Genomic DNA, 41,849 nt, shown 5'->3' with positions numbered 1-41,849 from the left:
TGAAAGTAAAAGCAAAATTTGCTTGGCGACCATAGCATTGTGGACCCACCTGATTCCATGCCGAACTCAGAAGTGAAACACAATAGCGCCGATGGTAGTGTGGGGCTTCCCCATGTGAGAGTAGGACATCGCCAGGCTTTAAATTTGAACACTTGTCAGCGACGACAAGTATTCCACTGCGGAGTGGTAGTTCAGTTGGTTAGAATACCGGCCTGTCACGCCGGGGGTCGCGGGTTCGAGTCCCGTCCACTCCGCCACTTATTCAGAGGTTCAGCTCTTTAAAACTGAAATAGGGGTGTAGCTCCAATTGGCAGAGCAGCGGATTCCAAATCCGCGTGTTGGGAGTTCGAATCTCTCCACCCCTGCCATATTTAAGGCTCTAGCAGAAATGCTAGGGCCTTTTTGCTTTCTGAAGCTAATTATACGCCATTAGCAAAGCAGCGGATTCTCCGGCTTGCCAAAATAGCGCGTGTTGGGAGTCTAAACCTCTACTCCTGCCACATACAAAGCCTCAGCAGAAATGCTAGGTTTTTTTACGTCTGTTGCTTCTTCGAAGCAATGTTGGGAGAACTAGGCGTCCTCCTAACTTACCAGTTTGGTTGAATCTCCGGAGTGCGACTCAGTCCTCCTCTGGCATATTTAAGGATCTAGACTGCACGCCCCGGTAGAAAGACTAGACCCTTCTTGCTACTGCATCAGATGTTCTATAGAGAAGTTTCGGTTCTAGAACATTGGTGTGCGAAGCTTTACTCTAATTACAATTCCTCTTCGATCGTGGTTCTCTTTCTACACTTTATTATGCTTTCAATACTTCACTTGAAAAGAAGGCCATGTATCTTTACTTAATTTATTTCCGTAAATGCTTTGTGTTTATCTTCGCTCGAATGCACTCAAACTGGTGGTTGCTTGTTGGCCTGTTTGGAAGCGTTAGGTACGACCAAGAGTCGTGATTGCAGATAGCAATCATGACTAAAGTAGTGGTCAGAGATAAGGGAGCAACTTGTAGGCTAGAGAGGCGTGCTTGTTGATGGACACAGGTACAAAAAAGGCCGCTTCTACTAAGCGACCTTCGTTTATATTTTTAGGTATTAATCCAATTCTTTCTCAGCTTGTTTCGCTTTTTCTATCATTGGAGTGATTGTTGATCCTTGAACCAGAATAGAGAACACAACAACAGCATAGGTCATAACGAGGATTATCTCTTTAACATCTATTGCTTTGTCTTCAATCACCCAGATACCTGAAGGGATTGAAAGTGCCATAGCTAGAGCTAAGCCTCCGCGTAGACCACCCCAAGTTAGAATCTTAGTCGACCATGGGTTGTAAGTTCTAAAGCGTTTGAATCCGATATAAGACAAGAAAACACTTAGATAGCGTGCACTCAATACTAGAGGGACTGCGAACGCCATCAAAATCCAATCTTCTTGGTGGAACTTGAATAGCAGCATAGACATACCAATCAATAAGAATAGTACGCCATTTAAGAACTCATCTATTAATTCCCAGAAATGGTCTAAGTGATCCTCACTCTCTTTCGAGAACCCAATAAAGCGCGTCCAGTTGCCAATCATGATACCTGATACCACCATTGCTAACGGTCCTGATACATGTAGGACTTCAGCAAAGGCATAACCAGCTGTAGGAATACCTATGGTTAATAGCAACTCCATCGAGTGGTCATCGGTGTTGCTGATTAGGTAATGGAATATTAAACCTAGAACAAAGCCATAGACGATACCACCGATAGCCTCTTGGACGAATAACATGGTCACGCTACCTACAGTCGGTGCTTCTGTGCCGAACGCAATGGTAAATAGGGTTACGAAGATCACTAGGCCAAAACCATCGTTGAATAGAGATTCTCCCTCGATTTGAGTAGAGATTCGTCTGGGAGCATCGAGCTTCTTCACTATTGCTAATACAGCTATTGGATCGGTTGGAGATATTAGAGAACCAAACAGTAAGCAATAAATTAGGTCAAATTGAATACCGATAAATTGACAAAACCCATAAAGTACAAAGCCAATAAAGAATGTCGAAAACAGTGTAGCACCAAGAGCGAGTACCGTTATTTCCCATTTCTGATCTTTTAGATTAGGTAACTTAATCCCCAAACCACCTGCAAAAAGTAAGAATCCCAGTATTCCTTTTAGGAGGAAGTCTTCAAAGTTGATACTGGCAACGGTTTCTGAAGCGATGTCAGCCAATTGGAACCAATTGTTTTGTCCCGCAATGATAATCAATAGAGATAGCATCATTGAGCCAGCTGTGATGGCGATGGTTGTCTGCATTTTACCAATTTTGGTATTCACGAAAGCAATAAGCATGGCTGCAGCGGACAAGAAGCATAAGGTGTAATAGACCGACATTGGGATTCCAATATGTAACAAAATATGAATATTAATTCTCGTTCTCTCATGCTCAAATAGCAAACATTTTTTTGTCATGACTTGGTTATTTACTTCATGTTTTAGACGTCTAGACTCCTTTCGAATGTGTGGTAGGATGGAGAGATAATTAAAGGAATGAGGTTGTATCGTGGGAAGTAATGTAAGGCAAAAGATTGACGCTCTGTTGAAGCAACGAATTTTACTGATTGATGGTGGCATGGGTACCATGATTCAGGATTATAAATTGGAAGAGCAAGACTATCGCGGTGAGCGATTTGCTGATTGGTATAGTGACTTAAAAGGTAACAACGACCTTTTGGTACTTACACAACCTAAGCTTATCAAAGATATCCATATGGAGTATTTGGAAGCCGGTGCTGATATCCTCGAGACCAATACCTTTAACGCTACAACCATCGCTATGGCCGACTATGATATGGAAAGTCTTAGCGAAGAAATTAACTATGCTGCTGCTAAGTTGGCTCGTGAAGCAGCAGATGAATGGACAGTGAAGACTCCTGATAAACCCCGTTTCGTGGCGGGTGTGTTAGGTCCAACTAACCGAACTTGTTCTCTCTCCCCAGATGTTAATGATCCGGGCTATCGTAATGTTAGCTTTGATGAACTTGTTGACGCTTACTCTGAATCGACTCGTGCGCTTATCAAGGGCGGTTCAGACTTAATTCTTATTGAAACTATCTTCGATACGTTAAACGCGAAAGCGTGTGCTTTTGCGGTTGAATCTGTCTTTGAAGAAGTAGGTATCATTTTACCGGTTATGATCTCCGGTACTATCACAGATGCATCTGGTCGAACGCTTTCCGGACAAACAACAGAAGCCTTCTATAATGCCCTTCGTCATGTAAAACCTATCTCATTTGGATTGAACTGTGCATTAGGTCCTGACGAACTGCGTGAATACGTTGGTGAAATGTCTCGTATTTCAGAATGCAATGTTTCCGCTCACCCTAATGCAGGTTTACCTAATGCATTCGGTGAATATGACTTGTCTCCAGAAGATATGGCTGAACACGTTAAGGAATGGGCTGAAAGTGGCTTCTTGAACTTAATTGGTGGATGTTGTGGTACAACGCCAGAACATATACGCCAAATGGCAGAAGCTGTTGAAGGTGTGACACCGCGCCAATTACCAGATTTACCCGTCTCTTGTCGTCTCTCTGGTTTAGAGCCATTGACGATATCCAAGGAATCTCTGTTTGTTAACGTGGGTGAGCGAACTAACGTTACGGGCTCTGCTCGCTTTAAGCGCCTTATCAAAGAAGAGCTATATGATGAAGCTTTGAGTGTGGCTCGAGAGCAAGTTGAGAATGGCGCTCAAATTATCGATATCAACATGGATGAAGGGATGCTAGACGCTGAGGCGTGTATGGTTAAATTCCTTAATCTATGTGCGTCTGAGCCTGAGATCTCGAAAGTGCCAGTCATGGTCGACTCTTCAAAATGGGAAGTGATTGAAGCGGGTCTGAAATGTATTCAGGGTAAAGGCATCGTTAACTCGATCTCATTGAAGGAAGGGAAAGAGAAGTTTGTCGAACAAGCGAAACTGGTTCGCCGATATGGTGCAGCCGTTATCGTGATGGCGTTCGATGAAGTTGGCCAAGCTGATACTCGAGAGCGTAAGGTTGAGATTTGTACTAATGCCTACAATATTCTGGTTGATGAAGTGGGCTTCCCACCTGAAGATATTATTTTTGACCCGAACATTTTTGCTGTGGCGACAGGTATTGATGAGCATAACAACTATGCGGTCGATTTCATTGAAGCTGTAGGGGACATCAAACGAGACTTACCTCATGCGATGATTTCTGGTGGTGTATCGAATGTTTCGTTCTCATTCCGAGGTAATAACTACGTTCGTGAGGCTATCCACGCAGTATTCCTATACCACTGCTTTAAAAACGGTATGGATATGGGCATCGTAAATGCTGGGCAATTAGAGATTTACGATAATGTCCCTGAGGATTTACGTGAAGCCGTTGAAGATGTGGTTCTAAACCGCCGAGATGATTCCACTGAGCGCTTGCTAGATATCGCAACTGAATATCTAGAGCGTGCAGTTGGAAAAGTTGAAGATAAATCTGCTTTAGAGTGGCGTACCTGGCCAGTAGAAAAACGCTTAGAGCATTCCTTAGTTAAAGGTATTACCGACTTTATTGTTGAAGATACCGAAGAAGCTCGTGTTAATGCCTCTCGCCCTATCGAGGTGATAGAAGGCCCATTAATGGATGGTATGAATGTGGTTGGTGACCTCTTTGGTGAAGGTAAGATGTTCCTTCCTCAAGTGGTGAAATCTGCACGTGTTATGAAGCAAGCGGTAGCCCATCTAGAGCCATTTATCAATGCAACCAAAGACGTAGGTGCAACTAACGGAAAAATCTTACTTGCGACCGTAAAAGGCGATGTTCACGATATTGGCAAAAATATTGTGGGCGTTGTCTTGCAGTGTAATAACTACGAAATTATCGATTTAGGCGTGATGGTTTCATGTGAAAAAATCCTTAAGGTCGCTAAGGAAGAAAACGTCGATATCATTGGCCTTTCGGGTTTGATCACTCCTTCCTTGGATGAGATGGTGCATGTGGCTAAAGAGATGGAGAGACAAGGCTTTAAACTGCCTCTTTTGATTGGTGGAGCAACCACATCTAAAGCGCATACAGCCGTTAAGATAGAACAGAACTACTCTGAGCCTGTGGTCTACGTAAACAATGCTTCACGTGCGGTGGGTGTGTGTACTTCGTTGCTATCTAACGAATTGAAACCTGCATTTGTTGAGAAGTTGGATATTGATTACGATCGCGTTCGCGATCAGCATAATCGTAAGAAGCCTCGTACTAAACCGGTCACTCTTGAAAGAGCACGTGCTAATAAAGTAGCTATCGATTGGGATGCTTACACGCCACCGGCACCCGCTAAACCGGGAGTTCACATCTTTAATGATTTTGATGTGGCAACTTTGCGTCAGTACATCGACTGGACTCCATTCTTTATGACATGGTCATTGGTCGGTAAATACCCTGCAATTCTTAATCATGAAGAAGTGGGCAAGGAAGCGAAACGCTTATTCAAAGATGCCAACGATTTATTGGATCGAGTACAGAAAGAGAAATTACTTGAAGCTCGTGGGATGTGTGCGATGTTCCCTGCTAACAGCGTTGGCGATGATATCGAAGTGTATACCGATGAATCTCGTACTGAAGTGTTAAACGTTTTACACAACCTTCGTCAGCAAACCGAGAAGCCAAAAGGTTTTAACTACTGTTTGTCTGATTACATTGCGCCGAAAGATAGCGGTAAAGCGGACTGGATTGGTAGCTTTGCAGTGACTGGTGGTATCGGCGAGCGTGAGCTTGCTGATGAATACAAAGCCAACGGTGATGACTACAACGCGATTATGATTCAGGCGGTTGCTGACCGATTGGCTGAAGCGTTCGCTGAATACCTGCATAAAGAAGTGAGAAAGGACATTTGGGGCTACTCGCCGGATGAGGATCTGTCTAATGACGATTTGATTCGTGAGAAGTACCAAGGTATTCGTCCAGCTCCAGGTTACCCTGCTTGCCCAGAACATACAGAAAAAGGCACGTTGTGGGAGTTGATGGACGTTGAAAAAGCGATCGACATGTCACTAACCACGAGCTACGCGATGTGGCCTGGTGCTTCAGTGTCTGGTATGTATTTTTCACATCCTGATGCCCGATACTTTGCGATTGCACAGATTCAACAGGATCAAGTGGATAGCTATGCCGACCGTAAAGGTTGGGATATGTTGGAAGCTGAGAAGTGGTTAGGCCCAAACATTAACTAGTTTGAATCTATAACGAGCTTTGATTCGTAACGTAAAAAAGAGAAAGGGTTGCTTAATAGCAACCCTTTTTGTATCTGTAATTTAGTTATTTATCTGTCGATGATAAACGGACTATCTACTCAAATAACTCTTGATGAAGTTTTTGAATCGCCAACTTAGACACAGATTCATCTAGCAAGAAGCATAGGTTGTGTGGGCTTGCTCCGTAACAAATCATACGTAGGTTGAAATCTTCAAGCGTGCCGAATACCTGCTTTGCATAGCCTTTGCTTTCGCTCATGTTGTTACCAATAAGAGCAACAAGGCATAGGTCGTGCTCAATATCTACGGAACACAACTCTTCAAGCTCAAGGCGAGCGGCTTCAGGTAACTCAGGAGCACCACCAGAGGTATCGGTTTGATCGAGAGTAAGTGAGACACTGATCTCTGAGGTAGTGATAAGATCGACTGAGATCTTATGTTTAGCCAGGATCTCGAATACCTTTGCCAAAAAACCATAGGCATGGAACATGTTAGCGCTGCGTAGCGTAACCATGGTTTGGTTGCAGCGTAGGGCAAGCGCTCTGAACAGAGGAGAGCTTTCAACTTGTTGACGAATCCATGTTCCACCAAGCTCTGGTGCTTTTGATGAGCCGACAAAAACAGGGATTTGATGGCGTAGTGCAGGAACCAGAGTTGAAGGGTGTAATATTTTCGCGCCAAAGTTTGCCATCTCAGATGCCTCACTGAAGCTGATCTCTGGGATAGGAGATGCTTTCGATGCGATGCGTGGATCTGTGGTGTAGATGCCTGGAACATCAGTCCAAATTTCTAAGCCAATCGCTTGTACCGACTCCGCAATCAGTGCCGCTGAATAATCACTGCCGCCACGACCTAACGTTGTGGTGTTACCTTCGCTGTCGGCACCGATAAAACCTTGGGTAACGACAACTTGTTCTTCGCAAAGTGGAATCAGTTTCTGCTGTGCAAGGGCTGCAATATCTTCCAGTTGTGGTTCTGCTTTACCGAAATCATCATTGGTGCGCATCACTTCTCTGATATCAAAACGAGCCGCTGGTGTACCACGTTCGCGAATGATTTGAGCGAGGATATGTGTCGACATCAGTTCACCACATGCCACTAGGTGATCAGTGAGTTTGGTACTGGCTTGGAATGATGCGGCTTCTGCAGCGCTCGCAATATCATCCAGAATACAGTGCACATCTTTTTCAATGCTAATTGGGTCTGCTAGCTGAGCAAGAATCGTATTATGAATGTCGGTTAACTGTGTCACTAGTTCTTGGCGACGAGTTTTATCTTGAACACCATTCGCGAGTTCAACAAGCAGGTTAGTCACGCCAGAGCATGCGCTACTCACGACCAGTTTCGTATTTGAGTTGTTTTCAATAATGGCAGCACAACGGCTCATTGCTTCAAAGTTGGCAACACTTGTTCCACCAAACTTAGCGACATTAAAAGAACCAGCTACATTAGATGCACTCACGATATATCTCCCACGATTTCCTAAAATAAATTACTGTTGGGTAATCCAACGTCCGATGTTTTTCGAAGAGAGTTTTAGAGCAAAAAAGAGAGGAATTATTAGAATAGTAACCTCAGAAGCTCTTCACCATATAGAAATGGCGACAGTTAACGGGATTCAGCCCGCTCAACCGATAATAAAGGTCCTGCATCCTTTTATTATCTCGGCACTGCTCCCCATGAATGTTTTGTATTGGAAATGCGGTTCCACAAAACACCTGCCTGGGCAGTGCTCCTCTTCTGCTAGATAGCCATTTCATTGAACGTGTTTGCGCAAATAATGTCAATCCGTAACGTGAGATAATTGAAAAATAATTTTAACAATTATGTGACACTGGTTTGACCTCAATACTTATGGCTAATTGCTGAGGTAATCAATTTGCTTTAGGGTGGATTGTTCACAACATTAACGTAAGGGATGTACATGTCTAATTTAACACTCACTGCTGCTATCGATAGCTTTTATCCGCCACACCGAACGTTAATGGGGCCGGGGCCTTCAGACATTTCTCCTCAAGTTTTACAGGCCTTAAGCCGTCCAACCATTGGTCACCTCGACCCGCTATTTATTGCGATGATGGATGAGCTTAAACAACTTCTTAAGTATGCATTCCAAACAGAGAATGAATTTACGATTGCTGTCTCTGCACCAGGCAGTGCAGGTATGGAAACCTGTTTTGTTAATTTGATTGAGCCTGGTGAAAAGGTCATTGTTTGTCGTAACGGTGTTTTTGGTGAGCGTATGCGCGAGAATGTTGTTCGCTGCGGTGGTGAAGCCATCCTTGTTGATGACGAGTGGGGTAAGCCCGTTTCCGTTGAAAAGGTAGAAAAGGCATTGGCAGAAAACCCCGATGCTGTTGCTGTCGCATTTGTGCATGCCGAGACGTCTACTGGCGCGTTATCGGATGCTCAAGCTATTTCCGCAGTCGCTCGCCAGTTTGATACATTGTCGATTGTGGATGCGGTGACATCATTAGGTGGTGTGCCATTGTTGGTTGATGAATGGCAACTCGATGCGGTTTATTCAGGCAGTCAGAAGTGTCTGTCTTGTGTACCTGGTTTATCTCCCGTGACGTTCTCTCAACGTGCTGTCGATAAAATGAAAGCACGTCAAGCTCCCGTACAAAGCTGGTTCTTGGATCAGAGCTTGGTATTAGGTTATTGGAGTGGAGAAGGTAAGCGTAGCTATCACCACACTGCGCCTGTGAACAGCCTATATGCTCTGCATGAGTCGTTGGTTTTGTTGAAAAATGAAGGCCTAGACAATGCGTGGTCTCGTCACTATGCGATGCACCAAGAACTTAAAGCTGGCGTAGAAGCTTTGGGGTTGGAGTTTGTGGTTGCTGAAGAGAGTCGCTTACCTCAATTGAATGCGCTTTACTTCCCTGAAGGGATTGATGAAGCCAAAATAAGAACGCAGCTGTTAGAAGAGTATAATCTTGAAATCGGTGCTGGGCTGGGCTCTCTGGCTGGGAAGGCTTGGCGTATTGGTTTAATGGGTTATGGCGCTCGAAAAGAGAATGTCGCTTTGTGCTTAAAAGCGTTACAAGACGTTTTAAAATAACGCTAATAAATTGAAGTTTAAAAGAAAAGCGCACGAGAGAATGTGCGCTTTTTTGTGTCTAGGCTAAACGTCATTACAGCAAAATGACTCTAGATTCCTTGGCATCATTTAGCAGCAGAGATATTGTTTTCTGCTTCCGATATCTTCTTATACTGAACCTTGGAAAAGTCTCGATTTGGGAACAAGAAGCTCGCTTCACTACGAATTTGTTCTGCCTTGCTGTGATCACCTAATCCTTGATACGCGAGAATCAGGTTACTGTAGAAAGTAGGCCTTGGCTTACTCTTTATGATCTCTAACGACCAATCTATATAAGGTTGGATCAGGCTAGGATCGGCTTTGTAGAGGCCGATATTTAGATAGGTACTGTACACGTCCCAATCATAGCGATCTTTCCAGACTACGGGGTTTGTTACCTGCTTAAGAATGTCCGGGTTTTTCGGCTTAGACATTTCAAATTTAGTGAGTACATAATTGGTGTGTAAGGCACTCAGCATGTAAAAACTCACCAAGATAGGAACGACTAAGCTCGACACTCTGAATAGGGTTTTACTGACGATACTAAACGGCTGCTGATAGTGGCGAGAGGCCCGTTGGTCGACCCAGTAAATCAAAATGATAAAGGTTATCCAGTGAATCGCCGAGTGGTAAAAAGGATACTCAAGCTGAGAATGTAAGAGTATCGGTATAAATAGTGCGAGCAGTGCTAGACGTGTTCCTTTCGCTGAGCTTGCTATGCGTGACATCACCAACACTGCAGCAATCAAGATCCCGATGATTGTTACTATTCCGCCTTCAACCCCCCAAAACAGGAACTCATTGTGTGGGTGATCCATTGCAGGAAGGCCGGGATGATAATTTGAGTTAAGTTGATGTTGGCGGGCTGTGTATAGCGTGTATTCGGATTCGAACTTTCCGTAGCCATAACCGGTAAATGGTTTTTCGATCATCATATCGAGCGCTTGTGGAAAGGTATAAGCTCGTGGACTTTCTAAGTTCGTCCTTTTACTTGCGAGGCTATCAGTTGCACTAAGGCTGATAACCGAAAAAGCGACGACGATACCGACGAGCACTGATGCACACCACCCGTAGAAGCGTTTCTTGGTCGAGAACTTGTATAGATAAGGCAGAATGCATACAAATCCAATGACGGCAGCCAACCATCCGGTACGTGATGCGATGATGATCAGCAAAGGTACGGTTAAGGCTGGTGTTAAATAAAGTAGAAGCGACTCGCTAATTTGGTGATTATATTTAGTTGGTTGCCTTGCTAAAAGATACGCTGACAGCACAAAACCAGTAGCAAGAAAGCTTGCCATTACATTCGGTTGTTGGAATATCCCATATGGTCGGTTTGCAGCAGTGTTGTAGCCAAATAGGTTGCCAGGTTCTAATAGGAAATATTGCACATAGCCAAATAGTGCCTGTATAACCACAGCAAGCACAATGAACCACAACATGCGCTGCTTGTGCTTATTGCTGAACTTAAATTGTTGTAGCACGACGAATAATGCAAAGCCCGCCCACAATCCAAGTAAGCGCCCTGATGCTCCTTGAGGGGCGGCATTGCTGTATAAAATCGGCAGTGTGAGTATGATGCAGCTTATCAGAAAGCCAACGGTTAACTTTGAATATTTGAGTGTTCGGTTAGTGGCAAGCTGGTAGAAGCCAATCGCCAACGTAAAGCTAAGAGCTAACCAAGTGGTTGGATTAAAGGATAAAGCAAGGCCTGAGCCTCCAGGATTGGGCATGAAAAAATGCATGGCTATTAAGAATACAATAGCTAGAGAGGCAAGGAATGCCTTGTTAAGCGGAAGCTGAGTTCTCTGATTTTCTAGCTGGGTACCGCTAGTATGTATTGTTGCCATAAATCCCTAACCTTATAAAAACAGAGCTTGTTCCTTCTGAAACAAGCTCTGTTACTTTAACATTTTTCTGTCTGCTCGCAGGGCGCTATTTTACACCTACTTCAAATTTAACATAGGCTTAAGGAAGCGAGCAGTGTGCGAACCTTCGACTAACGCCACATCTTCAGGTGTACCTTCTGCAACAATTTCCCCGCCCCCTTGACCACCTTCAGGGCCAAGATCTAAGATCCAGTCTGCTGTTTTGACGACATCGAGGTTGTGCTCAATCACGACAACCGTATTACCGTGATCACGTAATCTATGTAATACCGTTAACAGTTGCTGGATATCGTGGAAATGTAGGCCTGTTGTTGGCTCATCGAGAATGTATAAGGTTTTTCCCGTGTCTCTTTTAGACAATTCACGCGCTAATTTAACGCGTTGCGCTTCACCACCAGATAAGGTTGTCGCTGCTTGTCCGAGGCGAATGTAGGAAAGGCCAACATCCATTAGGGTTTGCAGCTTACGAGCGATAACGGGTACCGGGTTGAAGTATTCACGAGCATCTTCGACAGTCATCTCTAGAACTTCGTCAATGGTTTTACCCTTGTAGCGGACCTCTAGAGTCTCACGGTTATAACGCTTACCTTTACACACATCACACGGTACATACACATCTGGCAAGAAATGCATCTCTACTTTGATGACACCGTCTCCCTGACACGCTTCACAGCGACCACCACGAACGTTAAAACTGAATCGACCTGGCTTGTAGCCACGAGATCGTGATTCTTGGGTACCTGCAAATAACTCACGAATTGGCGTGAAAATACCAGTGTAGGTTGCAGGGTTTGATCTAGGGGTGCGACCGATAGGGCTTTGATCAATATCGATCACTTTGTCGAAATGCTCTAAGCCTTTTATCTTTTTGTGCTGTGCCGGAACCGCAGTGGTTGCACCGTTTAATTGAGTGTGAGCAACTTTAAAGAAGGTGTCATTGATTAGTGTTGATTTTCCTGACCCCGATACCCCCGTAATACAGCTGAACAAGCCTACAGGGATTGTCGCAGTGACATTCTTTAGGTTGTTTCCTTTCGCGCCAACGATCTCGACGACCTTTTTCTTGTTGATAGGCGTTCTTTGTTTTGGTACCGCAATTTCTTTGGCGCCGCTCAGGTATTGCCCTGTTAAAGAGTTCGGATTTTCGATGATGTCTTGCATGGTACCTTCTGCCACCACGTGACCACCATGAACACCTGCGCCTGGACCTATATCGATAACATGGTCAGCGCAACGAATCGCATCTTCGTCATGCTCAACAACAAGTACGGTATTTCCTAAGTCTCTTAGGTGAACCAGAGTTTGTAGTAGACGTTCATTATCACGCTGGTGGAGGCCAATCGATGGTTCATCCAGCACATACATAACACCCACTAAACCGGCTCCAATTTGACTTGCTAGACGAATTCTTTGCGCTTCACCACCTGACAGTGTTTCTGCACTGCGTGATAGGTTCAGGTAATTCAAACCAACGTTCACCAAAAAATGCAGACGATCATTGATCTCTTTCATCACTTTATCAGCAATTTGTCCACGCTGGCCGTCTAACTTCAACTCTTGGAAAAATTGTAGTGCGTCAGCAATACTGAGCTGAACGATTTCTGGCAGTGTGGTATCGCCAATAAAGACATTTCGAGCTTCTAATCTTAAGCGTGTACCATCACAGCTAGAGCATGATTTCGTTGATATGTACTTGGCAAGATCTTCACGCACCGCGCTAGATTCAGTGTCGCGGTAACGGCGTTCCAGCGTATTTAAAATACCTTCAAAGGGGTGACGCTTGACTCGGATATCACCACGATCATTGATGTATTTGAATTCAACTTCAGTTCTACCAGAGCCCTTGAGGATGATCTCTTGAGTTTTCTTTGGTAAAGAGTTGAACGGAGCATAAAGGTCAAAACCATAATGGTCTGATAGCGATGTCAGCATTTGGAAATAGTAATAATTTTTCTGATCCCAGCCTTTTATCGCACCTTCTGCAATGCTTAGGTTCTCATCTAAAATTACTCGAGTTGGGTCAAAATATTGTTGAACACCAAGTCCATCACACGTACCACATGCACCAGCAGGATTGTTGAATGAGAATAGGCGAGGCTCAAGTTCTTGCATGCTGTAGCCACACTTTGGACAAGCAAAATTAGCCGAGAACACGATCTCTTCTTGTTCTTTATCATCCATCCAACCGACTACAGCGATACCGCCAGAGAGCTCTAATGTTGTCTCAAACGATTCAGCTAAACGCTGTTGAAGATCTGGGCGAACCTTAAAGCGATCAACGACAACTTCAATGGTGTGCTTCTTGTGCAGTTCCAATGTTGGTGGATCGGACAAATCACAGGTCTCGCCATCAATACGGGCACGGATAAAGCCTTGAGCCGCTAGGTTCTCAAGCGTTTTAACGTGCTCACCTTTACGTTCTTTGACTATCGGAGCCAAAAGCATCATCTTTGAACCAGCAGGCAGTTCTAAGACTTTATCGACCATTTGACTGATGGTTTGTGCTGCAAGAGGGGTATTGTGATCAGGACAGCGTGGTTCACCGACTCGCGCGTAAAGCAGTCTTAGGTAATCATAGACTTCAGTGATGGTGCCAACCGTTGAACGAGGATTGTGAGAAGTTGATTTCTGTTCTATCGAGATGGCTGGAGATAAACCTTCGATGTGGTCGACATCAGGCTTTTCCATGAGAGATAGAAATTGACGAGCATAGGCCGACAGAGACTCAACATAACGACGTTGACCTTCTGCGTAGAGGGTATCAAACGCAAGTGACGACTTTCCTGAACCTGATAATCCAGTGATAACCGTTAGCTTATCACGGGGTATGGTTAGGTTAATGTCTTTGAGGTTATGCGTACGAGCGCCTCTAATTTCTATTTTATCCATCTCAACAGACCATGTAATTTTAAGTGGCTAAAGTATTACATAGAGTGAGATTTGTGCAAAGTTTTACTGGATAAAAAAACAGTAAACAAAAAAGGGTGACTCAAAGAGCCACCCTTTCTACCAATTTAAACGTTGATTATTAACCCGTTGTCACGCTTCTTTCTTTGTCGAGTGCTTACCTAGTTCGATTTGCTTTTGGTCTTTTTTGTATAGATTTTCAAAGCAGTAGTTTGTTGCTTCGATATAACCTTCAACACTACCGCAATCAAAACGTTGGCCTTTAAATTTGTAAGCCAACACACAGCCTGCTCTTGCTTGTTTTAGCAATGCATCAGTGATTTGGATTTCGCCGCCTTTGCCTGGTTCAGTCTGCTCGATCAGTTCAAAGATATCTGGAGTCAGAATGTAGCGGCCAATGATCGCTAGGTTGCTTGGTGCAGTACCTGGTTCTGGCTTTTCTACCATGTCATCGACACGGAAAAGATCGTCTTTGATCATCTCGCCCGAGATAACACCGTATTTATGAGTTTCGTTTTCAGGCACTTCTTGTACTGCAACGATTGAGCAACGGAACTGCTTGTATAGCGCAACCATTTGAGCCAGAACGCCTTGCTGCTCGTTCACACAAAGGTCATCAGCAAGCACAACGGCGAAAGGCTCATCACCCACAAGTTCACGACCAGTCAAGATAGCATGGCCTAGACCTTTCATTTCGCGTTGACGAATGTAGGTAAAGTTTGCTGCTTCAATCGTCTCACGAATATTGATCAGCAAGTCTTCTTTATTGGTACCGCTAATTTGGTGCTCTAGCTCGTAGTTCTTATCAAAGTGATCCATCAGTGAATGTTTACCACGGCCAGTAACGATGCACATTCCATCCATACCGGCTTCGATAGCTTCCTCTACACCGTATTCAATCAGAGGTTTGTTTACTACAGGCATCATTTCTTTCGGCATTGACTTAGTTGCTGGTAAAAAACGTGTACCGTAGCCTGCTGCCGGGAAAAGGCACTTTTTGATCATGATAAGACCCTTTATCTATAATAATTATTGATTCAACTGATTTGTTGATATTTCTGAGGGCAACTCTAGCATATGTTATGTCGAAATTTCAGCAACAATACCAATGATTACTCGAGCTTCCCTCAAAATTATTGTCAGATTAGAGGCGGAGTGGTTATGCAAGCAAGTTTTGGTTTGCCCATGCAATAGCTTGGACTCTATTTTTCACCGCTAACTTACGGAATATTTGATAGAGGTGGGATTTGACCGTGAATTCGCTAATGAAAAGGTCATCGGCTATTTGAGTATTTGATGATCCTGATTGAAGGCAGCGAATGACTTGGATTTCACGAATAGTTAAATCAACATTGGTTGGGGTCGTATTGGTATTGACCATATTACGATAATAAAACAGAAGTTGATTAGTCACCTTCCTAGGTAGCCAGTTGTCACCATCGATCACTTCTTGAAGACCACGAGCAATCTTGTCCTTTTGTTCAGTGTTGTAAAAGAGTCCTTTTAGTACCCCATAGGTAAGAAGCTCTGAGGTTGGAAGTTGCTGGGGGACATTGAATAAAATGATTTCGTGATTTTTCCACATAACAGTCAGGTTAGGACAAATAACCAGTAGTTGTGGTACCTCTCTATAATCGACGAGCAAGATCCGGTTACTCTGCTTTCTATCAACTAACATTAATTCGTCGGGTGTCATTTTGTAGAGAATAATAGATAAGTGCTTTTCTATCTCCTTTACATGTAGATAGGTATCGTTTGGGTCGATGCACAGAAAGTGTAAAGTGCGAGCGTATCTTGATTTTCTCATTGAAACGTCCTGTTTGAGTGGGATTAGATTCCACGTTGTCATGCAGGCTTTCGCTTCTCTAGCGCCTTGATAGTGACTTGCGTTGAATATCAATTATCAAAGTAAATGAGTGGTTTGTAAGTGGAGAAAAAAGCAACATCGCTCTGAATATCATGATTTGTTACGTTTTTATTCTTTGTGGTGGAGTGAGAATAGGAAGCGATTTATCACAGCAGAAAAGCATGCTATTCTTGTGCGCTAAAATTTTCTGAGACTATGAATTTAGACGGAGCAAATCATGGCTAGCCGTGGAGTTAACAAAGTTATATTAGTGGGTAACCTAGGTAATGACCCTGAAATTCGTTACATGCCAAATGGCGGTGCAGTAGCGAACATTACCATTGCAACGTCAGAGTCATGGCGTGACAAAGCAACTGGCGAACAGCGCGAAAAAACAGAATGGCACCGTGTTGCTCTGTTTGGCAAGCTGGCGGAAGTTGCTGGTGAGTACCTACGTAAAGGTTCCCAAGTTTACATTGAAGGTCAACTTCAAACGCGTAAATGGCAAGATCAAAGCGGTCAAGATCGCTACACAACAGAAGTCGTTGTTCAAGGCTTCAACGGTGTAATGCAAATGCTTGGCGGTCGTGCTCAAGGCGGTGCTCCTGCCCAAGGTGGTATGGGTAACAACCAACAGCAAGGTAGTTGGGGTCAGCCACAGCAGCCACAACAACAGCAGCAACAATACAGTGCGCCAGCTCAACAGCAGCCGAAAGCACCTCAACAAGCTCCTCAGCAGGCTCAACCTCAATATAATGAGCCGCCGATGGATTTTGATGATGACATCCCATTTTGAGGACTGTTTTTAATATATTATAAAAGCAGTATTAAATTGGAAGAAGCCGCGTTCGTCGCGGCTTTTTGTTACCTACAATTCTTAACGCTTTATTTACAACGTCAATTTATAGTATAAGTAGCAATACGGTATAATGTGAGTTGAAAAGGATTTCGTTATTCATGAGATATACCCCGACACTAAAATTGAGCACTCGATTGGTCGCATTTGTCACTGTGATAGTGATCAGTGCGATGTTCATTCTTTTTATTGGTGGCACACTCTCCTTTAAGCGTATTGGACAGGAATATTTAGACCATTATTTGGTTGGCATTGTCGACGTCGTAGATAAAGAGATGGAAGATCCAGATGCTGCGTATTCAATGCAACGTTGGATGCCGAAGATGTTGCAGGCAAGCAATATCGTTGAGATGAAACTCTCGAACCAAACAGGTATCGTTTATCGATTTAAAGATACCTCCCCACAAATTGATCCAAACCGTCTCTATGAGAGAAGCTTCATTTTAGACCGAAATGAAGGCTATCAAATCGAATTTAAAGCACTCCCCCCTTATATTGGTTACAACTATTCGATTGAAGCTATGTGGTCGATTACTTTGGCGGTGGCATTGATCCTTTTCTGTTTGGCTCGCGGTGTTCGTTGGTTAAAAGAACAGTTAATGGGATCAGAGATTTTGGAAGAGCGAGGGAGAATGATCCTTGCTGGGCAGGTTGAGGCTCATTCAAAAGGGGACGAGCGAGAATGGCCATATACGGCAAGTGAAGCGCTTGATGTATTGATTGAAGAGTTGAAAGATGCACGCCAAGAGCGAAGTCGCTTTGATACTTTTATTCGCACCCATACTTTTCTAGATAAGCTCACTGGTACAGCCAACCGAGTACTATTTGATAACAAACTTGAATCTGTACTGCATGAAAGTGGCGCTCGTGGAGGCGTTTTACTGATACGTATCGACGAGTGGGAACAAGTTCGAGATGCCAATGACAAGCAGATCACCGACGGATTTATTATTGAAGTTGGTGAAGTATTGTCGAATATTGTTCAGCGTTATCCCGATGTCATTTTTTCTCGCTATTACGAAGCAGACTTTGCTGTGTTTATTCCGCATCAAGGAACAAAGGATATTGCGACGTTGGCTGCTCAATGTTTAAGGCAATTAGATAAATTGACTCCGCCGGAGCCTTTGGAATCAGATAATTGGTGCCATATTGGTGTGACAATGTATACCGAAGGTGAACGCCATAGCCAAATTATGGATGAAACGGAAACGGCGTTAAAGAGCGCTCAGTTAGAGCGCATTAATAACTGGAGCCGTTACCCAAAAGAAAATAAAAGTGAGATAGACAGAGGCAGTGTTCGCTGGAGAACATTACTTGATAAAGCCCTGCTACCTGAAAATTTAGTAATCTTTGCTCAGCGGTGTTATCTTATGCCGGATTCAGGTCAAGCTAATGAATTGCATAAAGAAATATTTATTAGAATTCAAGATCCAGATAAAGGTCTATTGAAATCTTCTCGCTTTATGTCTGCGGTAGAACAAGTCGGTTATCAAGCTCAAATGGATCAATCGGTTTTGACGGTTTTATTTAAGTCGCTGAAAGTATCAACACAGCCTGTCAATTATTCGGTGAACTTGAGTGTCACTCCGTTTGCAAATAAATCACATTTTAAATGGTTCCGAAGTGAGTTGTTACAGCTCTCTGCTCAGCATCGTTCTCAGCTTGCTTTTGAATTTTCAGAAGGCCATCTAATTACTCACCTTGATTATATGCGACCAGTGGCGAAGATGTTACGAGGGTTAGGGTGTAAAGTGGTGGTTGGCCAAGCTGGGCGAACCATTGTTAGCACTCATTATATAAAGGATTTGAAGGTTGACTATATTAAGCTTCATCGAAGTTTGGTAAAGAAAATCGATCAAAGGCATGAAAACCAACTGTTTGTTCGAAGTCTGATTGGAGCATGCGGTGATTCTCCAACTGAAGTGATCGCGGTCGGAGTTGAGACAAAGCAAGAAAAGAATACCTTGATAGAGTTAGGCATTAACGGTTATCAAGGGAGATATTTCGACGAAGAACAACAAATAATTCCCTTGCCTACTCAAGGGGATAAGACAGTGAAAGCTGAATCCGTTGTAAAAGTCGGTCGAAGAAATCGATGGCGTAAGAGTAATAGTTAAGCATGAATTTTAAAGCGATTTTAGACAAAATAAAGCCAACGAATAATAGCGGTAGTTCTCAAGTTGTCCTTTTGGGCAATGATACCGTTTATATTTCATCGACTGAGTCAAAACCTCAAGTCACCAGTTTCCCTGTGGTTAACGGTGACTGGGAAAGTGCGCTGAAAAAATTGTTGAGCAGTGAATCGCTTACTAGTGATAGCCTTCAGCTAATTGTCTGTGCGAACTACTACCAAACCTATCAAATTGATAAACCGGACATTCCACAGAGTGAATGGTCGGTTGCATTGCCTTTTCTATTGAAAGATCTGATCTCTGAAAGGGTGGCTGATATTACAGCGAGTGCGGTAGCGCTACCGACCTCGAATAAGCTACAAGTGTATGTTTTGCCTAAAAAGCTATTGGACAAGCTTGTAAGCATTACTAATTCAGCACAAGTTGATCTTAAAGGTATTGCTCCCGAAGATGAAGTTTGGGGCTATAGTGCTGGTGAACTCTCTAATTTCATTCTTTTACAACGCAGCCCCAACTCACATTTTAAGCTTGGTGCATTTGTTGAAAACACGGTTTGCTTCCAAAGAACAATCCGCAGTGTTGTCCCCCCATTAACTGGTACCGCATCAAGTGCATTGCAGTTGGATGGTCTAGCTTTAGAACTCCAAAGGTCGATTGATTACCTTTCTTCTCAAATTAAAGGCACCCAACTTCATCAGTTAAAAATATGCTGTGATGAGGAAGATGAAGCTGAATTGCAGAGCGTGTTAAATAGCACATTGAGTTCGACCGTTTCTTTACTTGTTGAAGGTGAGCGCGAAAATTCAGAGAAATGGTTAGTTACGCTCGCGGCTGAAAAGAATGTTTTTAACGTTAATCTCTACCCTGAGCACCTTAAGCCTAAAAAAGAGTATTTCACTCTAGTGAATGTGGTTATGGTTTGGGGGCTTGTGTGTACCTTGTTGCTTGGCAGTTATTGTGTAATGCAGTATCAAGCATCGAGTTTGGATGAAGAGCTAGCAGCTTTACAATATGACTTGAATCAGCTTAACCAAGAAGTTAACCAATTAAATAGTAAGTTGGTTCAACATAAACCGTCTCCAGTGAAAGTAGCTGCGGTTGCTCGTCTCACTAGCGAGATACAAGCGAATAAAGAGGCTTTGAAGGCGGTCGGTCAATACGATGAATCCCAGCAAGTCGGGTATTCTGGTGTTATGAATTCCTTCGCTAAATTAGGGCGAAATGATATTTCGCTTTCGCATATCTACATGACTCACGAGACCCTAGAGCTTCGCGGTTTGGCTCGTGACGCTAATGTTGTTCCAAACTGGATTGGTCAGTTTAAAAATGAACTTAATTTAGTCGGGCGCACCTTTGAAAAGATAAAGATAGGTCGTAATGAGCAAGATGTGGTGACGTTTGAGTTAAGTACTCATAGGGAGAGTGAATAATGCAACTGTGGAACCAGCTTAGCGATAAGTTCCTTGCATTAAGCCTGAGAGAGAAATGGCTACTTTTCGTGTGTGGTCTAGTGGGCTTATCCATGCTTGTATTTACCTTATTGATTGAACCTGCATATCTTGATTTACAAGAAAAGAATGTGAAGTCGATGAGCCTTACGCAGTCAAATCAGAAACAACAAGGTGAATTACTTGTTCTACAAGCCAAGTTGAACAAAGACCCAGATAAAGAAATTGATCTTGAGTTAAAAAAACTATTGGTTGAGAGCCAAGAGCTATCATTTGAGCTCGCTGAAATCGTTGATAGGTTGGTTACGCCTTCTCAAATGGCGCAGTTATTAGAGAGCGTTCTTAATGCAGGTAATGGACTGAAGCTTGAGTCTTTAGAATCGTTACAACCAGAAGCTATTTCGGACAATCAAGAGAACAGTGACAATTCAAAGTACTTTCTCCATCCTGTTAGAATGGAGTTGACGGGTAGCTACTTCGATATTTTAATTTATCTTCAAGCACTTGAGTCACTTCCTGTGAGCTATTATTGGCGCACGTTTGAGTATTCAGTAGAAGAATATCCCAAAGCTCGACTTGTGTTCGAGGTTTACACCCTAGGTACCAGACAGGAGTTTATCGGTGGTTAGAACTCTAGTGTTATCTTTGCTGTTTGGTAGTTCAGTGGTATGGGCAGAACAAGACCCAACTGCGCCATTAGGTTGGCTTTCGCCCCAACAGCAATCAGCATCAGTTAAAAAGGCGCCAGTTCAATATCGTTTACCGTCTCTAGAGAGCATTGTTTGCAAGGGCGATACACCTTGTTATGCGATTATGAATGGTCAGATTCTCGAACAAGGAGAAACGATCAGAGGGTACCGAGTTAAGAACATAGATCCAGAGTACGTCACTCTGCAGAGAAGCTCTAAGCAGTGGAAATTAGAGATGTTCTCTTTAGATGTTAAGAATAATTAAGGTTAGAGTGAAGACATGCGTAAACTTGTAGTAGCAATTCTAGTGTCATCTTTAGTCGGCTGTTCGATGGGGCATAGAGATCCTGTTGAGATAAAAGAGTCTTTAAACGAATCTATTAATGAAGCGAATAGCAAAGCACTTCATGACTTACCTTCGTCGGTACAAGATGACCTTATGCCTCAGCTAAGTTCGGACTCTATGTCTCCGAGTGTGGAAACCGTCAAGCGCTTTCGTATTCAAGCAAAAGGTGTTGAAGCGAGAACCTTTTTTGCAAGCCTAGTGAAAGGTACTGAGTACAGTGCCGCGATTCATCCAAGCGTTGCTGGAAAACTTACTCTAAATCTAACAGACGTGACCTTAGATGAAGTTCTGGCTGTTGCTCAGGATATGTATGGTTACGATATTGAAAAACGTGGCAAAGTGATTCAAATTTATCCGGCCGGTTTGCGCACAGTCACGATTCCAGTGGATTACTTGCAAGTAAAGCGTTCTGGTCGTTCTTTAACGACGATTACTACTGGAACAATTTCCACTTCAGACTCTAACTCGAACTCATCTAACTCGAATTCTAATTCGTCTAACTCGAATTCAAACTCATCAAACTCGAACTCCAATTCGTCTAGCTCCACATCTAACGGTGGAACGGAGATTGAAACGATATCTGAAAGTGATTTTTGGCCGCAGCTTGAAGCGGCAGTCGCTCACTTAATTGGTTCTGGTGATGGGCAAAGCGTTGTGGTTACGCCACAAGCGAGTGTGATTACGGTACGTGCTTACCCCGATGAAATCCGAGAGGTTCGTGAGTTCCTTGGTATTTCTCAGAAACGTCTGCAGCGCCAAGTTATCTTGGAAGCCAAAATCATGGAAGTGACACTTAGTGACGGCTATCAACAAGGCATTAACTGGACCAAGATGTTTTCGTCGAACGGTACTAACTACACGCTAGGTATGGGTTCTATCGTTAAAAATGCAGCTGGTACGATCATCCCAGGCAAACTACCAGGCATGGACCCAATCGGTACCGCTTTAGGTGGTCAATCTAACCTCGTTGTTTCTGGTGGTAGCTTTGAAGCTGTATTGAGTTTTATGGATACACAGGGTGACTTGAATGTGTTATCTAGCCCAAGAGTGACAGCAGCTAATAACCAGAAAGCGGTTATAAAAGTGGGTATAGATAAATATTTCGTGACGAATTTATCAAGTTCGGTCGGTAGTGGTGATAACGCGAATGTTGCCCCTGAAGTTGAGCTAACCCCGTTCTTCTCCGGTATTTCTTTGGATGTGACGCCGCAGATCGATGATAAAGGAAATGTGTTCCTGCATGTTCACCCCGCAGTGATTGAGGTGGAAGAGGAAGTGAAAGAGCTTAATCTTGGCTCAACAACTGGTGTTGTGACGCTGCCGTTGGCTAAAAGCTCTATTCGTGAATCTGACTCCGTGATTCGAGCGCAAGATGGTGATGTGGTTGTTATTGGCGGATTGATGAAATCAAACACCAGTGACATGACTTCAAAAGTTCCATTTCTTGGTGATATCCCGGCACTCGGTCATTTGTTCCGTAATACCAGTCAACTAACTCAAAAAACTGAACTTGTTATTCTATTAAAGCCAACGGTTGTAGGTGTAAATACTTGGCAATCAGAAATGGAGCGTTCTCGAGATCTTTTACAAGAATGGTTCCCTGATGAATAGTAACCACTCACTTTATCAATGCAGATTGGTAGTGAATTACTAAGCTAGGTCGTCTTATGTATCAAGCTCATTTTGATTTTGAACAGTTACCATTTACGTTAACGCCGAATACCGATTTTTTTTATGGTTTAGCACCTCATTTTGAGGCAATCCAAACGGTCATTTCGGCGTTAGAAATGGGCGAGGGGGTAGTTAAGGTTACAGGGGAGGTCGGCACAGGCAAAACCATGGTGTGCCGAATGTTGGTCAATCATCTCAATGATTGTACTGCTTTAATCTACCTGCCTAACCCAGTGCTATCTGGTGCTGACTTACGACAAGCCGTGGCTAAAGAGCTGGGTTTGACTATTGATAATCCAGCAGCTTTAGTTGATAACATTCAACACAAGCTTATTGAATTGCACAACTCAGGTTTACGAGTGGTGGCGATTCTTGATGAGGCCCAGGCGTTGTCAGATGAAGCTCTAGAGACCTTAAGGTTGTTTGGTAACTTAGAAACCGAAGATAAGAAGCTGCTGCAAATTGTTCTATTAGGGCAGCCGGAATTGGATGCTCGATTAGAGGCTTATCATCTAAGGCAATTTCGTCAAAGAATCACATTCAGTTCGACACTGAGACCGCTTACTCTCGATGAAACGGTAGCTTACATTGATAACCGGATCGCTAAATCTGGTGGCAAATATGCTCCCTTTAGCCTGAGCCATAAAAAAGCGATCTGGCGCTCTTCTTTGGGGATCCCAAGGTTGATTAACCAGTTGTGTCATAAAGCTTTGTTGCTTGCTTTTAGTGAAGATAAGAAAAATATAGAAAACCAACATCTCTTTGCTGCAATGCATGAAACATACGATGTGTGTAAACCTAAATTTAAAACGCCAATGCTGTGGGGTTGGAACTAATTATGAGCGTCATTAATAACGCCTTGTCTGAATTGGCAAAAAAAGAGTCAACAGCATCGATTGAAGCTGCGGTGGTACCTAAAGTAAAAACACGCTCTCCATTGGTTTGGGTGGTCGCAGGTTTTACCCTTAGCTTGGCCATGGGGGGCTGGGCTATATCACAAGGCCCAGCTGTCGATAACTCAATATCAACTCGAGATATACAAGTTTCCGTTATTGATACTTCAGAAGGCAATTCAGAGGGTAGTCCTGAAACGGCCATTACTCAACCTGTATCCTCGCCGACTAAGAAGTTAGTGACGCTAGATTCAGCGAACCTTTCGGCTCACAACACGACGATACTAAAAAGTGCTCAAGCTAAATCGGATTCAGTCATTGCATCAACTCAGTCAGTTACAAAGCCTAAAGTAAACCCTGAATCTCAAGCCACACCTAAATCTCAAAGCGCACCTAAAGCAAAAGCAGCAAAGCCAATGCTTGTTGCTAGCGTGGCTAAAAAAGATCCCACACCAGTATCTAATCAACCTGAAACGTCTGGCGATTCAGAAAGCAATGGAATGTTGATTGAGCAGGTGGAACTAACGCCTGAACAACTTTCTATTAATGCTCAAGGCCGAGCTCAGAAGGCTCTTGATGCCAACGACCTTTCTGGAGCGTTGAAAGGTTATAACGAAGCGCTCCGTTATGATCCAAGAAATGAAGATGTCCGTCAGAAACTAGCAATTCTCTATTTTGGTAAAGGTGATACTCGCAAAGCGTATGAGTTATTTCAGTCGGGTATCAAACTCAATATCAACAGTGAAAAACTGCGCCTAGGTTTATCGAAGCTACTTGTGAAAGCCAATCAAGCGGAAGCTGCTTTGAGCCCATTAATACACTTACCGCCTAGTCCAACTCAAGACTACTTAGCAATGCGTGCTGCATTAAGTCAAAAGTCTCAGCAAGAAGATATTGCACTAGAGAGCTACCAAAAATTGACTGAGGTCGATTCAGATAATGCTCGCTGGTGGTTAGGTTTAGCGATTCAGCAAGAACGTCAGCTTGATTTCATAGCTGCAAAGCAATCATACCAAGGAGCATTGGTTAGAGTTGGGATCTCATCTCAGTCGCAAGGCTTTGTACGTGATCGTTTAAAAATAATCAATGCTTTAGAGGAGAGTAGCGATGCAAATTAGATTAAGAAAAAGGCTCGGTGATTTGCTCGTAGAAGAGGGCATCATTACTGAAGATCAAGTTGAACAAGCTCTGGCTGCTCAAAAAAGGACAGGCCGTAAGCTTGGTGATGCACTGATCGAGCTTGGCTTTTTATCAGAGCAGCAAATGCTCAGTTTCTTGTCGCAACAGCTTGCTATTCCTCTTATTGATATTAGCCGAGCTAATGTTGACGTCGAAGCTGTGCAGCTTTTACCTGAGGTTCATGCTCGCCGTCTTCGTGCTTTGGTCATTGGGCGTCAAGGTGACACATTGCGTGTTGCAATGAGTGATCCTGCCGATCTGTTTGCCCAAGAATCATTGCTTAGCCAACTAGGCGACTACGCACTCGAATTTGTCGTCGCACAAGAGAGACAATTGGTTGATGGTTTCGACCGTTATTACCGAAGAACCAAAGAGATTGCCTCATTTGCTGAGCAGCTTCATGCTGAGCATAAAGTTAATGAAGCCTTTGACTTTGATATCGCTGAAGAAGACAGCGACGAAGTTACGGTCGTTAAGCTAGTAAACTCGCTGTTTGAAGATGCTATTCAAGTTGGTGCGTCTGATATTCATATTGAACCAGATTCAAACGTATTACGTTTACGTCAGCGTATTGATGGTGTCCTGCATGAAACGTTGTTGAATGAAGTGAATATTGCTTCTGCACTGGTTTTGCGTTTGAAGCTGATGGCTAACCTCGACATTTCAGAGAAACGACTGCCTCAAGATGGTCGCTTTAATATTCGCGTTAAAGGTCAATCGGTCGATATTCGTATGTCGACTATGCCAGTACAGCACGGTGAGTCAGTGGTTATGCGTTTGCTTAATCAATCGGCTGGCCTACGTAAATTGGAGTTGTCAGGCATTCCGAGTGATTTGCTCGTTCGTCTTCGTCATCAATTACGCCGCCCACATGGCATGATTCTCGTAACCGGGCCTACGGGCTCAGGTAAAACAACGACTCTATACGGTGCGTTAAGTGAATTAAACGAACCGGGTAAAAAGATCATTACCGCTGAAGACCCTGTAGAATACCGTCTTCCTCGTGTGAATCAGGTTCAGGTAAACCCTAAGATTAACCTCAATTTCTCAACGATTTTGAGAACCTTCCTACGTCAGGATCCGGATATCATTCTTATTGGTGAGATGCGAGATCACGAAACCGTTGAAATTGGTTTGAGAGCGGCACTTACTGGTCACTTAGTGTTAAGTACTCTGCATACCAACGATGCAGTAGACAGTGCACTGCGTATGATGGACATGGGGGCTCCGGGTTATCTGGTAGCAAGTGCTGTTCGAGCCGTGGTCGCACAGCGGTTAGTTCGTAAGGTATGTACTGATTGCAAGGTTGATGATGAGCTGGATGAAGCGCGTAAGCAATGGTTGAGTGTTCGTTTCCCAAACCAGCGAGGTACGCCATTTATGAAAGGGCGTGGTTGTCAAAATTGTAATTTGACAGGCTACAGTGGTCGTATTGGTGTGTTTGAAATGTTGGAGCTCGATCAGCCTATGATGGATGCGCTTAGAGCCAATGATGCCGTTGGTTTTGCTCAAACGGCAAGGCAGTCTGAAAATTACAAACCGCTGTTAGCTTCTGCGATGGAATTGGCCATACAGGGGGTTGTGAGCTTTGATGAGGTAATGAACCTTGGCGAAGGCGATGCTTCTGGTGCCACTGATCCAATTTATCTGTAGGGGTAGAGTGATATGCCAACTTATCGTTATGTAGGTCGCAGTTCTGATGGCAGTCAAGTGACAGGCCAGTTGGATGCAAATACCGAAGATCTTGCTGCTGACAGTTTGATGAGTAAAGGGATCATTCCAACTTCGATTAAACTTGGAAAAAGTGGCGGTTCAATCCTGGATATGGATGTATCCAGTCTGTTCTCCCCGAATGTGCCTTTAGAGGTGTTGGTTCTGTTTTGCCGACAGTTGTATAGTTTAACTAAGGCGGGTGTTCCGCTATTAAGATCGATGAAAGGGTTAACTCAACATTGTGAAAATAAGCAACTGAAAGTAGCACTTGAAGAAGTGGTCGCTGAACTTACAAATGGTCGTGGATTAGCGGCATCGATGCAAATGCACCCTAAGGTATTTAGTTCATTGTTTGTATCGATGATCAGTGTTGGTGAGAATACAGGTCGTTTAGATCAGGCATTGTTACAACTGGCTGGATACTACGAACAAGAGGTTGAAACTCGAAAGCGAATCAAAACGGCAATGCGTTACCCAACGTTCGTGATTACTTTTATTACAATCGCTATGTTTGTCTTGAATATATTCGTGATTCCTCAGTTTTCGAGTATGTTCGCGCGTTTTGGGGTCGACTTACCACTTCCAACTCGTATTTTAATGGGGATGTCTGAGTTCTTTGTTAATTACTGGGGGTTAATGCTTGGATTAATCTTTGGTCTTGTTTTTGCTTTTAAAGCATGGGTTAAGACAGATAAAGGGTGGGAAAAGTGGGATCGGCTGCGCTTAAAAATGCCAGTGATTGGTGGGGTGGTCAATCGAGCTCTATTGTCGCGCTTCTCACGTACTTTTGCTTTGATGCTAAAAGCAGGTGTACCGCTTAACCAATCGTTATCGCTATCGGCTGAAGCTTTGGACAATCGTTTTTTAGAACTTCGTGTTCAAGGTATGAAATCGGCAATAGAAGCGGGAAGTACCGTTTCTTCTACCGCGATTAACAGCGAGATTTTCACACCACTCGTGATACAAATGATTTCTGTGGGTGAAGAAACGGGTCGTATTGATGAGTTGCTGCTTGAAGTTGCGGATTTTTACGACCGAGAGGTTGATTACGATCTAAAAACGTTAACCGCTAGAATTGAACCTATTCTGTTGACGATCGTTGCGGGAATGGTGCTGGTTTTAGCTCTGGGTATTTTCTTGCCAATGTGGGGAATGCTGGATGCAATCAAAGGTTAGGGGATGCTGAATAACCTACAGCGCTCACGTTTTGTTATTTGGGTTGCGGTTATTCTTTTTCTCGTTATGGGATTGCTTTCTGTATGGAAAACAGTAGAAGAAGAAGCAACGAACACGGCATTAATCGTTGCGAGCAAGCGAATTCTTGAGCAAGCGAATTTGTTCAAACAGCAGTATTTGTTATCTGGTGTGGAGCAAAAGAATGATGCGAAACCGCCAAAGACTTACAGCAGAACGGGGTGGGTTATGCCAATTCAAGACTCGGCTCGAAATTGCGGTTATTGGTTGGAGCAATTATATCCTAAGGGGCGTATTTTAGGTCTCAGCTCTCCAAACATTGAAGACAAAAGTGATAACATTCATTTTCATTGCCGTTATCATTATAGTGATAAGTATCAGATAGATATATTACTCAAAAAAGAAAGATTTAGTGTCAAAGTCAATATATTGGCCTTGTGAACGTATTGGCGCTGTTTTTATGGTTTTATGCATGGTCAAATGTATAATGCGCATTAGCAATTAGATGAGTAGGTAGAAAGTGCTTAAAAATCAAAAGGGTTTCTCCCTAGTCGAGTTAGTCATAGTGATTGTTGTTGTGGGTTTATTAGCTGTTGCAGCTTTACCCCGTTTCTTGGATGTGACAGACGAAGCCAAGAAAGCCAGTATTGAAGGTGTCGCGGGTGGTTTTGCGACAGGCGTACTTTCAGCAAGAGCGCAATGGGAAGCAGAAGCTCGTCCATCAGAAAGAATTGGTGTTGAAATATACAATACTGTAAATTACGATGGTGTTGATTTTTGGCTAACCAGATCAACAAGTAGCAATGGAAGCACTAATTTTAGAGACGGCTACCCATGGTCTATAAACACAAATTCAGCTTCAGCTCCGTCTAATGATGTGACTGATGCTTCGTGTGTCGATTTAATGGAAAATCTACTTCAGAATCCTCCTAAAGTTGGAACATTAACCAATGTGGCTAATGGTTCGAATTACAAATATTCAGCGCAAGCGGATAATAGCAATGACTACTGCACTTACGTTCAATTGGAAGGCGGTACTCAGCATCAATTCGTTTACGAGATTAGAACTGGTCGTGTGACCGTAACACTGCAGTAAACCTGCGTTTAAATATACATAGAGAGAAAAGACTATGAAAAAACAAAGCGGTTTCACCCTAATAGAACTAGTGGTGGTAATTGTTATTCTAGGTATTCTTGCAGTTACTGCAGCACCTCGTTTTTTAAATTTACAAGGTGATGCTCGTACGTCGTCACTGCAAGGCCTGCGTGGCGCAATGGCTGGCGCGACAGGTATTGTGTATGGCGGTTCGGCAGTTGCTGGAGAAGAAGCTTTAGGGAAAACACAAGCTGACGGTGAAGCTAATACACCACCACTATCTAATGGCGTTACTACTCACTTTGGCTTCCCTACAGCTAATACTGCTGGTATTGAAGCTGCTGTCACTGGTTTAACTGGTACCGACTGGGTTGCTGTAGCTGTGAGTTCAACAGGTGTTACTCCCACTTCTGTTGCATACTCATTTGCGGGAACAAACCCACTGCAACCAAGCAATGGTTTTGTATACGATGCAACTACACCTGCTAATAACAATGGCTGTTTTGTCATTTATGTTGAAGCTGCCAATGCTACAACACCTGCATTTGTTGATGTTGTCACTACTGGTGCGAATGGCTGTTAATAGTATTGTCATGGAATATCAAGGCCAGCATTGCTGGCCTTTTTTCTGTCTGAAATTCACGTAAGCAACAAAGACAACTTCCTTTCCCTGAGTTACACTTAATCTTCAAACTATCAAATATTTAGCGGATTGGATTTCGGTGAATCAATTCAATAGAACATACAGAAGCATCGGGTTTCAGCAACAAGGTTTTACTTTAGTCGAGCTAATCATTGTGATCTTGTTGATCGCGATTGTCTCTGCCTACGCTGCTAGCCGTTTTTCCGGAAGGGATAGTTTTTCTGCCTTTGCTGCTCAAGAGCAAGTAACTTCTGTTGTCCGCCAAGTTCAAGTGAATCGTATGCAGTCCAATGTGGACCTTGGGGCCGTCGTTGGAGAGAGCAATTTTATTCTCGCTATCGTTGGAAATTGTATCGGCTCGGAAGTGAGCTGTACCGCGCGAAGCCAAGCGCGGAGTGATTGGGTTATGCTCAACGGAGTTAACTTAACGGCTGCATCTGATACCACTCCCGCTATTCCTCTATCTCTAGTTAACTTTGATTTATTAGGTAACCCTACAACAGGTGAAACACCTGCAGGCGTTGTCGTTAACGTTGCAGCTGGTGTGGTGATTACGATTACTTCAAATGTGAATACCTGCCGTGTGGAAATTAACGCGCAAGGTTATGTCGAAAATGGGGTGTGCTCATGAATAGTATTCATAAATCACCTGTAAAAGAACGTGGTTTTACATTAATTGAAAGTGTGATTGTGATTGTGGTTATGGGGCTCGCGATGATGACCATCATAAACTTTTTAGCGCCTCAGGTTAGTCGATCTGGTGATCCTCATTATCAGACTCGTTCAGCCGCGCTAGGGCAAAGTGTGATGTCGATAATTCTTGCTCGAGGGTTCGATGAAAATAGTGACTTTGGTGGCGGGGAACTTAGATGTGGTGAGGGGGCTGCTGTCGGTGTTAATTGCACAGCTGAAGCGAGATTGGGCCCTGAAGAGACTGATATTGCCCTATACAATGATGTCGATGACTATGATGGATGTTGGGAACCCGATGCTGATGTCGCAAACCTCTGTCGAGATTTAAACGAACTTATTGGCGAAGATGGCGCAACAACCTACAACAACTACCGCCTAGATATTGATGTGACGTACCAAACTGTCGATCAACTAAAAAGAATCAACCTAACGATCTCGGCCTCAAATTATCCTCCTATCGTGCTGGATGCCTATCGAGGGAATTACTAATGAGAAGGCAAGGTTTCACTCTTATTGAAATGATTATCACCATGATTGTTGGTAGCATTTTAGTTGTAGGCATTGCTGGGTTTGTTGAGTTAGGTGCGCGTGGCTATGCGGACACCGTAGATAGGCAGCGTTTACAAACTCAAGCAAAGTTTGTCTTAGAAAAAATCACTCGTGAAGTGCGTCATGCTGTACCTAATATGTTCAATCAGAATGCTGTTGTCCCTGGATCTCGCTGTGTTTCATTTTTCCCTATCGTTACCTCTGGTATTTATGCGATGTCGGGCGATGATATTCAATTTGTCACGGCTGATAATGCACTGACGGCCGCTGTTCTAGTCCCGTTATCTTTAGTGATAAATCCTACAGAAGCGGCGCCGACCAATAATATTTTCCCCTTAGCTACTGTAACTGCAACCAATAATACTTTCTTGCTTGCTAATGAGTCTGTAAACCTTGTGGGTAATTCGGTTTCAAATCGACATTATATTTACAATCCTAATGGCCGCGTCACCTATTGCATTGTGAATGGCCGAGTATGGAGAAGTGAAGGTAATGGCGCGCTAATCCCAATTTCGGATACGGGAGTGACTGGGGATTTAGACTATCAACCCGCAAATGTTCAGCGTAATGGTATCGTCCATCTTGAGTTTGAATTTAGAAACCAAGTCGGGGATGAACTGACCAATTTCCAGCAAGACATACAGGTGAACAATGTTCCTTAAAAAAAGACAAGTCGGAAGCCTGTATATTGTCGTCATCTTTGTCTTGGTGGTGATGGGTTTTCTGGCGACAACCTTAAATCGCATAGAGTGGTCCAATCATGACGCACATACAAAAGATGTGATTGGTACTCAAGCCCATCTTTTAGCTCATTCGGCAATAGAGCGAGCCTTAATGCAGATATATCCACCTAGAGCCAACACAACGGTTTTATTTGATGTGGCTGCAGAGTGTGCAAACTTGAATGGAACAGCAATGAACTTCGCAACGACAATTACATGTGCAGATGTTCAAATAACGTGCTCACCAACAGGTGGTCAACTTGTCGATAGTTCTCAGTTATACACAGTAAGAGCGGTCGCAATGTGCGGAACGGGTGTGAATTTAATGCAACGTAGTCAAGATGTGTGGGTGAGGGGAGTAATATAAATGCGCCTACTTAGTAGAGTTAGCCTCGTATTTTTTATTCTTTTTAGTGTGTTGTTTCAAACTAATGCATTGGCTAATCAGTGTTTATCTAAAGGGGCATGGGTAGATGCTCGAAATGGTTTTTGTTTCACTTTTCAAATTGATTCTGATGGAAAAAATCGTGCTCGTTTGGAAGGAACTTACTATTTCCCAATTTGGACCGATGATACTGTTTATCAAGGTTATAGCTCTAATGTTTATGAAAGAGACTATGTATCAGAAAGAAAACAAAGAACTTTCCAAGTTAAATTTACACGAACTTCAAATTATAATGCTAGGCATATTAAAGGCATAATTACCTACTCTGTTGATGGAGTAGTAAAAGGTTCTCCTTTTGCGATCAATTTGTCTCAAAAAACAGGTGTTGATAAATTTTACCCATATTTGAGATTGAACTTAAAAGGAACACAATTTTACGATAGCGATAAATATTGTATTAGTAGTGGTAGCTGTGGAGCATTACCTCCTCCACCCGTAACAAAATTTGATGATGCTCGCTTTGAGTTCGGTCGTTTGGACTCAGCCAACTGTAAAGCTAGCGATTGCACGATCACCTTCAATAAAACCTATAGAACGACTCCATTGGTATTTCTTATGCCAACGATTGATCCTGTTAATCCTGATAGTGATGCGCCTGCAACACTTTCTATAAAAAACATCAGTTCAACGCAAGCGACATTCCACCAAGAAGTTGCTCCTCAACACTGGAATTACAATCTTGCTTCAAAACCAATGTCTTCGATTAGTTACCTTGTGGTTGAACCCGGCACTATAACATTCAGTGATGGACATAAGGCAATTGCAGGTTACCTCGATACCAAAGCGTATCAAGCGCATGGAAAAAAAAGCGATCCTAAGTGGGAGTCAGTCCCTTATTCAAGGTTTAGCTCACATCGAATAGGGGATGATGATCCCGTTGTATTTGCTCAGATTAATAGCTCGACGAACCGATGGTTAACTGCCGGCATTGATGACGTAAATCAAACGAGTGCCAAATTCTATTTAGAGCTGACTCGTGTGGATACAAATAACCCGCCTTCTCAGCCAGAAAAAATAGCGTTTTTAATTTCAGATGAACATGATGGCACGTCAAACGGAATTAATTATGAGTTTGGCCGCATTTCTCTTGATGATGACAGCGGATCCTCAAAACCTATCCTTAAATCTTGTAATGATATGCATGATCTTGAAAACGAATATCAGTCCCTACCTGGAATTGTCGCAAGTAAAGTCACCCGTAAAGGAGGCCAAGGTGGTTGGTTGAGACTTTGTAGCGTGAAGCATAACGGCAGTGACGATAATGACTATCAAGTAGGACTTGTTGTTGATGAAGATCTGTCTCTGAGTGGTTCAAAAGGATGGAGGTCTCATACTGACGAAAAGATCGGGTACTTTGCTTTTCAAGTCAATAAGCTCCCTAAGTTTACGAAAAACTACTGTTCGGCTTTTCCTTCTGCAGTTCAAGGTTGGAGAAACTCGTCAGGTAGCAGTATTGAGATGTGGAACCAATCTAAAATTACCAATGCGTTATTGGAGGCTGGCCAAAGAAAGGTCGGGTTTGGAAGTGCTCAATTTGGGAATGCAGTGAAATGTGATGGGATATCGTGTACTAACGATCCCACAAAGCAAATTGTACAATCTAAACTGGATGATTTCCTGATAACAAATTCAGGTAGTGATATCTGGAATACAACAAAAACGTTAACACCTTTATCTCAAAAGAGCTTATCAATTGGTCAGTCAACCGTGACACTGACTGCTGGCGACTACTATTTTAATTCTTTGAATATCAATACCCACTCTTCCTTGAATATTCAAGGGAAGGTGATTATTCATACTCGATACTTAAATTTATCGAATAATTCAAGGATTAATAATTCAGGTAATGCAGATAACCTTGTAATAGTTGGGTATGACCCTACTAAAGGTTCATCTGGACAAACGTGCCCTGCATATGGTTGTGAAATGGATTTATCCAGTCAATCACAAATCAAAGCATTGATTTACAGCGAGGGGGAGGTTCGGTTATCTAATGGATCACATGTGTACGGTGCGGTTACCGTTCGTGACCTTCATATGAGTGGAGCATCTCAGATTACCGGGGAAAGCCAATGTTTTTCTGAGCCAGAGTTGGTTATTACTCCAGGCTCTAGCTCTGGGTTAGCTTGTACCGGTATTCCTATAAACTTTAAGTTGGTCGATAAAATAACCAAGCAACCTGTCAATAATTACACTGGGACGCTTGATGTTACTATTCCAAATAACAGCTCGGGTGATGCGTGTTGGTTAAATTCTGATAACTCCTGCTCTACGTCATTGACTCATGATTTCGTCGCAGGGCAGATGGCTACTTACACCAAATCCCTGTCAAGTATTGGTCTATCTCCGGTTTCAATTTCTGCTTCGATTCGAGGGCAAAGTAACATAAGTGCAACAGGTGGACCTTATCAATTTGTACCTTATGGATTTAAAATTGAAGATAAACAAAGGGTTGATGGAGGTAAGGGGCAGGTTGCTTTCCGAACATTTGAGACCGAAGTTACCGCAGTGGCATCAGGAGCGGCTAACCCAAGGGCGTGTCAGAAAATATCGGATTATGATGGAGCTAAATCGCTTTATGCTTCCTATGAGCAGATAACTCAAGGCAATAGTGGTTGGAATAATGAGCTATTTCTCAATTCGTATAGCATCAAGGTCGGTAGTTCACCTTTAAATGGAACCAAAGTGAACAATATTGCCTTTAAAAATGGTGTTGCAAAACTGACTTCTCAATACTGGTCGGCTGGTCATATAAAACTTCATTTGGCAGATGCTGACTGGCAGCCCTCGAATCAATCTATACCCAATTGGAAAGGCTTACAGAGTTCTATTGATGTGTATGTTAGGCCATTTGCTTTGGTGAGTTGCCAAGATAACTCCGGTGTACCAAATGCCCCATTCCCTTCCGGTAGCTCAACAGGAGGAGCTTCATTTATCGCTGCAGGTGAAACCGCTTATTTAGCCGTTAGTGCGATTGCTTGGGAGCCTAGTGCTGATCGTAATAATGACGGTCTCATTGACAGTTCATTTTCGGGGGATTTATGTAGGGCTCTTTCAGTATCTGGCTTTGATGATGAAGTTGTGTATGTCAATTATGCTCTTGAAAGCCCGAGTAATGGCCATAATGGCGTATTAAGCGTTGGTAATAAAAACAGTGGTGATGAATTGTCACCGCAACCTATCCCTGCTGATATGTGGTTGAATGGCTACGCGTATAAGAGCTTAGCTTGGTCTGAAGTAGGTAGCATTAAACTATGGGCAGACAAACCGGACTACCTGAATGGGATGACGGTGCCAGGTTATAAAACAACCGCTGGTCGTTTTTATCCTAAATATTTTCAAGTGGTGAACAATGCGGTGTGGGATTACCCGGGGAATCAATCATATGCATACATGAATCAGCCTTTTGACGGCGTTACATTTGATGTGGAAGCACTGAGTCTACAACTCACTGCGGTGAAGAACTATGGATATTTTAATCCAACAATTACCGCTAACTTTGCTTTGTATGAGGCTAACCCTGTTTTTGTCAGTCGTTTTCATTCTGGGACTCCGAGTAAGTCGTGGGCTTCCGCCTCGGATAAGAGTATTGGCACATTTACGCTACATGAGAATTCGCCTTCTACTAACTGTGCTAGCGAGTTGTGTTGGGCTAAAGCATCATCGGTTGATGGCTATGAGGATGGACCATTCAATACCGCGGTAAGTGCAACCTCGACGATTTCAATTGATGCTGTGGGGAACAACGTCGATCCTATTAGCTATCACTATAATGGTACTCCTCGATTACTAACGGTTCAGCCTACTATTCGATTTGGTCGCGCTGTAATAGATAGCGTTGGTGGAGTTGCTGGTGGTGGTATGAATATACCGCTCCGCATAGAGCATTGGACCGGAACAAGTTTTGCCACTCATGAAGGTGATAACTCGACGAATTTAGCCGGTATAAATACGGAAGGTGACAACCGAGATATCTGGGTTGAAACGGGAGCTACGGCCGCTGATGTAAATCTTTTAGGGGGCGGTGGTGTTGTGAATGGTATATCTAACTCTATACAGGTTGTTCAAGCGCCAATAGATCCAGAGGTTAGGCAACAAACACAGGTTTGGTTGGAGCTAAATAGCGGTGTAAATGCCGCTCCTTGGCTCCGTTATCGCTGGCAAGATCCTAACCGGGTGGAAGTTGCTGGTGAAGAAGATCCCTCAACAGTAGTCACCTTTGGCATCCATCGCGGGAACGATCGTGTGATCTACCGAGGTGAAAGTGGCTTAATAGGTCAGCAATAATATGATTTTTTGGCTGTTAAGTTAGGAATCTGTAAGAAATTGTGGGTTTCAGTCCATGTTTATACTTCAATGCCTTGCCGTGACAGCAAGGCATTGGTACATTTAGTGCAATTTTTGTCTTCTAATTCTTGCAGGATGAGCGAAGAATATGTTTAAAAAGCTTCGTGGCATGTTTTCAAACGACCTATCGATTGATTTAGGTACTGCCAATACCCTTATATATGTAAAAGGCCAAGGCATTGTTCTTGATGAGCCTTCAGTTGTAGCTATCCGCCAAGATCGTGCGGGTTCTGCAAAGAGTGTCGCTGCGGTTGGTCACGCTGCTAAGCAAATGCTTGGCCGTACGCCTGGTAATATCTCAGCAATCCGTCCAATGAAAGACGGCGTAATTGCTGACTTTTACGTAACGGAAAAAATGCTTCAGCACTTCATTAAGCAAGTGCATGATAACAGTGTTCTTAAACCAAGCCCTCGCGTATTGGTTTGTGTTCCTTGTGGTTCAACGCAAGTTGAGCGCCGTGCAATCCGTGAATCAGCACTGGGTGCTGGTGCTCGTGAGGTTTACCTAATCGATGAGCCTATGGCTGCTGCGATTGGTGCAGGCCTACGTGTATCTGAGCCAACAGGTTCAATGGTGGTTGATATCGGTGGTGGTACGACTGAAGTTGCCGTTATCTCACTAAACGGCGTGGTTTACTCGTCTTCTGTACGTATCGGTGGTGACCGTTTTGATGAAGCTATCATCAACTACGTTCGTCGTAACTACGGCAGCTTGATCGGTGAAGCAACAGCCGAAAAGATCAAACACGAAATCGGTTCTGCTTACCCAGGCGATGAAGTCGATGAGATTGAAGTACGTGGTCGTAACCTTGCTGAAGGTGTTCCTCGTAGCTTTAGCCTGAACTCAAATGAAATCCTTGAAGCGCTTCAAGAACCTTTATCTGGCATCGTATCTGCAGTAATGGTTGCACTTGAACAGTGTCCACCAGAGCTTGCCTCTGATATCTCAGAAAACGGTATGGTACTGACAGGTGGTGGTGCACTGCTTAAAGACCTTGATCGCCTGCTAACTGAAGAAACGGGTATCCCTGTTGTTGTGGCGGAAGAGCCATTAACGTGTGTTGCTCTAGGCGGTGGTAAAGCTCTAGAGATGATCGACATGCACGGCGGTGATCTTTTCAGCGAAGAATAGTATCTAGTGTTAGGCTCTTTTCTTATCTAGTTTTATGTAAAGAGCCTAACACCTTGTCTATAGGATCAAATGTCGCTCTAGGACCAAATATAGAATGAAGCCAATTTTTGGTAGAGGTCCCTCTCTACAATTGCGCCTGTTTTTTGCTGTAACATTATCAGCCAGCCTTATGCTGGCTGATAGTCGTTTAGATGCATTCTCAAATGTCCGCTATCTATTAAACAGCATGGTTGCGCCAATTCAGTATGCCGCTAATTTGCCTCGCACCATGTTTGATGGCGTATACGACCGTTTTAGTACTCGTAAAGGGCTCATTGAATCCAACCATAATATTAAACGAGAAGTCTTGCGACTGAAGAGCGAGTTGATTCTGCTTGAGCAATATCAAGAAGAAAACAAGCGCCTTCGCAAGCTATTAGGCTCTCCGTTTATTCGTGATGAGAAGAAGGTCGTCACAGAGGTTATGGCGGTGGATACTTCACCATACCGACATCAAGTCGTGATCGACAAAGGTCAGATTGATGGAGTGTACGAAGGTCAGCCTGTGATCAATGAAAAAGGCATTGTTGGTCAAGTCACTTTTGTTGCTGCTCATAATAGTCGTGTTTTGCTACTGACTGATGCAAATAACGCAATTCCTGTTCAGGTTATTCGTAACGATATACGTGTTATTGCTTCTGGTAATGGCATGATTGATGAGATCCAGTTAGAGCACATTCCAACCAGTACAGATATCCAAGAAGAAGATCTGCTGGTGACATCTGGACTTGGTGGTGTATATCCAGAGGGTTACCCAGTCGCTTATGTGACTGCCGTTGATTATGATCCGAAGCGTGAGTTCGCCGTTATTAAAGCAGAACCTGTAGTTGAGTTTGATAAGCTCAGATACTTGTTGCTTGTGTGGCCTGATGAAAATAAACAGATGCAAGCAGAACAATCCAGTATCGAACAAGCATTGTTAGAAGGTGAAAATGGTCAATAGCGTTTTAAGAAGCAAAGTCGTAATTGGCTGCTCATTTTTGATAGCACTTATTCTACAAACGATCCCTTGGCCGGGTAGTTTAGACCTATTCAGGCCATCTTGGTTATTACTGGTTACCTGCTATTGGGTTTTAGCGTTACCTTACAGAGTTAACGTTGGTAGTGCTCTAGTACTGGGCTTATTGTGGGACCTTTTGATCGGTTCGACTCTCGGTATTAGAGGCATGATGATGGCAATAGTAATGTACATTATTGCAATGAACTTCCTCGTGATTCGAAATATGGCGCTATGGCAGCAAGCGATAATCATTGCAGCCTTAACAGTGTTGTTTGAAGTGCTGATATTCTTTGGTGAATATTTGATCCAAGATGTCGTTTTCAATCCGTTATCGCTATGGAGCGCATTGATAAACTGTATACTTTGGCCTTGGATGTTTTTATTAATGAGACGTGTACGTCGCCATTGGCATGTAAGGTAGAGTGACGATGGAAAAGAAACATTTAGTTTTGGCATCCGGCTCTCCACGCCGCAAAGAATTGTTATCTCAACTCGGTTATGAGTTTTCTGTCCTTGTAACTGATGTCGAAGAATGTAAACACGCTCAAGAAACCGCCGAAGAGTACGTTAAGCGACTATCTTTAGATAAAGCCTTAGCTGCGTTGTCTTTATTGAAAGGTAACCCTTCTGAAAAACAGCATGTTGCTTCTGGTTCTGATACTGTAGTTGCTAGTTCTCTTGATTCTGAAACAGTGGTTCTGGGCTCTGACACAGTCGTCGTAAGCCAAGGGCAAGTGCTCGAGAAGCCAATAGACCTTGCTGACTCTAAGCGTATGCTTACTCAGTTAGCGAATGATCGTCACCAAGTGATGACGGCAGTTTCTGTTGTATCGGAAGAAAAACAAAAGACAGAAATCATTATTACCGACGTATGGTTTAAACCCCTCAGTGAAAAAGAAATAGAACAATACTGGCAAACAGGGGAGCCATGCGATAAAGCTGGTAGCTATGGGATCCAAGGTTTGGGCGGACGCTTTGTTACCCGAATCGAAGGTAGTTATTACGCCGTTGTCGGCTTACCTTTATTTGAAACGGACCAGCTACTGCAAGAATTCTTATAATTACTAATCTGAGGTGCACCATGAGTGCTGAATTGTTGCTGAACGTGACCCCGAGTGAGACTCGTGTGGCCATGATTGAAGGGGGAGCTCTTCAAGAGATCCATGTCGAACGAGATGCTCGACGCGGGATCGTAGGAAATATCTACAAAGGACGTGTAAGCCGTGTTTTGCCTGGAATGCAGGCGGCATTTGTGGATATTGGCCTTGATAAAGCAGCTTTTTTGCACGCCTCTGATATTGTCCCCCACACTGAATGTGTTGCTGAGAATGAAAAGAAGCAATTTCAGGTTCGTGATATTTCAGAGCTTGTTCGCCAAGGGCAAGATATTGTCGTTCAAGTGGTCAAAGATCCTCTTGGTACCAAAGGTGCCCGTCTAACCACAGACATTACTTTGCCATCTCGTTATCTGGTATTCATGCCGGGCGCAAGCCACGTTGGTGTTTCTCAGAGAATTGATAGTGAGTCAGAACGCAACCGCCTAAAAAAAGTCGTGTCTCGTTACTGTGACGAGCACGGTGGCTTTATCATCCGCACGGCAGCAGAAGGCGCAGATTCAAATGAGTTGGCGCAAGATGCCGCATTCTTGAAGCGATTATGGCTAAAGGTGTTAGAACGTCGTGGTAAGCACAAAGCTCGTACTCGCTTGTATGGTGAGTTGTGCTTAAGCCAACGTATCTTACGTGATTTTGTCGGTACTGAGCTGAGCAAGATTCAGGTCGATTCTCGTCTAGAATATGAAAATCTAAAAGAGTTTACTTCTGAATACGTGCCTGAGCTAACAGACAAGCTTGAGTTGTATGAAGGTGATAAGCCTATCTTTGATATGTACGATACCGAGAACGAAATTCAACGTTCATTGGATCGCAAAGTCGAATTGAAGTCTGGTGGGTATCTGATTATCGACCAAACAGAAGCGATGACAACCGTCGACATCAATACTGGTGCCTTTGTTGGTCGTCGTAATCTAGAAGAGACGATTTTCAATACTAACGTCGAAGCGACACAAGCTATTGCTCGTCAACTTCGCCTTCGTAACTTAGGCGGCATCATCATTATCGATTTTATTGATATGCTGTCTGAAGAACACCGTAAGCGAGTACTAACTTCTTTAGAAGCTGCATTAGACAAAGACCGTGTGAAAACCAACATTAATGGCTTCACACAGCTTGGTTTGGTTGAGATGACTCGTAAACGTACTCGTGAAAGTATTGAGCATATTCTGTGTTCTAGCTGCCCTGCTTGTGAAGGTCGCGGTAGCGTGAAGACAGTTGAAACCGTTTGTTATGAAATTCTTCGAGAGATCACACGAGTGAATCGCGCGTATGACGCCGATAAGTTTGTTGTTTATGCGGCGGCTGCCGTTGCCGAGGCGTTAGAAGGCGAGGAATCTCACGCGCTTGCTGAGCTTGAAGTGTTTATTGGTAAGCAAGTTAAAATCCAGGCTGAGCCTCTGTACATACAAGAGCAGTTTGATGTTGTTATGATGTAATGGATATTTTGTGAGTTCAAGCGTTACTCTGATTCTTCGTACATGTTTATGGTTAGTGGTTACTCTCTTAGTAACACTAGCCATTGCTGTCACTACACTGCGTGTAGCCTTACCCAATTTAAATAAGTATCAATCTGAAATTGAGCTTTGGGTAAACCAACATTCCGGTTTTGAGTTTTCTATTCAAGATGTGGGTGGTTTTTGGCGTAACACTCATCCCTCTATTGCTCTGCAAGGTGTTAAGGCTAGCCTTCCCAACGCAGAAGATGTAGCTTTCTCTGTTGAGCGTGTTGAAGTTGAGTTTGACTTGATTCAATCGGTCGTGCAGATGCGTCCTGTCGTGGCCGATTTGGTCATGAATCAAATGTACCTCGACATCCGCTCAATTGATCTATTTGCCGGGCAAAACGGTAAAGATGTACCTAAAGACCCCGGCTCTTCCAAGCGAGTGATGCAGGAGCTGGACAATTTACTTTTAAAAACTTTGGTGGATGTGACCGCTAAAGATTCCTCTCTTCTATATCGAACTATCTCTGGTGAAGAACGTCAG

Annotated in this window: 31 protein-coding genes, 2 tRNA genes, 1 rRNA gene, 1 pseudogene and 1 riboswitch; of the genes and pseudogenes, 29 read left to right on the top strand and 6 right to left on the bottom strand. The window is 43.4% G+C overall.

Going from position 1 to position 41,849, the window contains the following annotated elements:
- The first annotated feature begins 21 nt into the window (after positions 1-21).
- The 3 genes from rrf to AB4589_RS09530 all read left to right on the top strand — a co-directional run bounded on the left by rrf (position 22) and on the right by AB4589_RS09530 (position 368).
- Positions 22-137 (top strand): 5S ribosomal RNA (gene rrf, locus AB4589_RS09540).
- Between the two features lie 43 nt (positions 138-180).
- A tRNA-Asp gene (locus tag AB4589_RS09535) sits at positions 181-257 on the top strand.
- A gap of 34 nt (positions 258-291) precedes the next feature.
- Positions 292-368: transfer RNA gene (locus AB4589_RS09530), tRNA-Trp, on the top strand.
- A 720-nt stretch (positions 369-1,088) separates the two neighbouring features.
- Here the strand turns inward: AB4589_RS09530 and AB4589_RS09525 are convergent.
- The gene (locus AB4589_RS09525) at positions 1,089-2,369 is read right to left on the bottom strand and encodes a sodium:proton antiporter (protein ID WP_017102902.1); all 1,281 of its coding nucleotides are present in this window, start codon (positions 2,367-2,369) and stop codon (positions 1,089-1,091) included.
- Positions 2,370-2,538: 169 nt separating this feature from the next.
- On the opposite strand from AB4589_RS09525, the gene metH reads away from it, so the two are divergent.
- A complete protein-coding gene (metH, locus tag AB4589_RS09520) occupies positions 2,539-6,216 on the top strand; it encodes a methionine synthase (RefSeq protein ID WP_371709253.1) in 3,678 nt (1,225 codons plus the stop codon).
- A 115-nt stretch (positions 6,217-6,331) separates the two neighbouring features.
- On the opposite strand, the gene lysC is transcribed toward metH, so the two are convergent.
- A complete protein-coding gene (gene lysC / locus AB4589_RS09515; protein ID WP_371701451.1) occupies positions 6,332-7,699 on the bottom strand; it encodes a lysine-sensitive aspartokinase 3 in 1,368 nt (455 codons plus the stop codon).
- Between the two features lie 108 nt (positions 7,700-7,807).
- Positions 7,808-7,985: riboswitch (Lysine riboswitch) on the bottom strand.
- Positions 7,986-8,161: 176 nt separating this feature from the next.
- On the opposite strand from lysC, the gene AB4589_RS09510 reads away from it, so the two are divergent.
- Positions 8,162-9,301 (top strand): alanine--glyoxylate aminotransferase family protein, encoded by a 1,140-nt coding sequence (locus AB4589_RS09510; RefSeq protein ID WP_371709252.1) that lies wholly within the window; start codon positions 8,162-8,164, stop codon positions 9,299-9,301.
- 104 nt (positions 9,302-9,405) lie between these two features.
- Here the strand turns inward: AB4589_RS09510 and AB4589_RS09505 are convergent, their stop codons facing one another.
- The 4 genes from AB4589_RS09505 to AB4589_RS09490 form a co-directional block, all read right to left on the bottom strand.
- Positions 9,406-11,169 (bottom strand): PglL family O-oligosaccharyltransferase, encoded by a 1,764-nt coding sequence (locus tag AB4589_RS09505; protein ID WP_371709251.1) that lies wholly within the window; start codon positions 11,167-11,169, stop codon positions 9,406-9,408.
- Positions 11,170-11,265: 96 nt separating this feature from the next.
- Entirely contained in the window at positions 11,266-14,097 is a 2,832-nt protein-coding gene (gene uvrA, locus AB4589_RS09500) for an excinuclease ABC subunit UvrA (RefSeq protein WP_017101388.1), read from the bottom strand.
- Positions 14,098-14,247: 150 nt separating this feature from the next.
- Positions 14,248-15,120, bottom strand: coding sequence for a UTP--glucose-1-phosphate uridylyltransferase GalU (gene galU / locus AB4589_RS09495; RefSeq protein WP_017101387.1), 873 nt, complete (start codon positions 15,118-15,120; stop codon positions 14,248-14,250).
- A 154-nt stretch (positions 15,121-15,274) separates the two neighbouring features.
- A complete protein-coding gene (locus tag AB4589_RS09490; protein ID WP_029222919.1) occupies positions 15,275-15,922 on the bottom strand; it encodes a LuxR C-terminal-related transcriptional regulator in 648 nt (215 codons plus the stop codon).
- Positions 15,923-16,199: 277 nt separating this feature from the next.
- Between AB4589_RS09490 and AB4589_RS09485 the strand changes: the two genes are divergently transcribed.
- The 24 genes and pseudogenes from AB4589_RS09485 to AB4589_RS09370 form a co-directional block, all read left to right on the top strand.
- Positions 16,200-16,757, top strand: a complete 558-nt coding sequence (locus tag AB4589_RS09485; RefSeq protein ID WP_009847868.1) for a single-stranded DNA-binding protein — start codon at positions 16,200-16,202, stop codon at positions 16,755-16,757.
- A 161-nt stretch (positions 16,758-16,918) separates the two neighbouring features.
- Complete coding sequence (gene csrD, locus AB4589_RS09480; RefSeq protein ID WP_017102908.1) at positions 16,919-18,934, top strand: RNase E specificity factor CsrD; 2,016 nt, start codon at positions 16,919-16,921, stop codon at positions 18,932-18,934.
- Positions 18,935-18,936: 2 nt separating this feature from the next.
- A complete protein-coding gene (locus AB4589_RS09475; protein WP_372100255.1) occupies positions 18,937-20,379 on the top strand; it encodes an MSHA biogenesis protein MshI in 1,443 nt (480 codons plus the stop codon).
- Positions 20,379-21,026 carry a type 4a pilus biogenesis protein PilO gene (pilO, locus tag AB4589_RS09470; RefSeq protein ID WP_017102910.1) on the top strand — a complete coding sequence of 216 codons (648 nt, stop codon included), beginning with the start codon at positions 20,379-20,381 and terminating at the stop codon, positions 21,024-21,026. Before AB4589_RS09475 ends, pilO begins: the two co-directional genes overlap by 1 nt.
- Positions 21,019-21,351 carry a hypothetical protein gene (locus tag AB4589_RS09465; RefSeq protein WP_017102911.1) on the top strand — a complete coding sequence of 111 codons (333 nt, stop codon included), beginning with the start codon at positions 21,019-21,021 and terminating at the stop codon, positions 21,349-21,351. The genes pilO and AB4589_RS09465 overlap by 8 nt, the downstream gene beginning before the upstream one ends.
- Positions 21,352-21,366: 15 nt before the next feature.
- Complete coding sequence (mshL, locus tag AB4589_RS09460) at positions 21,367-23,043, top strand: pilus (MSHA type) biogenesis protein MshL (RefSeq protein WP_017102912.1); 1,677 nt, start codon at positions 21,367-21,369, stop codon at positions 23,041-23,043.
- A 56-nt stretch (positions 23,044-23,099) separates the two neighbouring features.
- Positions 23,100-23,939, top strand: coding sequence for an ExeA family protein (locus AB4589_RS09455; protein ID WP_372100252.1), 840 nt, complete (start codon positions 23,100-23,102; stop codon positions 23,937-23,939).
- A gap of 2 nt (positions 23,940-23,941) precedes the next feature.
- The gene (locus tag AB4589_RS09450; RefSeq protein ID WP_372100250.1) at positions 23,942-25,114 is read left to right on the top strand and encodes a tetratricopeptide repeat protein; all 1,173 of its coding nucleotides are present in this window, start codon (positions 23,942-23,944) and stop codon (positions 25,112-25,114) included.
- Positions 25,104-26,828 carry a GspE/PulE family protein gene (locus AB4589_RS09445; protein WP_017098885.1) on the top strand — a complete coding sequence of 575 codons (1,725 nt, stop codon included), beginning with the start codon at positions 25,104-25,106 and terminating at the stop codon, positions 26,826-26,828. Before AB4589_RS09450 ends, AB4589_RS09445 begins: the two co-directional genes overlap by 11 nt.
- Positions 26,829-26,840: 12 nt before the next feature.
- Positions 26,841-28,064, top strand: coding sequence for a type II secretion system F family protein (locus AB4589_RS09440; RefSeq protein ID WP_017102915.1), 1,224 nt, complete (start codon positions 26,841-26,843; stop codon positions 28,062-28,064).
- Between the two features lie 3 nt (positions 28,065-28,067).
- Entirely contained in the window at positions 28,068-28,523 is a 456-nt protein-coding gene (locus AB4589_RS09435) for a hypothetical protein (protein WP_017101377.1), read from the top strand.
- A gap of 79 nt (positions 28,524-28,602) precedes the next feature.
- Complete coding sequence (locus AB4589_RS09430; RefSeq protein ID WP_017102916.1) at positions 28,603-29,178, top strand: prepilin-type N-terminal cleavage/methylation domain-containing protein; 576 nt, start codon at positions 28,603-28,605, stop codon at positions 29,176-29,178.
- Positions 29,179-29,212: 34 nt separating this feature from the next.
- Entirely contained in the window at positions 29,213-29,761 is a 549-nt protein-coding gene (locus AB4589_RS09425; RefSeq protein ID WP_372100248.1) for a type II secretion system protein, read from the top strand.
- A 139-nt stretch (positions 29,762-29,900) separates the two neighbouring features.
- Positions 29,901-30,452 carry a prepilin-type N-terminal cleavage/methylation domain-containing protein gene (locus tag AB4589_RS09420; RefSeq protein ID WP_017102918.1) on the top strand — a complete coding sequence of 184 codons (552 nt, stop codon included), beginning with the start codon at positions 29,901-29,903 and terminating at the stop codon, positions 30,450-30,452.
- Positions 30,443-31,003: a prepilin-type N-terminal cleavage/methylation domain-containing protein gene (locus AB4589_RS09415; protein ID WP_372064134.1), complete on the top strand. Its 561-nt coding sequence runs from the start codon at positions 30,443-30,445 to the stop codon at positions 31,001-31,003. The genes AB4589_RS09420 and AB4589_RS09415 overlap by 10 nt, the downstream gene beginning before the upstream one ends.
- On the top strand, positions 31,003-31,725 hold the full coding sequence (locus tag AB4589_RS09410; protein WP_372100245.1) for a PilW family protein: 723 nt from the start codon (positions 31,003-31,005) through the stop codon (positions 31,723-31,725). The genes AB4589_RS09415 and AB4589_RS09410 overlap by 1 nt, the downstream gene beginning before the upstream one ends.
- Complete coding sequence (locus AB4589_RS09405) at positions 31,715-32,152, top strand: MSHA biogenesis protein MshP (protein ID WP_372100243.1); 438 nt, start codon at positions 31,715-31,717, stop codon at positions 32,150-32,152. The genes AB4589_RS09410 and AB4589_RS09405 overlap by 11 nt, the downstream gene beginning before the upstream one ends.
- Positions 32,153-36,517, top strand: a complete 4,365-nt coding sequence (locus tag AB4589_RS09400; protein WP_241810836.1) for a DUF6701 domain-containing protein — start codon at positions 32,153-32,155, stop codon at positions 36,515-36,517.
- Between the two features lie 148 nt (positions 36,518-36,665).
- On the top strand, positions 36,666-37,709 hold the full coding sequence (locus AB4589_RS09395; protein ID WP_009847850.1) for a rod shape-determining protein: 1,044 nt from the start codon (positions 36,666-36,668) through the stop codon (positions 37,707-37,709).
- Between the two features lie 94 nt (positions 37,710-37,803).
- A complete protein-coding gene (mreC, locus tag AB4589_RS09390) occupies positions 37,804-38,691 on the top strand; it encodes a rod shape-determining protein MreC (protein WP_012603147.1) in 888 nt (295 codons plus the stop codon).
- Positions 38,681-39,169 carry a rod shape-determining protein MreD gene (gene mreD / locus AB4589_RS09385; RefSeq protein WP_372100240.1) on the top strand — a complete coding sequence of 163 codons (489 nt, stop codon included), beginning with the start codon at positions 38,681-38,683 and terminating at the stop codon, positions 39,167-39,169. Before mreC ends, mreD begins: the two co-directional genes overlap by 11 nt.
- Before the next feature lie 7 nt (positions 39,170-39,176).
- Positions 39,177-39,809, top strand: coding sequence for a nucleoside triphosphate pyrophosphatase (locus tag AB4589_RS09380; RefSeq protein WP_017098896.1), 633 nt, complete (start codon positions 39,177-39,179; stop codon positions 39,807-39,809).
- A 20-nt stretch (positions 39,810-39,829) separates the two neighbouring features.
- Positions 39,830-41,299, top strand: coding sequence for a ribonuclease G (gene rng / locus AB4589_RS09375; protein WP_009847846.1), 1,470 nt, complete (start codon positions 39,830-39,832; stop codon positions 41,297-41,299).
- 10 nt (positions 41,300-41,309) lie between these two features.
- A pseudogene (locus AB4589_RS09370) lies at positions 41,310-41,849 on the top strand (hypothetical protein); the annotation flags it as partial.

The organism is Vibrio sp. 10N.222.49.A3, assembly GCF_041475145.1.
Classification (GTDB): domain Bacteria; phylum Pseudomonadota; class Gammaproteobacteria; order Enterobacterales; family Vibrionaceae; genus Vibrio; species Vibrio tasmaniensis_A.
This window is presented reverse-complemented; position numbering and strand designations above follow the sequence as displayed.

Excerpts from the sequence above, each read along its gene's own strand:
- AB4589_RS09490 (WP_029222919.1), bottom strand. The coding sequence starts at position 15,922 with ATGAGAAAATCAAGATACGCTCGCACTTTACACTTTCTGTGCATCGAC.
- mreC (WP_012603147.1), top strand. The coding sequence starts at position 37,804 with ATGAAGCCAATTTTTGGTAGAGGTCCCTCTCTACAATTGCGCCTGTTT.
- AB4589_RS09450 (WP_372100250.1), top strand. The coding sequence starts at position 23,942 with ATGAGCGTCATTAATAACGCCTTGTCTGAATTGGCAAAAAAAGAGTCA.
- mreD (WP_372100240.1), top strand. The coding sequence starts at position 38,681 with ATGGTCAATAGCGTTTTAAGAAGCAAAGTCGTAATTGGCTGCTCATTT.
- AB4589_RS09475 (WP_372100255.1), top strand. The coding sequence starts at position 18,937 with ATGAATTTTAAAGCGATTTTAGACAAAATAAAGCCAACGAATAATAGC.
- AB4589_RS09400 (WP_241810836.1), top strand. The coding sequence starts at position 32,153 with ATGCGCCTACTTAGTAGAGTTAGCCTCGTATTTTTTATTCTTTTTAGT.
- AB4589_RS09395 (WP_009847850.1), top strand. The coding sequence starts at position 36,666 with ATGTTTAAAAAGCTTCGTGGCATGTTTTCAAACGACCTATCGATTGAT.
- AB4589_RS09405 (WP_372100243.1), top strand. The coding sequence starts at position 31,715 with ATGTTCCTTAAAAAAAGACAAGTCGGAAGCCTGTATATTGTCGTCATC.
- AB4589_RS09455 (WP_372100252.1), top strand. The coding sequence starts at position 23,100 with ATGTATCAAGCTCATTTTGATTTTGAACAGTTACCATTTACGTTAACG.
- AB4589_RS09410 (WP_372100245.1), top strand. The coding sequence starts at position 31,003 with ATGAGAAGGCAAGGTTTCACTCTTATTGAAATGATTATCACCATGATT.
- pilO (WP_017102910.1), top strand. The coding sequence starts at position 20,379 with ATGCAACTGTGGAACCAGCTTAGCGATAAGTTCCTTGCATTAAGCCTG.
- AB4589_RS09380 (WP_017098896.1), top strand. The coding sequence starts at position 39,177 with ATGGAAAAGAAACATTTAGTTTTGGCATCCGGCTCTCCACGCCGCAAA.
- mshL (WP_017102912.1), top strand. The coding sequence starts at position 21,367 with ATGCGTAAACTTGTAGTAGCAATTCTAGTGTCATCTTTAGTCGGCTGT.
- uvrA (WP_017101388.1), bottom strand. The coding sequence starts at position 14,097 with ATGGATAAAATAGAAATTAGAGGCGCTCGTACGCATAACCTCAAAGAC.
- AB4589_RS09505 (WP_371709251.1), bottom strand. The coding sequence starts at position 11,169 with ATGGCAACAATACATACTAGCGGTACCCAGCTAGAAAATCAGAGAACT.
- AB4589_RS09435 (WP_017101377.1), top strand. The coding sequence starts at position 28,068 with ATGCTGAATAACCTACAGCGCTCACGTTTTGTTATTTGGGTTGCGGTT.
- AB4589_RS09510 (WP_371709252.1), top strand. The coding sequence starts at position 8,162 with ATGTCTAATTTAACACTCACTGCTGCTATCGATAGCTTTTATCCGCCA.
- AB4589_RS09525 (WP_017102902.1), bottom strand. The coding sequence starts at position 2,369 with ATGTCGGTCTATTACACCTTATGCTTCTTGTCCGCTGCAGCCATGCTT.
- csrD (WP_017102908.1), top strand. The coding sequence starts at position 16,919 with ATGAGATATACCCCGACACTAAAATTGAGCACTCGATTGGTCGCATTT.
- AB4589_RS09440 (WP_017102915.1), top strand. The coding sequence starts at position 26,841 with ATGCCAACTTATCGTTATGTAGGTCGCAGTTCTGATGGCAGTCAAGTG.
- galU (WP_017101387.1), bottom strand. The coding sequence starts at position 15,120 with ATGATCAAAAAGTGCCTTTTCCCGGCAGCAGGCTACGGTACACGTTTT.
- AB4589_RS09425 (WP_372100248.1), top strand. The coding sequence starts at position 29,213 with ATGAAAAAACAAAGCGGTTTCACCCTAATAGAACTAGTGGTGGTAATT.
- rng (WP_009847846.1), top strand. The coding sequence starts at position 39,830 with ATGAGTGCTGAATTGTTGCTGAACGTGACCCCGAGTGAGACTCGTGTG.
- AB4589_RS09485 (WP_009847868.1), top strand. The coding sequence starts at position 16,200 with ATGGCTAGCCGTGGAGTTAACAAAGTTATATTAGTGGGTAACCTAGGT.
- AB4589_RS09445 (WP_017098885.1), top strand. The coding sequence starts at position 25,104 with ATGCAAATTAGATTAAGAAAAAGGCTCGGTGATTTGCTCGTAGAAGAG.